Genomic DNA, 44,903 nt, shown 5'->3' with positions numbered 1-44,903 from the left:
GAATTTCTCAAGCAAGTCAGCCACTTGCGCCACCCTTTCACCGCCGGCCACGAAGCCCGTCGCCGGCAGCGGATGCGTACTTTACGGATCCGCCGACGCGAACGCAAGGGGATTCGTAGAGCGTAGAAAAACCTCTCTCGGCTATTGTATATCGTGCATACTAAGGTGCGGCATTATCACTCTCCCCGTTCGGCTGTCGCTATTTCGTCTATCGGTTATCATACCGTTCGTATCGCACGCCGGGAGCCTCCATGCATCAGCCCTTACCCCTATCCACCCCCAACCGTAACCTGGTGCGGCTGACCATCGTGCGCGGCATCACGTGGACTGGTTTTCTAGGGGCGATCATTTTCGGGATAGAAGTACTGAGCTTTCAGTTACATGTAATGCCAGTCATTCTGGTCATCATTGCCATGGGGCTGGTTAACGTCGCCACCTGGTGGCGACTGGGACGTCCCCGGGCCGTGACTGACATCGAATATCTCGTGCATCTATTGATAGATGTGCTCGGCTTGAGTCTCTTGTTTTACTACACAGGCGGGTCCACCAATCCCTTCATCACTTATTACCTGGTCCCGGTAACCATCGCCGCAGCAACACTCCCCTGGCGTTTCGCCTGGGTCATCGCCGCCGCTTCCTTGGCCAGTTACACCACCATGATGCTGTTTTACGAGCCCGTCCCACAGCTAAGCAACGGATTCGTGGGCACCGGTATTCGCCTGCACATCATCGGCATGTGGCTGAACTTCAGTCTGTCCGCTGGTCTCGTGACATTCTTCATCTTCAAAATGGCACACGCATTGCGGCGGCGCGACCTCACACTCTCGCGTACCCGCGAGACGGCATTGCGCAATGAACAGGTGCTCGCCGTGGCCACACAGGCCGCCGGCACCGCCCACGAACTGGGCACGCCTTTGTCCACCATGGCAGTGCTACTCAGCGATATGCGACAAGAAGCGCGCGACAACACGCCACTCGTGGAGGACATCGATTTATTGCGACAACAAGTTGACACCTGCAAGGCGCGCCTACAGACACTCGTGGCCAATGCCGACAGACGGCGCTTGTCAAAGCCAGAGATAGCCGCAGCCGAGACGTGGCTAAGCGATGTGCTACAACGCTGGCTGGTATTGCGTCCCGACGTGAGCCATCGCATCGATATACAAGGCAAGCGTGGCACTCCCTATATCGCCACCGACAACACGCTCGAACAAGCGATCATGAACCTGCTTAACAACGCTGCCGACGCCAACCCCATGGACATTTCCATCTTGCTCGACTGGACGCAGGATGACGTCATTATCGACATCCGCGACCATGGGCCAGGTGTCTCGATGAATATTGCCGATCAACTGGGCGAAACATTCATCTCTAGCAAGAGCAAAGGCATGGGCATCGGCCTTTTTCTGACCCACGCCACAATCAATCGCTTCGGTGGCGGCGTCAGTCTCTACAATCATGAAGAAGGCGGCACGCTTACCGAGGTCAAGCTGCCACGGGCGACAGAAGGCGACCCTGCCTGAAAGCGACGGAGAACATCATGTCAGTAGATGCCGAACGGCTATTGATCATCGACGACGACGAACAGTTTTGCTTTGTCATGGCACGCGCCATGCGGCGGCGGGGGTTCGAGGTCACGACCGCCATGACCGAAGAAGAAGCGCTATCCAGCGTGCGGCAAGAGCCTCCGCACATGGCAACGCTCGACCTGAAGCTTGAGCACTCTTCGGGACTCAAGCTACTTCCTGAGCTGCTGGCGATTGCTCCGTCATGTCGTGTGGTCGTGCTGACCGGTTATTCGAGCATCGCAACCGCCGTGGAAGCCATCAAACTGGGTGCCGTCAATTATCTGTGCAAACCAGCCGACGCCGACGAGATACTCTCCTCTCTTGAGCGAGAAGGCGGCGACCCCGATATCGACATCGCGAACAGTCCGCCTTCTGTGAACCGAGTGACCTGGGAGCATATCCAGAAAGTGCTGCAGGAGCACGATGGCAATATCTCCGCGACGGCACGTGCGCTGGGCATGCACCGCCGAACGCTGCAGCGAAAACTGCAAAAGCGCCCCGTGAGGCGCTAGTCGACATCTTCATTACTGCGCGGTCCATCCAAGGTCCATGCTCCAGCATACCCCGGTCACCGCGCCGGCCTGCTCCGACGCCAAATAGCTGACCAACGCCGCCACCTCATCGGGTTCGATGAGGCGTTTGATCGCGGCGTTTTTTAACATGACCTCCTCGATCACCTGCTGCTCATCCATGCCATTGAGACGCGCTTGATCCGCAATCTGGCGTTCCACCAAAGGCGTGCGCACGTAGGCGGGGCAAAGAGCATTGACCGTAATGCCTGCCGCCCCACCTTCCAGAGCCGCCGTTCGCGTCAGCCCCACCAGCCCATGTTTGGCACTGACATAACCCACTTTACCCGGCGATGCGACGCTGGCATGGATCGACGCCATGTTGACGATCCGTCCCCACTGCCCTTGACGCATATGGGGCCATACCGCCTGAGTCAGCAAGAAAGGAGCCGTCAACATCAGATCGTTGATCTGACGCCATTTCGCTTCGGGAAAATCTTCCAGTGCCTCCACGTGCTGAATGCCCGCGTTATTGACCAGTATGTCGACGTGCCCGAAACGCTTGATAGCCTCCGTCACCGAGCCACGGCAAGCCTCCGGATCGGTAAGGTCTGCTTGGTAGAAGACGGCACCCGCAGCTTCTGCGATATCCACGCCTTGCGGATTGGCATCCACCGCCAATACTTGCAATCCCTCTTGGCAGAACTGTTTGACCACCGCTTCACCGATACCGCTGGAACTGCCGGTCACGATCGCGACACGCGGATGGCCCCGTGTAGAAGGAGCTACCATGGCACTCTCCTCGAGGACAAGACGATCTATGCCGAGCATAAGACGTTAGCTGCGAGGTATGCCAGCATGGCGCATCGCTTACGCCACTCGGCATGCCTGTTAGACTAAAGCGAACATTAAACACTAGCAGCAACGCATTGACCCCAGGAGACCGCATGGATCCTTCCCAACGGCTTGCCGAAGCCGAGCGTATCGCACGGCTGGCAGGAGAACGCATCGTGGCGGCGCGCGAGTCTCAAGCGTTCCAGCAACGCTACAAAAGCGGTGACGAACTCGTGACAGACGCCGACGTCGAAATCGACCGGCTCATCGCTTCCGAGCTCGATGCGCATTTTCAGGACGATGCGCGTCTCACGGAGGAAATTTCTCCAGACCGCGATGTACTCGAGGACAATGATGCCGTATGGATCGTCGATCCCATCGATGGCACGGTGAATTTTGCGTATGGGCATCCCCATGTAGCGGTGTCCATCGCCTGGGCATCGGAGGGGAAGCTACGTCTGGGTGTCGTTCATGCCCCCTTCCTGGGAGAAACATTCACGGCGCTACGCGGAGAAGGCGCCTGGCTGAACGGCGAGCCCATTCAAGCCAGCGATGCGAGCGAATTGTCACGCAGTTTGGTTGCTACGGGGTTCCCCTATCGCCGCGATGCGCGTGCTCCGTTGTTCCGCCGCCTCGCTGGCGTGCTCACAAGTTGCCGCGACATACGCCGCAACGGATCGGCCGCGCTGGATCTATGTCACGTCGCTTGCGGCCGTTTTGATGCGTATTATGAAAGTGTCTCACCCTGGGACTTTGCCGCTGGATTGTTGATCGCGCGTGAAGCAGGCGCCAAGACAGGGCATCTCTACCAGTGTCCCGATCGTATTCCGTCCGAACTTTATGGGGAAAACATACTGGTGGGCGCGTCGGGTATATACGGCGCATTGCGCGATATTCTCTTGAAAGCCGATGAGGGTCGGCTCGATGAGATCGAGGCACAAATTTGATTTGCCATAGGACACCTCAATAGCGTGCGTAGCAAGACTCTATTGGTACCCCATGCGCAACTCCGGAACAATAACACCATTAATTTAATGGCATATACACCCCTTAACGTGAGGAGAAACTTATGTTGACAGTGATTTTTGGCCGTCCCAATTGCCCTTTCTGCGTTCGTGCCAAGGAACTCGCCGAACAGCTCAGTGATGCGCGCGACGATTTCGGCTTCCGTTATATCGACATTCACGAAGAAGGCATAACCAAAGCCGATATGGAAAAGACTATCGGCCAGCCTGTCGAAACGGTACCGCAGATCTTCATCGACCATACCCATATCGGCGGCTTCACTGAGTTCGAGCAATACGTTCGCGATAATGAACTGATGCCTGCGACACAAAGCTAACGTTTATGTCAGCGCCAACCCCGCATCGCTACAGGTGTTGGCGCTCCCCACCCTTTGCCGGCCCGCCAGAAACACGCGATAAAGCGTTGAATAGGCATCCGTCCACGCAATGAGAAAGCACTATAGCGGCTTCCCGGAACCCGCAGCAGAACTCTTGTTGCCGCAGCACACTCGCTGTGAGCTCAGCGCCTAGAAGCGCGCCTCTTCTTCCGCTTCTGGCTGTGGCTCACTCTTATCATATGCTGCCCAGTCGTCTTCGTAGGACGGCTCGAAATCGAGCTCGAATTGCTGAGGCTCGAAACGCGGGTCCATCTCACTGAGATAATGCGTCGATTCCACCATGGGCACTGCCGCCACATAAGGCTCTTGCTCCACTTCAGGAGCAACTCCCTTATAGCTATAGAGTCTCACCATGACGAACATCGCCAAGGCCAGTGCGGCACCTCCCAAAAAAAGCCACAGCCCATCCGGACCGGTTACTTCCATGATCAAAGAAGCGCTATAAGGCCCAACTACCGAGCCAATGCCATACCAGATCAAAAGCTTGGCATTGGCCTGAATGGTTTCCTCGGGCTCGAGCCAGTCGTTGGTGTGCGACAGGCTCAAGGAATAAAGCGTATGCAGCATCGCGGTATGAAAGCAGGCCACCACGAGCAGCACCCAGAAGTCGAACCGAGCCGCCACCGAAATCATGGCGCCGGACACCGCCATCACCAAGGCCATGCATAAGATCACCTTGCGGCGATCAAGGCGATCGGAGATACGTCCCAGCGTCCATTGGGCCACCAGCGCCACCAGGGTCGTAATAGCCATGAACTGTGCCGTTTGCGAGGTCGAAAGCCCAATCTCCTGTCCGTAGTAGGGCGTCATCGCAAAAAAGGACTGAACCATCAGTCCCGCCGTAAAGGCGCTTACCAGCCCGACCGGCGCGCGGCGATACAATTCTCGCAGCGAGATCTTGCTGGAGACCTCATGCGACGAGCGTGTCGGGCCATGTATCCGATAAATCGACAAAGGAACCAGCGACAGAGTAAACAGGATTCCCGAGACCGAAAACAGCACGAATGTCGCCGGGTCGGCGACATTGAGCAGCCACTGACCAACCGCTAGGGACGAGGTCGAAATGACCAGGTACCAACCCAGCACACGTCCCCGGTTATCGTTCGTCGACTCACCCGAAACCCAAGACTCCATGACCATCAGCAAGCCCGCAGTCGCCGCACCGCCGAACAGGCGCCACACCAACCATGCCCAGGGGTCCACCCATAACCCATGCAGCATCGCCGTCACCGCCAGTACGGCCGCACAAGCCGCAAAGACGCGAATATGCCCCACCGAGCGGATGCGCTTCTCGATCAGATAACTTCCGATCACGAAACCTAACGAGAAGCTCGACATCAACAAACCCGCCATCTGCGAGGGAAAGCCCTCCAGCGACATACGCACCCCAAGCAAGGTCATGATCAAACCATGGCCGAGCAGGAAACTGATTTCACTGAGAAATAGAATGGGTAGGGTGGCGGGCAAGCTGCGCAAATCGACCTCCTGACGATAGTGGCATATGGGTTCGGCATGCCTCCCGGAGACACGCGCTGGCAATGCATCGGGCAAGCGCACTAGTCTACCTGTTAGCACGCATGACGACATCCACTCCTGCCTGGATATCGCTGACCCGCCGTCCAGCATAGAAGGTCAGACATGCCCTTCTCAGGGATCAGAAAAACCATCCACAAAAACTGTGGATAACGCTGTGCATGAGCGGCGTCGAAAACGCCATTTCGGCTTGTCGTTTCCCATCTCGCCTTGGATTGGTCAGATTTTCGTCACCGCACTGTCATCATGACGTCAAACGCACATATCGCGCTATCACACTCCCCCTTTCGTCGAGTGGACAGCGTGCTACAGACTTGTTTTTAATACCATTATTGTACTTTGCAATATCGTCGCGCGGCTCCCCATGCCGCTCCATGTAACGTCGACCTGAAGACAGGTGGCGGCATTGACGACTCGGAGGTCGCATGACCACGCCCCTTTGGGAGCCGTCGATGACGGCCATACAAAGCACGCAAATGCATGCGCTGATGCGGCGCATCGATCGCGAGCACGGCACATCACTGACCGACTACGAGGCATTGCACGCCTGGAGCGTCGAGCATCTGGATGCTTTCTGGGGACTCCTGTGGGATGAGTTCGGCATCGTCGCCGAGCGGCATGGCGATGACGTTCTGGTACGTCCTGATGCCATGCCCGGCGCGCGCTGGTTTCCACAAGCACGTTTGAATTATGCCGCCAACATGTTGCGCCGACGTGACCAACATCCCGCCTTGATCGTTCGCGATGAACGCCTGCGCCGACGCGTCATCAGCCATGCCGAATTATACGACAATGTCGCCAAGCTGGCCCACGCACTCAAGGCTAGCGGCGTCACGGAAGGCGATCGCGTCGCCGGCTTCGTCCCCAATAGTGAACACGCCATCATCGCCTTGCTTGCTTCGGCCAGCATCGGCGCGGTGTGGTCTTCCTGCTCGCCGGAATTCGGATTCAACGGCGTATTGGATCGCTTTGGGCAAATCGCCCCTAAAGTATTGATCGCCACCGATGGTTATACCTGGAACGGCAAGGCCATCGACACTCGGGAACGCGTTGCCGATATTGCCGATGCCATCGACTCTCTCAAGCATGTCGTGGTCTTTCCCTTCCTCGAAGAAGCGCCGGCTCTCGATGATATCCCTCGCGCCATCGCCTGGGCCGACTTCCTGGATAACAACGCCAGCGAAATCGATTTCCAGGCACTGCCCTTCGAGCACCCGCTTTACATTCTCTACTCTTCGGGCACCACGGGTGTCCCCAAGTGCATCATCCACTCGGCCGGTGGCACCCTGTTGCAGCATCTTAAAGAGCACCGTCTGCATACCGATATCGATGATGACGATATCTTTTTCTATTACACCACCTGTGGCTGGATGATGTGGAACTGGCTAGTGTCCGGGCTCGGCTCCGGTGCCACGCTAGTGCTCTACGATGGCTCACCATTTGCGCCACACCCCGACACTCTATGGCAAATCGCCAGCAATGAGAGCGTCACGGTCTTCGGCACCAGCGCCAAGTACCTCTCCGCCTGTGAAAAGGAAGGCTTGGCGCCCGGCAAGCAAGTGGACCTTTCACCGTTACGCGCGCTGCTCTCCACCGGCTCGGCATTACCCCATGAGTCGTTCGATTACGTCTATGACGAGATCAAGCGCGACCTGATGCTGGCCTCGATCTCCGGGGGAACGGATATCGTATCCTGCTTCGCACTGGGGTGCCCGATTCGCCCTGTATACCGTGGCGAACTGCAATGCCGTGGACTCGGCATGGACGTCGACGTTTTCGATGACTACGGACAAAGCGTCACTGGCAACAAAGGCGAGCTCGTCTGTAAACGCCCCTTTCCTTGCATGCCCACCGGCTTCTGGAACGATCCAGACGGAGAGCGTTATCGCGACGCTTACTTTTCGACCTTCCCGGGTATCTGGGCACATGGCGACTACGCCGAACTGACACCCCACGGCGGTGTCATCATCCACGGGCGCTCGGATGCCGTCCTTAACCCCGGTGGAGTGCGCATCGGCACCGCCGAAATATACCGGCAAGTCGAAAAGGTAGAAGGCGTGCTCGAATCGCTATGTATCGGCCAAACCTGGCAGAATGACGTGCGCGTGGTACTTTTCGTCCGCATGCGCCCCTCTGTCGTGCTCGACGAAGCCAAACGCGACGACATCCGACGCACTGTACGCCAGCATACGACCCCGCGCCACGTCCCCGCCAAGATCATCGCCGTGGAGGATATCCCCCGCACGCTGTCGGGCAAGATCGTCGAAATCGCCGTACGTAATGTCGTCCATGGCGAGCACGTCAAGAATCGCGATGCGCTGGCCAACCCCGAAGCCCTCAAGCTTTTCGCCAACCTTCCTGCGCTCGCCGAGTGATACGCACGCCATCGCCTTGTCCGAGACTGGGCAGCCGCTACACGATCCAGTAGCATAAGTTGCCAAGTCATTGAAGGAGGACGGCATGGCGACCCTCAAGGGGCTGACAAGCGTGCTGTTGCTGATCGCCAATACGCTTTTCTGGGGCGTGCCGCTTTATCTGCTGACGCTCATCAAACTCGTCACGCCGACTCGGCGTTTGCGACTACGCGTACTGGCGGGACTCAACGCCATCGCCCTGGCCTGGATCGCCACCAACAACTGGTGGATTCGTCATTGGGTCAAGCCAGACATCACCGCGCGCTTACCCGAGGACCTGTCTCCCAGCCAATGGTGGCTAATCATCGCCAACCACCGCAGTTGGACGGATATCTTCGTCATGCAGTACGTGCTGTACGGACGAACTTCGATGCCCAAGTTCTTTCTCAAGCGTGAGCTGATCTTCGTGCCCATCGTCGGCATCGCCTGGTGGGCACTCGAGTTCCCCTTCATGCGCCGCTATGCTCGCAGTGAAATGATCCAGCGACCGCAGCTGGCAGAACGCGATCGACGCGCAACCCAGCGCATGTGCGAACGTGCGCGGGAAATGCCGATGACGATCTACAATTTCGTCGAAGGCACGCGCTTCACTCCCACCAAGCGTGATCGGCAAGCGAGTCCGTTTCGGCATCTGCTGCGCCCCAAGGCCGGCGGCACCGCCCAGGTAATACATCTATTGGGTGATCGTCTGAGCGGCATTCTCGACGTCACGCTTCATTATCGTCATGCCGCCCCCAACTTTTGGCATTTCCTTTGCGGTCGCGAAGCTCCCATACACATGGCGGCACGCCGACTCAACGTGCCCGCCTGGATGGGCAATGGCGACTATCATCTGGATCCGCATTACAAGGAACGTTTCCATTCATGGCTGAACGCGCTATGGGAGGAAAAGGATCGTGCGCTCGCATCATCCCCCTCCTCTTCTTTGTCTTGATACTTGCCGGCTGCGCTGGCGGGCCTGGCGCCGGTGGCTATCGTGGCGGCAACATCGCTGGTAACTGGGTCTCCATACAACGCGGCGACACGCTAGGACAAATCGCCAAGCAAGCAGGTGTCCCGTTACTGCGCTTGCAACGATTCAATCCGGGCGTCGATGCGCGTCGACTGGCCATTGGCCAACGCATCCTGGTGCCCACTCATCGCGAACGCGCGCCCGGCAGCGGCCCTTATCGCTATCAAGTGCGCCCGGGTGACACCTATTCGAGTATCGCCCAGCGCTTCGGCAGCACTGCGCGACGCTTGCAAAAAGCGAACCCCCAGCTTTCGGCCAACGCCCTGAATGTCGGACAGTTGCTCGAGGTGCCGTCAGGTGGAACTGCTCGTACCTCCAGCGCTTCAACGACCCAGGCCTCGTCGTCAACGGCGTCCAAGCCTGCCACGCGCAGTCGTAAGCTTCCCGACCCAGGCGCACTACCCGATAGCGCTCACACATGGCATTGGCCGCTCAAGCAATATGAAATCGCGCGTGCCTACGGCGCCGATTCGCACGGCACCCTACAGCCGATGTTGCTCTCGACCTCCGCCGATACTCAGGCGCTTGCCGTTGCCGACGGTACCGTTCGCTTTGCCGATAGTATGCGGCAGTTGGGACGTGTGGTGATCATTCACCACCGCGACAACATGCAAAGTGTCTATGCACTATGCGAGCGTCTACTCGTCGAAGATGGCGATGAGGTAAAACAAGGCACGCCTGTTTGCGATGTCGGTTACCGACACGACACGGGGCGTTATGACCTATTGTTCGATGTCCGCCATGGCGGGAAACCCGTGGACCCCAAACAGGTGCTACGCTAGACGAGAAATATCTGCCCCATCAACGACACGGTAACCCAGGTTGACGACATCGTATCGTCACGATGATGTCGCACTGCTGTCATCAGAATGCTTGAATCTTGCACTGTCTTGATATGCCACGGAGGTGCATCATGCGAGTCGCACTGGTCAGTGAAACCTGGGCACCCGATATCAATGGTGTGGCACACACGCTGGACCATCTGGCACATCACCTCGCCACACGCCGCGTCAACTTACAGCTGGTACGCCCTCGGCCCCGACAAGGCGGCCGCGAAGGACGTGCCGAGCGTGATATGCAAGTTCGTGCATTCTCCCTCCCTGGTTACGCCGATGTGAATGTCGGCTTGCCCGCCTGGCGGCGCTTGACGCGCTTGTGGCAAGCGTCACGTCCCGAGGTCGTCTATATCGCGACTGAAGGTCCATTGGGTTGGGCCGCGCTGCTTACAGCGCGTCATTTATCGATTCCTGTCGTCAGCGGCTTCCACACCAATTTCGATCAGTACGCGGCGAACTATCACTTGCGGTGGGCCACCGGCATCGTGGGTGCCGGGTTGCGCTACTTTCATAACCACTGCCAGATGACCCTCGTGCCCACCCGCGCTCAAGCCGAGCGTTTATATCGACGTGGCTTCCAGCGCGTGAACGTATTGGGACGCGGCATCGACGCTCAGCATTTTTCTCCAGCCCGGCGCGACGTCCACCTAAGAACTCAATGGGGTGTCGATGACGACCAGCCAGTGATCCTCTACGCGGGACGCCTGGCCGCCGAAAAGAACACGCCACTGCTCGTGCGCACGCTACGCGCGATGCAAGAGGCATACCCGGGGCTACGGGCCGTATTCGTCGGTGACGGTCCCGAAAAACAGCACCTGGAGCACCAGCTTCCCGAAGTGATTTTTACCGGCTTTCTAAGCGGAGAAACCTTAGCACGTCATTACGCTAGCGCGGATATGTTCCTATTTCCATCGCACTCGGAGACATACGGCAATGTGGTCCCCGAAGCCATGGCTAGCGGGCTCCCCGTGGTCGCTTTCGATCAGGCCGCAGCGAGTGATTTAATCGTGGATGGACACGAAGGGCGCTTGATCGAGGCGACAGACGATGATGCTTTTGTGCAAGCCGCCGTGGAACTGTACCGGAATTCGGACGTTAGAAGTCGTACCGGCATCGCGGCTAGAGAAAAAGTCGCGGATCAGAGCTGGAATGTCATCGGCGAACACTTCTTGATGTATCTATTCATGGCGACTCAGGAGAGCCCATATGCGATCTCGTCCCCCGGTCACGTTTGAGCGCCTGGACTCTCTCGAATGGCAGCTCTGCCAACGTATTGCACTGCTCAGCCAGAGGCGGTTGATTTATGGCTTGTTCCGGTTTTGCAGTCGTATCGGCGACTGGCCGGCTTGGGTGGCCCTGGCGCTGATGCAGCCGATCATATATGGGCGTGAAGGCTGGCGACTGACGCTGCTGTGGGGAATATGCGCTGCGCTAGGCGCCCTCTTCTACCGCCTGGTCAAGACACGCTTCTGTCGTGAACGTCCCTATATCACGTTCTCGAGTATCCCATGCACCATGCCACCCGTGGATCGTTACAGCTTTCCCAGCGGGCATACTTTACACGCCGTCATGTTCTGCACACTTACTGCGGCGACGTCGCCATGGTTGCTCGTCGTGGTTCTGCCGCTTACGGGGCTGATCGCCGCCTCGCGTGTCATTCTAGGCTTGCATTACCTCAGCGATGTGGTTGCAGGAGCGATACTGGGGTTTGCCATCGCTCAAATGGGACTTTGGGGGGCGACCTATGGGCAATGGCTCCCTACTTTGAACTAGATGGTCATAAGAAAACCTTTTAGTATATATGAGGCTTCAAGATAACGGTATAAAAAGAGAACGCTTAACCGCGGTAGTACTTGGCCTGTACAAAGGGCATTCGCGACACCTGCATGGGCAGACGCTTGCCACGGACATCGGCATATAGCGTCGTTTCCAACGCTGCGAATTCGATATCGATATACGCCATGGCGACCGGTTTACTCAAGGTCGGCCCAAAGCTTCCCGATGTCACGCAACCCACATGACGATCTTCGACGCTATAAAGCTGAGTGCCTTCTCGTACCGGCGCTCGCCCTTCACCAAGAAGGCCGACACGCTTACGGGTGATTTGCTTGGTATCGATCTGAGGCAGAATGACATCAGCCCCCGGGAAGCCCCCTTCTCGTTCGCCTCCGATGCGCCGGGGTTTGCCCACGGCCCAGATCAGGCTCGCCTCGGCGGGGGTCGTCTGGGTATCCAGGTCATGCCCATACAGGCACAGGCCGGCTTCCAGACGCAGTGAGTCGCGTGCGCCCAGTCCGATGGGCTCGACCTCAGGCTGCTCTAGCAACCACGTAGCCAGCCCCTCGGCGGCGTCCACGGGCACGGAGATCTCGAAACCGTCCTCACCGGTATAACCGCTACGGCTGATCCATAATTGGGTACCGAACGTCTCGAATTGGCCATGATGCATAAATACTAGATCACAGGCCTCAGGACACAGGCGCGCCATGACATCCTTGGCTTGCGGCCCCTGCAACGCCAGCAAGGCGCGGTCAAGCACTTCCACCTGGTGCTCGGCATCGAGCCCGGTACGCAGGTGCGCCACGTCCTGGTCCTTACAAGCCGCATTGACGACGACATAAAGGTCCTCGCCGCGATTGACGATCATCAGGTCATCGAGAAGACCGCCTTCATGGCTGGTGAAGAGTGCATAACGTTGCATACCGGCCGGTAGCCCGATGATATCCGCCGGCACTAGCATTTCGATGGCACGCGCCGGTGACGGTCCCGAAACGATGAGCTGCCCCATGTGCGATACGTCGAATAAACCGCACGCCTGGCGGGTATGCTCATGTTCTTTTTTGACACCCAGAGCGTATTGCACCGGCATGCTATAGCCGGCAAAGGGCACCATCTTAGCGCCGCGCGAGACATGCACATCATGCAACGGCGTCTGGTGAAGATCGTCGGACATCATCGCTTCCTCGTCGTTATCCGTGAAGGGGCGACGATCGTCGCCCCAAGACAGCTCAGCGTTTATCGTCCAGGTCTTCGCCCGGCAGGACGGTCTTGCCGGCAAAGTGATCGCTGGTGAGCTTGAAGACCACCGGCGACAGCAGAGCCAGTGCGATCAGGTTGGGGATCGCCATCATGGCATTGAAGACGCTGGCCATCAGCCAGACGAATTCCAGCGGCGCGACGGCCCCGACAAGAATCGCCACGATATAGACCACCCGGTAGATCTTGATCGACGCGACGCCGAACAGATACTCGAAGCACTTTTCACCATAAAAGGCCCAGCCGAGGATGGTCGTGAAGGCGAACACCGCCAGCGCGAAGGACACGACGTACTGGCCGATACCCGGCAGCGCACCGTTGAAGGCCATCGCGGTCAACGCGGCACCGGTCTCGCCGGATGTCCACTCGGCACTGGTCAGGATTGCCAACGCGGTGATCGAGCATACGATAATGGTATCGATGAACGTCCCCAGCATTGCCACCAGCCCTTGGCGAACTGGATTCTTGGTCTGTGCCGCGGCATGAGCGATGGGCGCACTACCCAGCCCTGCCTCATTGGAAAACACGCCTCGCGCCACGCCATATTGAATCGCCTTGGCCACGGCGGCACCCGCAAACCCACCAGCAGCGGATACCGGCGTAAAGGCATGGCCAAAAATCAGTCCCAGCGCAGCACCGACATGATCGACATTGATGATCAGCACCAGCAAACCGCAGACGATATAGGCAACCGCCATGACCGGCACCAACTTGCCCGCCACCTTGGCAATACGCTTGATCCCGCCGAGAATCACGGCACCCGCCAGCAGCATGATGATCACACCGGTAAGCCAATGCGGCATCCCCAGTGACTCACTGAGACCATCGGCGACCGAGTTGGATTGCACGGTATTGCCAATTCCGAAAGCAGCAATGGCACCGAAAAAAGCAAACAAGCCACCCAGCCAGGTCCATTTCTTGCCCAGTCCATTGCGGATGTAATACATCGGCCCGCCGACATGCTCACCCGCCGCATCGACTTCACGATAACGGACCGCCAGCACCGCCTCGGAAAATTTAGTCGCCATTCCCACCAGGGCCGTGATCCACATCCAGAACACGGCTCCCGGCCCCCCCAGGAATATGGCAGTCGCGACACCCGCGATATTACCGGTGCCAACAGTAGCCGAAAGCGATGTCATCAACGCATTGAAGGGAGAAATTTCGCCCTCTTCCTCATCACCCTTTTCGGCTTTACGTCCTTTCCAGAGCAGGCTGAAGCCGGCCTTCAGCTTGCGAATGGGCATTAACTTGAGCCCCAGTTGCAGATATACGCCCACCCCCAGCAACAAGATGAGCATCAAGGGGCCCCATACAACATCATTGATGGCGCTGAATACCGCGTTGAGTGTTTCCACGAGATGTCCTCCCAGACATTTGTTGTTATCCAGCGCAGTGACTGCACTGTCGTCGACGGCATTGTCGCAAGAAGATAACCGCCAAAACCTTCTCGACTTTAGCCGATCAGCTTGGCATTTCTCCATAGGCGCAAAGCTAAATCGCGCTTCAGGCGTTATAGACAGAAATCTCGTCGCTTACTCGCATGGCCATGCAGACAAGACACGAGCACAACAAGTTTCTTATTAGAAACGAAGGCTAATCGCTGTCCCTCGGCTTGGCAACCGGAAGACATCGCCCTGCCCATCCCCTGAATAGCAGACTGGTACACGCATTTTCGATGCGCGAGGAAAGTCACCATCGCCAGCAAACTCATCAAGGCAGGGCGTCGCAACCGTGTTTGAACCCACGCATGGCCCAAGATTATAAGCAGTATGGCTTTTTGCTGGACGCTCGCCGGTATCCTGTCCACCCTTACTAGGCGGTCGAGCCGAATGGCATGAAGAAATGCATGATGACGATGCCAAGGGCGAATCAATGAGGCATAATGGCACTCATATTCCCCAATTCAGAAAATCTTTTCGTATAGGAAAATCACCATGAGTCACATCCCTGCCAATCTTCGCTATACCGACAGCCACGAATGGATCCTCGACAACAACGACGGCACCGTCACGATCGGTATCACCGATCATGCCCAGGAATCCCTGGGAGACGTCGTCTTCGTAGAGCTCCCCGATACGGGCCAGCAACTCGACGCCGGCGAAGAGTTCGGTGTCATCGAATCCGTCAAGGCTGCCTCCGACCTGTACCTCCCGTTAAGCGGTGAAGTCGTTGCCGTCAACGAGTCGCTCGAAGATTCTCCCGAATCTGTCAACGACCACCCCTACGAGGATGGTTGGATCCTCAAACTCAAACTCGCCGAGCCCGACGCGCTCGATGAGCTGCTCGATGCTACTGCCTATGACGCGCTCGTCATCGCCGAGGAAGGCTGACGCGTCTCGCACATTGCACTTGTCCTGTTCTGCCGGCGGCATCCTCGTTACGTGTCGCCGCTTCGTGTCGAATCGGGCTCGACCGCCCGCCACCGCTTGAGGGTTTCATGGCAAACGACAATCGCAGCCTGGCCGAATTGGCCAATCACGACGACTTCTTGACGCGCCATAATGGGCCTGACGAGGACGATGTCCAGCACATGCTGGCGACCTTGGACCTTCCCGACACCGAGTCGCTGATGGCCAAGACGCTTCCTGGCGATATTCGCCTGGAGCGTAACCTGTCCCTCGAAGAGCCCCGCGGCGAAGCGGAAGCGCTTACCTATCTCAAGCAGTTGGCACGCCAGAACAAGACCTTCAAGAACTACATCGGCCAAGGCTACTATCCCACGTATCTGCCGGCCGTCATCCAGCGCAACGTACTGGAGAATCCCGGTTGGTACACCGCTTACACCCCCTATCAGCCGGAAATCGCCCAGGGACGCCTGGAAGGGCTATTGAACTTCCAGCAAGTGGTCATGGACTTGACCGGCATGCCGATCGCCAACGCGTCTCTGCTCGACGAGGCGACGGCTGCCGCTGAAGCCATGGCCCTGTGCCGTCGCGCCAACAAGAAAGCCAAGACCGAGCGCTTCTTCGTGGCTGACGATGTGCTGCCCCAGACGCTCGATGTCCTGCGTACCCGTGCCGCCTATTTCGGTTTCGAGCTCATCGTCGCGCCCGCCGAGACCCTGGCCGATCACGATGTTTTCGGGGCATTGCTGCAATATCCGGGGGCTACCGGCACAGTACGCGATATCACAGAGCAACTCGAAGCAGCACGGCAACGGCGGATCATGACCTGCGTCGCCACTGACCTGATGAGCCTGGTACTACTCAAGGAACCCGGTGCGCTGGGTGCAGACATCGTCGTGGGCAGCTCCCAGCGTTTCGGTGTCCCCATGGGGTACGGCGGCCCACATGCAGCGTTTTTCGCTGCCAGCGACGCCCTCAAGCGTTCGCTTCCTGGACGCATCATCGGTGTTTCCAGGGACAGCCGTGGTCAACGCGCCTTGCGCATGGCCATGCAAACGCGCGAGCAGCATATTCGCCGCGAGAAAGCGACCTCCAATATCTGCACCGCGCAGGCATTGCTTGCCAACATCGCCGGCTTCTATGCGGTCTATCACGGCGCCGAGGGCCTGCGCACCATCGCCTCGCGGATCCATCGCCTGACGACCATCCTCGCCGAGGGGCTCATGCGTCACGGTGTAACACTCGCCCACGACAGCTGGTTCGATACACTCACGCTGAGAGGGCTCGACCACGGCCAGGTGCATGGCCGCAGCCTGACGCACGAAATCAACCTGCGGTACGACGCCAATGGCTCTATCGGCATCAGCCTCGACGAGACCACCACGGCAGCAGATATCGTCACACTGTTCGACGTGTTGCTGGGAGACGAGCATGGGCTGTCGGTGCGCGAGCTCGATCGTCACGTCCAGGCACAGGGCATGACCGGCATCCCCGACGCTTGTGCACGGGAAAGCGACTTCCTCACCCATCCCACGTTCCAGCATTACCGCAGCGAAACCGAAATGCTGCGTTACTTGAAGCGTCTCGAAAATAAGGATCTATCGCTTACCCACGCCATGATTCCCTTGGGCTCATGCACCATGAAGCTCAATGCCACCAGCGAGATGATCCCCATCAGTTGGCCGGAATTCGCCAATATCCATCCTTTCGCGCCACAGGATCAGGTCGCCGGTTACAAGCAGATGATCGACGAGCTCTCGGCGTTTCTCGTCGAGATCACCGGCTACGACACGATTTCCATGCAGCCCAACGCCGGCGCACAGGGCGAGTACGCAGGCCTGGTCGCCATACGCCGCTACCAGAAATCACAAGGCCAGGGCCATCGCGATATCTGCCTGATCCCGAGTTCAGCCCACGGCACCAATCCAGCTTCTGCCGCAATGGCGCAAATGAAAGTCGTCGTCGTCGAATGCGATAACGATGGCAACATCGACATCGATGATCTGCGCACCAAGGCCGACAAGCACCGCGAAGCACTATCGGCGATCATGCTCACCTACCCATCGACGCACGGCGTATTCGAAGAAAGTGTCAGCGAAGCCTGCCGTATCGTGCACGATAACGGTGGCCAGGTGTATATCGATGGGGCCAACATGAATGCCCAGGTCGGGCTCTGCCGGCCGGGAGATTTCGGCGGTGACGTATCGCACCTCAACCTGCACAAGACGTTCTGCATTCCGCATGGCGGCGGCGGTCCCGGCATGGGCCCCATCGGTGTCAAGGCGCATCTAGCCGCGTTCGTGCCCAATCACGTCATCACGCCCCTTCCCGGTGTCGAGACGGATTCCGGCGCGGTCTCGGCGACCGCCTACGGTTCGGCGTCGATCCTGCCGATCTCTTGGGCCTATATCAAGATGATGGGTGGGCGCGGCATGCAGCTCGCCACGGAGCTGGCAATACTCAACGCCAACTACATCGCCAAGCGTCTCGAAGCGCACTACCCGGTACTTTATAAAGGGCGCAACGGCACCGTCGCTCATGAATGTATCCTGGATGTCCGCTCTCTCAAGACGGCTTCCGGTATCAGCGAGGAAGATATCGCCAAGCGCTTGATGGATTACGGATTCCATGCCCCGACGATGTCCTTCCCCGTAGCCGGCACCTTGATGGTCGAACCGACCGAATCGGAGTCGCGCTATGAAATCGACCGCTTCTGCGATGCCATGATCGCCATTCGCGACGAAATCCGGCGCGTGGAAGCCGGCGAATGGCCCGCGGATAACAACCCACTATCCATGGCGCCGCATACGCAGGCGGACTTGATGGCAGACGACTGGGAACGACCGTATTCGCGTGAACTGGGCGCCTTCCCCACCGAGGCCACCAAAGCCGCCAAATACTGGCCGACGGTCAACCGCGTCGACAACGTCCACGGCGATCGCAACCTCATCTGCAGTTGCCCACCCATCGAGGCGTATCGCGACGGCGACTAAACGAGCTTGGCGTCCACGGCGCTACACACAAAAAGGCCCCATCAAGGCTTTCCTTGATGGGGCCTTTTCAGTCGAGACAATTACGTCAGTCTAGAAAGTCACGCCCGGCGCATACCGTCAGGTGTCTTCCTCGAGCGGTGGTGCCTCAGCATAACCATAGAGCACATTGCGACGCTGCGACCGAAACTCACCAAGCAGCTGCTCGTAACGACGTGGCATATCGACGCCGCGCTTGGTCACGACATATAGCGTTTCATATACCGATTCAGTGACGGGCAGCTCCTTGACCTGGCGCTGCCAAGGCGACGTCTCGAGTACCGTCCGGGGTATCACGGTAAAACCCAGACCACGCGCCACCGCATCCAGCACCATGCTGATCTCGTTGGAAAAGCCTTGTTGTGGGAAATGACTCATTGAGCGAAATTCCCCGGCAAAATTGCGCCGCAACAGCAAGCTGGCGTTGTTGATACCATCGGAATAGTTCATGAAGCCCAACGCCATGAGCTCGCTGATCGTAGTGCCGGCGAAGTCCGCAGGCACGACCAGACACAGCGGCTCCTGATGCCAAGGCTCGAAATTGAGATCCGGATGTTTGCTGACATCGGTGACGATGCCCACGTCGAAGCGCCCGGCCAGAACTGCGTCGACGATCTCACCGTTGAAGGCAAAATCATAAGTAACCGTCAGACCAGGATGCATCTGCTGATACCCCAGAATGAACGGATAGAACATCAACCCCACACTGCCCGGTGACGCCACGCGACACTCCCCAGTGTCCGGTGATTCGTTGTCCAGCGAATGGCGAAACTGTTCATGCTCAGCAAACAGTTTGACAGAGTAGTCATAGGCACGCCGCCCCGCCTCGGTCAGTGTGAAACGACGCCCGTGCCGCTGCAGCAAGGACTTGTCGAGATAGCGTTCTAACTTACGTATATGTTGACTGACCCCTGGCTGGGTCATTTCCAGCTTGCGCGCGGTATGCGTGAAGCTACCCGTTTCGACAAGCGTGATAAAAGTACGGAAATATTGCGCGTTGAACATGAAGTGAGGGTCCACCGGCTGGCGTTTCGGGGCAGCTACTTATGTGCCGAAGCCATGACACGATCAACGAAGGTTAGCGTGGCAATAACCGTGGCTTCGGGGGTTGTGATAACGGCATCATAGCAAATTATGCTACACCTCACATCGCTGCGTGGCAGAAGATCGCGTGTTAGCATCGAAAATTGATTAAGCTCCCGGGTAGTGTTGTGACCGAGTCAGGCGCACAGCGCGCCAATGACGTTCGGCCCGCCCCCTGATGCTGAGCTTTTCCTTCGGCCATCGTGCCGCCACAAGGATGCGTCAATGCCCCAGAAACTTTCTACCATCATCTCTCCCGAAGGGAGCCTGGAAGTCCTCTCGCAGCAAGAGGTCAACCGTCTGCGTGACACCTCCGCCAACGGCCTGCACGATCTTTTGAGACGCTGCTCGCTGGCCGTGCTCAACTGCGGCAATCCTACCGATGACAGCCGCGCGCTCATGCAGGCGCACCACGATTTCGAGATCGAAGTACTCCAGCAGGACCGCGGCATTCGTCTCAAGCTCGACAATGCACCGCAAAGCGCCTTCGTCGACGGCCAGATGATCCGCGGGATTCGCGAGCACCTTTCTGCCGTGCTACGCGATATCGTCTACGTTCACAACGAAATCCAGCACACGCCCAAGTTCGATCTTCAGCGCGGAGATGGCATCACCAATGCCGTTTTCCATATCCTGCGCAACGCCGGCACGCTGAAGTCCGCACGCGAACCCAGCCTCGTGGTGTGCTGGGGCGGCCATTCCATCACCCGCGAGGAATACGATTACAGCAAGGACGTGGGTTATCACCTGGGGCTTCGCGATCTCGACATCTGCACGGGATGCGGCCCCGGCGCCATGAAAGGCCCCATGAAGGGCGCCAACGTCGCACATGCCAAGCAGCGTCGCCACGATGGACGTTACCTGGGCATTTCGGAACCCGGCATCATTGCCGCTGAATCGCCCAATCCAATCGTCAATGAACTGATCATAATGCCCGACATCGAGAAACGCCTCGAGGCCTTCGTGCGGGCAGGTCATGGCATCGTGATCTTTCCCGGTGGCGTGGGAACCGCCGAGGAAATCCTCTATTTGCTGGGCATTCTTCTACATCCTGACAATGCCGACGTCCCCTTCCCGATCGTCTTTACCGGCCCCCGCGACAGCGCCGACTACTTCAAGCGCATCGACGAGTTTCTGGCCTTCACGCTCGGGGAAACGGCCCGTGAACGCTATCAGATCATCATCGACGACCCCGCCGAGGTCGGTCGTGCCATGCGCCGAGGCGTAGACGACGTGGCCGCGTTTCGGCGTAGTCAGAGCGACGCTTTCTATTTCAACTGGCGCCTCAACGTCGATGCCGGTTTTCAACTGCCTTTCGAACCCACCCACGAAAGCATGGCCGAGCTTGCCTTGCACCGCGAGCAACCAGTCCATGAACTCGCGGCTAATCTCCGTCGTGCGTTTTCGGGCATTGTCGCCGGCAACGTCAAGGAAGAAGGTATTCGTGCCATTGAGGAGAGGGGCCCTTTCCGCTTGCATGCCGAGCCGGATTTGATGGCACGTCTTGACGCACTGCTGACCTCGTTCGTCGCCCAGGAGCGCATGAAACTGCCGGGTAGCGAATACGTCCCCTGTTATACGCTGGGCTAAAAGCCGACGGGAAACACCATCTTGCATTACGTGAGTCAGGCTCGACGCTAGATAACCAGTGCTTATGGCCTTGATCGCCTCATGCAATTGTTAAAATGCTAACAGTATTTTAGAATCTCAAACATACGCGAGCCCGATCTAAGGCTCGCGTCTTCGTTTCTATTTACCGCCTGCCTGCAAGGAGAGCATCGCATGGTTTCACTCTTCGACTCCTTCGATCTCAATGGTACACGCTTGAACAATCGCATCGTGATGGCGCCCATGACGCGTTCACGTGCGCCTGAAGATATCCCAACCGAGATGGGGGCCCTCTATTATCGCCAACGTGCCAGTGCCGGGCTGATCATCTCCGAAGGCACACCCATTTCGCGGCAGGGCCAGGGTTATCTCTACAATCCAGGGATTTTTGGCCCTGACCAACTGGCCGGTTGGGCCAAGGCCACGCGCGCCGTACACGAGCGCGGCGGTATCTTCTTCGCCCAGATCTGGCACGTGGGACGCGTTTCCCATACCACGGTACAGATTGCCGGCGCGTCACCTGTCGGCCCTAGCGACAAGCAAGGCGGCATGGCCTTTGGCTACAACGACGATGGCCAGCCGGATATGCTCAAGGCCAGTCAGCCGCGCCGTCTCGATACCCATGAAGTACACGATATCGTGCATGACTTCGCCCAGGCGGCGGTCAATTCCCGCGATGTCGGCTTCGATGGCGTCGAAGTTCATGGCGCCAACGGTTACCTCTTCGAGCAATTTCTCAACCCAGAGGTCAATGATCGTGACGACGAATACGGTGGCTCGCGCGAAAATCGCTGCCGCTTGCTGCTCGAGGTCATCGATGAAGTCAGCAAGATGATCGGCGCGCGACGCGTCGGGGTTCGCCTGTCACCGTTCGGTACGCTGTTCGACATGCCGGAGTACGATGACAACGGAGAGACCTATCTCTACCTCGCACGCGAATTCAACAATCGCGGCCTTGCTTACGTGCACCTGCACGACCAAGGCGGTCAAGGCATGCCCCCGATGCCGCGTGATTATCTGCGCCAGTTCCGTGACGTCTATCAGGGCAATCTGCTGCTCGCCGGCAATCTCGACCAGGAAGAAGCCGAAAAACTGGTGAATGAAGGCACCATAGACCTTCCGGTATTTGGCCGCTATTTCACATCGAACCCCGACCTGGTCGAGCGGATGCAAAATGGCTGGCCTTTGGCGGACTTCGATGCCAATACGTTCTATGGCGGCGATGCGCGCGGCTACGTGGATTTCCCTACCTATCCCGAGGAACAGGCACGCCTGGCGCGCGAAGAGATGATTCGCGAAAAATCCTGATAGGGGATAGAGAGTGCTATAGAGACGAAATCCCCCGATCCTATGGATCGGGGGTTTCGTTTAAATCGAGTGCGGCTAAAGATTCTGCACGGCGAACAAAGAAGGCTCACCGCCGAGCGCACCAACCTATCGAGATAGCGTGAAGCAGCAAGCCCGCCGTGGCACCATGCGACAGCACGGTCGCCCACCCTACGCGGGTACTCGCCAAGCCGTAATGCCAGATGGCCATGATCACACCGCCCGCCACGAACGACATGACCAACCACTGGAGCCGTGCTGGGAGCAGATGCCGCTGCTTTGCCGCCATACGCCGCCAATAGGCAATGATGACGATAGCCAAGCCTGTAGCGACCATGATCAACAAACCACTATGGGTATCATAGCCTCCCAGTTGATAGCGCGGCCAAGAGCACAACGTCACGAGCAGAAGCCCGATCATGACGCTCACGCGTGCAGCGGAGGGTGACGTCGTCGTGTCGCGCGTCACGTGCCCTGCAACCCTTGCTCGTCGATCCATGATTCTACCCAGGGGATGGCGGCATCATCGGCCATGAAAGTCTCCATGGCATCGATTTCCAGACGCTCGCCCAAACGCTGGGCGCCGAGATCCTCCAGCAAGACATCCAGTGCCCGACCCGCACCGCAAAACGTCTCACCATAGGAGCTATCTCCCAGGGCTATCAGCCCGTAGCGGCACTGGTTCAGCGCAGGCGGTGATTCACGGAGATCACGCGCGAAGGGCACAAAATTGCCGGGGAAATCACCGCTACCGGTCGTGGAAACGCAGAATAAGGCGAGATCGGGCAAGGGATCGAGATCACCGAGGGTGGGCTGTTCTAAGATCGCCACCTCATAGCCCACTTGCTCGAAAAGCGGCGTCACCTGCTCGGCAACGTCCAGGGCGCCACCGTACATGGTGCCTACGAAGATTTTGATGCTTGGCATGCAGTTCAGTCGTCGATTCAACGGTAAAATGTATGCGCCATGCTAGCATATGCATGGCACGTCGTTAGCGCCTCGAATGAAGATGAACGACACAATCCCGAGTACTCGGAAGTGCTCGAGGTACCCGAGATTATGTCATCGCATGGGCAGAACGCTGCAGCGTCAGTGCATAACGTCCGCGTCGTCGAAATCCTCGACCCTTGCCTTGAGCTTCTGTCCAGGACGAAACGTCACCACACGACGCGCCGAAATCGGAATTTCTTCGCCGGTCTTGGGGTTACGTCCCGGACGTTCACGCTTGTCACGCAAATCGAAGTTTCCGAACCCGGACAGTTTGACCTGCTCGTTTTCGCGTAGGCAGCTGCGAATTTCTTCGAAGAAAGATTCGACCATCGACTTTGCTTCGCGCTTGGAAAAACCCAGCTCAGCGTGCAGATGTTCGGCCAAATCCGCTTTGGTCAGCGCCCCCATGCTTTCATCCTCGTAACGGCTGATGGGATTAACTCCTCAGGACCGCCGCGAAGCGTGTTTTTGCCTCGCCGACGATGGCATCGACTAACTGATTGATTTCATCGTCATTCAGCGTGCGCGAAGGATGCTGCCAGGTCAAGCCCAAGGCAAGGCTCTTGTGGCCTTTTTCAATCCCCTCACCTTGATAGACGTCGAAAAGTCGCATATCGACCAGCCATTCCCCAGCCTGCTCGCGCATGACGTCCATCAAGGCCATGACCGGTACATCGTCACTCACGACCAAGGCTAGATCGCGACGCACGTCCGGATGCCGCGACAACGGTGCGAAGGACGGCAGGTTTCCTTGGGTCAGCGCTTCCAACTCCAGTTCAAATACAAAGGCATTGGTCTTGATGCCCAAATGGGTACGCACCCCAGGATGCAAGGCACCGACCCAGCCCACATGACGACCGTTACACATGATACGGGCCGTCTGACCGGGATGAAGCCCCGGATGCTCACCGGTCTCGAAACGCCATGCATCAGGCTGCTGAGTCAATGCCATCAGACTTTCCAGATCACCCTTGAGATCGAAGAAGTCGACGCCGTCGCGAGAAGAAGACCATCCCTCTGGTTGTCTCGGCCCACAGACGATGCCTCCGAGCATCGCCACCTGCTCGAGAGCGTCTAGCTCGCCACGAAACACGAGCCCCGTTTCGAACAGGCGGATACGTGGTTGCTGGCGGTTGAGGTTGTGGCTCAACGACTTGACCAGTCCAGGTAGCAAACTCGCCCGCATGACCGACATATCGGACGAGATGGGATTGGCCAGATACGGTGCTATTGCCCCTGGGGTCAGCGCCTCTTGCAGCTCAGGCGCGACGAAGCTATAAGTAATCGCTTCTTGATAACCGCGTGCCACCAAGTGGCGACGCAGACGTGCCAGTGGCTGGCGCGCCTCGTTGGAGGTACTCAATTTCAGGCGTGCGGAAGGACGCCGCACAGGGACTTGGTCATAGCCATGGATACGCGCCAGCTCCTCGATGAGATCCTCCTCCAGCGTGATATCGAAACGCCAGCTAGGCACCGTCACCCGCCACCCCGAGTCAGCGACGCCGACGCCCATACCAAGGCGCGACAGGATATCCACGACATCGTCACTGGCTATGGTCAAAGCCAGGCATTGATCAAGACGCTCGCGACGCAAGACCACTTCATGACCCAGAGGTAAATGATCGGGGCTCATGACATCGGTCACAGGGCCCGCTTCTCCCCCGACGATGCTCAACAGCAGCTGCGTGGCACGCTCGATGGCAACCTGCGCCAATTGCGGATCGACGCCGCGCTCGAAACGGTGCGACGCATCGGTATGCAGGCCATAAGAACGCGCCTGTCCCGCCACCGCCAGCGGCGAAAAGAACGCCGACTCTAGGAAAATATCCTGCGTCGAGGCATTGACGCCGGAGGACTCACCGCCCATGACCCCGGCAATCGCCAACGGTTGCTTTTCGTCGGCGATCACCAGCGTGCCCTCGTGCAGGGCAACTTCCTGGCCATCGAGCAACGTCAAGCGTTCCCCGTCTTGCGCCTCGCGCACCACGATGGCGTCATTCAAGCGCGCCAGGTCGAAGGCATGCATCGGCTGCCCGAGTTCGAGCATCACGTAATTGGTGACATCGACGATCGGATCGATGGCACGAACGCCGCTTCGACGCAGGCGCTCGGTCATCCAGAGCGGTGTGCTCGCCGAAACATCGACACCACGAATGATGCGTCCCGCATAACGTGGACACTTCACTGGCGACTCGACACGTACCGGAAAGGTCGCTTGATGCGCCGCCGGAACGATATCAGCATTCGGCGCCGGCACCGGCAGACGACTCAACACACCTACTTCACGCGCCATCCCCTTGAGACTCAAGCAATCGCCACGGTTGGGCGTCAAATCCACCTCGATGGCATGATCATCAAGCGCCAGCCAATCGCGCAGGGACGTACCAAGCGGCGCCTCAGCGGACAACACCAGGATACCCGCCGAGGTGCCTTCTTCCAGTCCGAGCTCAGACGCGGAGCAAATCATGCCACGCGATTCCACACCGCGTAGCTTGGCTTTCTTGATCTTGAAATCGCCGGGAAGCGTTGCGTTCACCCGGGCGAAAGGCACTTTCTGCCCAACCGCCACGTTGGGAGCGCCACACACAACTTGAACCGCCTCATCACCGCCATCCTGGACTTGGCAGACATTCAGCGTGTCAGCACTGGGATGAGGTTCCTTGGCGACAACCTCGGCGACGACGACACCCTCGAAATCGCCGGCCACCGCCTCGATGGCGTCAACTTCCAGCCCCGCCATCGTGATTCGGTCAGCAAGCGCCTGCGTCGTAAGTTCGGGCGACACCCAATCGCGCAACCATGTTTCGGAAAATCTCATGTTTCTTCCTGTGTCCTAGTCGCAGATCAGCCGAACTGGCGCAAGAAGCGCAAGTCGTTCTCGAAAAACAGCCGCAGGTCATTGACGCCATATCGCAACATGGTCAAGCGCTCGACCCCCATGCCGAAAGCAAACCCCGTATAACGCTCGGCATCGATCCCCGAATGCCCAAAGACTTCGGGATGAACCATGCCACAGCCCATGACTTCCAACCAGCCACTATGCGAACAGACGCGACAGCCCTCACCACCGCACATCACGCATTGGATATCGACCTCGGCGGAGGGCTCGGTGAACGGAAAATAGGACGGCCGAAAGCGTACGGAAAGCGTCTCACGCTCGAAGAAGGCCTTGAGGAAGTCCTCGATGGTGCCCTTGAGATCAGCGAAGCTGACCCCCTCATCGACCAGCAAGCCTTCCACCTGATGGAACATCGGTGTATGCGTGAGATCGGAGTCGCTGCGATACACGCGCCCCGGACAGACGATGCGGATCGGCGGCGCCTGCTCCTTCATGGTACGCACCTGAACCGGTGATGTGTGCGTACGCAACAATCGCGAAGCATCGAAATAGAAGGTGTCGGCCATGCCCCGTGCCGGATGATGCGCAGGAATATTGAGCGCTTCGAAATTATGATAATCGTCTTCGATTTCAGGGCCCACGGCCACGTCGAACCCAATATGCGCAAATAGTGATTCGATACGTTCAAGCGTACGCGTCACCGGGTGCAAACCACCCGTCGGCTCGCCACGGCCAGGCAGAGTCACGTCGATGCGCTCTCGTGCCAGACGCGCATCGAGCTCGGCCTCTTTAAGCGTTTTCTTACGCGCCTCGAGCTCGTCCGATAATACCTGCTTGGCCTCGTTGATCCGCTCACCCGCTTTAGGGCGCTCTTCCGGCGGCAGTTGACCAAGACCTTTGAGAAGCGCAGTAATCACGCCCTTCTTGCCCAGAAAATGCACTCGAACCTCGTCGAGCGCCTGGACATCCTGCGCGCTCTCGATGGCGGCGCGAGCCTCGGCGACCAGTTGTGGGAGATGGTCCATCCGTCTAGCTCCGATGCAAAGGAAACGCTACATAAATGCCTACACGAGCGAATCGCGTCGTTGCGTGGTACTCGAACACTCGCCTAATCCCATGTTATGTCTCGTGTTCTGTGTTCCATGCGCCTCGCGCTTCATCCCGCTCGTCTATTTATTCAGCATTTCCCTAAGTGCCCATGAAAGGCCATCGATATGACGTGATGGCCCAGACAAAAAAACAGGGGAAGAGCTGCTGCTCTCCCCCTGCGGCTTCATGCGCATGATGAGACACTCATTAAGAACGTCTCACCCGGCCATTACTGAGCAGCCTTGGCCTTGTCGACGATCGCGGCAAAGGCAGACTTTTCATGGACGGCGAGATCGGCCAGCACCTTACGGTCGATCTCGATGCCGGACTTCTTCAGACCGGCAATGAAGCGGCTATAGGACAGACCATTGGCACGAGATGCCGCATTGATACGCGTGATCCACAGCGCACGGAACTGACGCTTGCGCTGACGGCGGTCACGATAGGCGTACTGACCTGCCTTGATAACCGCCTGTTTGGCAACGCCAAATACGCGCGAACGAGCGCCGTAATAACCTTTGGCCTGCTTCAGAATCTTCTTGTGCCGACGACGAGCGACGACACCACGCTTGACACGAGTCATGGCTTACTCCTGACGTTTAAAATCGAGAACCTATACTTTTGAATACAAGTACTTAGAGGTTCGGCAGCATGCGTTGAACCAGTTGCTTGTCGGCATCATGAACCTGCTTCATACCGCGCAGCTGACGCTTACGCTTGGTCGACTTCTTGGTCAGGATATGACTGCGGAAGGACTGCTTGTGCTTGAAGCCATGGGCAGTCTTCTTGAAGCGCTTCGCAGCGCCACTGTTACTCTTGATTTTCGGCATGAGGGAAAACTCCTCTCGGTTTCTTCAGAAAACCCGGGGCCGGCAGTCGGCAGTACCGACTGCCCGTTCAACTGCCAACGGATCACTTCTTCTTGGGCGCCAGGATCATGATCATCTGACGGCCTTCCATCTTGGGGAAGGACTCGACAGACGCCATGTCTTCGAGGTCAGCCGCAATCCGTTCCATCAGCTTGCGGCCGATGTCCTGGTGCGCCATTTCACGACCTCGAAAACGTAGCGTGACCTTACCTTTGTCGCCCGCTTCGAGGAAACGAATAAGGTTTTTCAACTTCACCTTATAATCGCCCTCGTCAGTACCGGGCCGGAATTTTACTTCCTTGACCTGGATCTGCTTGGTTTTCTTCTTCTGAGCAGCCTTTTGCTTCTTCTGCTCGAAGAGGAATTTGCCGTAATCCATGATCTTGCAAACGATCGGGTCGGCATTGGAGATCTGTACGAGGTCCATACCCTCCGCTTCGGCACGCTCCAAGGCATCGCTGGTCGGCACGATACCAAGCTGGTCACCGTCGCTGGCGATCAAGCGCACTTGATCTTCGGTAATCCGCTCGTTCATTGGTGGGCGCTTGTCCTGTGGGCGCCCTCTGGGGTTGCTTCTCTTGATGGTTCCGTCTCCACTTTTGCCTTGGAAGATGTCGCTATTACCGCTCGGCCTGCACCTTGTCGATGAAAGCGTCCACCGTCATACTGCCCAGGTCTTCGCCGCCGCGCGTACGCACAGCTACCGAGTCGGCCTCGACTTCCTTATCCCCAACCACAAGGAGATAGGGGACCTTCTGCAACGTATGTTCGCGAATTTTAAAGCCGATCTTCTCATTCCTCAAGTCTGTCTTGACACGCAGACCGAGTTTCTGCAAACGCAGCGACACCGATTCGGCATGATCGCGCTGGGCATCGGTTATATTCAGCACCACCGCCTGCAGAGGCGACAGCCACAATGGCATGGCCCCGGCATAGTGCTCGATGAGGATGCCGATGAAACGCTCCATGGACCCCACGATGGCACGGTGCAGCATGACCGGCACCTGACGGGAGCCGTCCTCGGCCACGTATTGTGCGCCCAAGCGGTTAGGCATCATGAAATCGACCTGCATCGTGCCGACCTGCCACTCGCGCCCCAGGCAGTCACGCATATGATATTCGATCTTGGGTCCGTAGAAAGCTCCTTCACCAGGAAGTTCTTCCCATTGCACGTCACAGCGCCCCAAAGCGTTACGCAACGCCTCTTCGGCTCGGTCCCAGTTCTCGTCGCTCCCCAGACGTTTCTCGGGACGTAAGGCAATCTTGACGGCAATCTCTTCGAAGCCGAAATCACGATAGACTTCCAAAGCCTGGCGATGGAAGGCTGTCACTTCAGACTCGACCTGCGCTTCGGTGCAGAACACATGGCCGTCGTCCTGGGTAAAGGCACGGACACGCATGATGCCATGCAAGGCACCCGAGGGCTCGTTGCGATGGCAACCACCGAACTCGCCATAACGCACCGGCAGTTCACGATAGCTGCGCAGGCCGGAATTGAAGACTTGCACATGCCCTGGGCAGTTCATCGGCTTGAGCGCATACTCGCGCTTTTCCGATTCGGTGAAGAACATGTTATCGGCGTAATTGTCCCAGTGGCCGGACTTCTGCCACAACGAAACATCCATGATCTGCGGACAGCGAATCTCTTGATACCCGCTGTCTTTGTAGACCTGCCGCATGTATTGCTCGACGGTCTGCCAGAGCGTCCAGCCCCGTGGATGCCAGAATACCATGCCCGGCGCTTCTTCCTGCATGTGAAAGAAGTCGAGCTTGCGTGCCAACTTACGGTGATCGCGCTTTTCCGCCTCTTCCAAGCGCTGGAGATAGGTCTTCAGGGCCTTATTATCCGGCCAAGCCGTACCATAAATGCGCGTAAGCATTGGCTTGGTAGCATCACCACGCCAATAGGCGCCCGCCAGCTTGGTAAGCTTGAAAGCTTTCAGGTGCCGCGTATTCGGAACATGCGGCCCACGGCACATATCGATGTATTCTTCATGATGATAGAGGCGAACGAGCTCACCATCGGCAATACCCTCGACGATTTCCTGCTTGTAGGGCTCGTCACGTTCAACGAAGGTCGCCAGGGCCTGCTCTTTCGTCACGTACTCACGAACGACATTGTATTCACGCTCGATAAGCGCCTTCATACGCTTTTCCATCGTGTCGAGGTCGTCCGGCGAGATTGACTGGCCGAAATCGATATCGTAATAAAACCCATCGTCCACGACCGGTCCGATCGCCATTTTAGCGTCGGGATAAAGCTGCTTGACGGCATGTCCCAGGAGATGGGCACAGGAATGGCGGATAATTTCCACCCCTTCATGATCGCGCGCGGTCAGGATACTGACCTCGGCATCACGTTCGATCAGGTCGGCCGTATCGACAGCAACGCCATCTATCTTTCCTGCTACACAAGCTTTGGCAAGACCCGTGCCGATGGACTCGGCGAGCTGCATAACGGTCAAGGGTGAGTCGAAAGTTTTCTGACTGCCATCAGGCAAGGTCACGATGGGCATACAAGGTCCCTTATATTCAGTGGTGGCCCATACCAGGGACCACATGAAACGATGAAGATGAAAAGCAATGGGGGGAGGCTATCGGCCTACTTACCCTTGTGCGTCATACGCCTGCGGGCCTGCGACTTAGATGAAAGGCAACACAAACGCATGAAACGGCGAATTGCGCACACTAGCAAGCGCGCGAAATATCGTCCAGTCGCACCTGTAGCACAAATAAAAAGGGGCGCCCGGAGGCGCCCCTTTCTTCGATCATGAACCGAGCGATCGTTACTCTTGCTCGCCCATTTCAACACGACGGTTTTCAGCACGTCCTTCTTTCGTCTCATTGGTCGCGACGGGATCTTCTTCGCCGTAACCCATGGTCGTGACGTTATCGCCGTCGACGCCCTTCGAGACCAGGTAGTCTTTCACAGAGTCGGCACGACGCTGAGAGAGATCCTTGTTATAGGAAGCGCTACCGACGGAATCGGTATAGCCTTCCAGTCGAACATTGACACTCTCGTTGGCAGCCAGCTTCTCGGCAATACCATCGAGAATGCCTTCCGCATCGCTGGTGAGCGTGGCGGAGTCGAACTCGAAGTTCACATCATGCAGCACCAAGTCCGCCGGGCAGCCTAGCGCATTGACTTCTTCACCTGCCGGTGTATCGGGGCACTGGTCCTGGTAGTCCGGAACGCCATCGCCATCGCTATCCAGCGGGCAGCCCTGAGCGTTGACGTCGACACCAGACGGTGTCCCCGGGCATTCGTCCTTGTAGTCCGGAACGCCATCGCCATCGCTATCAAGCGGGCAACCCTGAGCGTCTACCGCAACGCCAGCCGGTGTGTTGGGGCATTGATCGCGGTCATCGGGAACGCCATCGCCATCGCTGTCCACCACCTTGTCGGAATAATCAGCGCACAGCAAAGCACCTGCCGTTGCACCGCCGACGCCACCGAGTGCAGCACCGGTATCTTCGTCCGAATCACTGCTCGATGCATAGCCAATGCCACCGCCGATCAAGCCGCCGGCCAGGCCACAGACGAAAGGTGACTTGTACCATGCTTGATCATCGGATTGGGACATGGACTGAGAACCCGAAGTGGCACAGCCTGAAAGGCCGACCATCATCGCGGAACCGAGCAGCAAGCCAGTCGTAGATTTTTTCATATGTAAGACTCCTTCTTAACACAGCGCTAGTCGTAGCGGGACGTTACCCAGCGGGGTCCGAGTATAGAAGCGGTTCCCGGTGGGAGAAAGACTTTTCGTCCTTCTCTCATCAAAAAATAAAGCACAAAGCCTTTCGTTTATCCAGTGCTCCACCCTTCACCAGCGCTTCTCCCGATGAATTCCCCCTCATCATTATGCATTATCGGAATTGATGCAAACTCGAATGAAAGAATGAGATCATAATGTCTCATTCTTGTATAACTATCCGGCACACCCCTGGTAGCGTCTGACCAAGCGTTCGAACAAATCGATGCCAGGAGTCAGCATGGCATCCGGAAAATCATAGCTGGGGTGATGCAAAGGACGGCATTTTTCGCCACCGCCCAGGGTCAACAACGCTCCTTCGCCCTGGGCGGCCAGCCATCCAAAGTCCTCCGACCAGCGATGCGCTACGGACAACTCACGCAGCGGTAACGCCAGGGCATTCGCTTCATCACGTATCGCCTCGACGGCACGCGGATGGTTGTGGGTCGCCTGAAAGACATCGCACCAATCGACTTCGATTCCCAGGTCGTCCTCTTCGGCCTCGACCCGGGCCAGCGATACGGCCGCTTCCGCCAGGGCACGCATCATCGCATCGTTTTCGGTGCGCAAGGTGGCCATCACCTCGGCCTGCCCCGGCGACGTACCGAAGGCAACTTCACCCAGACGCGCATGAATCAGCGTCACCATGACCAGCCCCTGATCGTCCGGTAACTGCTGAGGCAGACGCTTCAATCCCTGCAGGATCCGGCACATTGCCAAGGCCGGATTACGTCCCTGCTCGGGATGTGCCGCATGTGTGCATAATCCATTGAGACGCACGATCAAGCCTCGCGAGGCGCACGTGAACGCCCCCGCTCGTACTGACACTTCACCTAACGGCTCACCTGGCAAGTTATGCAGCGCAAAGACATGATCGGGGGCGAGCTCCTCGAAATGTGACGACTCGACGACGCCCCGCGCGCCTCGCCCCGTCTCTTCGGAAGGCTGGAAAAGCAGTACCGTTTCGCCACGTTCAGGCGGATTTTTCGACAAACGCTGCGCGAGCCCGAGCAATGTCGCCATATGACCATCGTGGCCGCAGCTATGCGCCACGTGCTCGCATTTCGATCGCCATGCCACCTCTGCGGTCTCACCTATAGGAAGCGCGTCGAGCTCGGCACGAAACATCACCCGCGGCCCTGGAGATTCAGCGGCGAAAACACCCGCTACGCCATGCCCTCCCAAACCTGTCACGATACGTGTTGCCCCTGCCTCTTCAAGCCATTCGACGATACGCCGCGCCGTATCGACTTCTTGTCCCGACAACTCCGGCTCAGCATGCAAACTGCGGCGAATTTCCGTGGGGTCAAGCGACATAAACCGATCTCCCATGCTCTTCTCCTACGTCATGGCTCACTGCAAGCCTGTCGGCCACTCGCGCTTGAATGCCAGAACTTGCTGCGCCGCCTCATGGAGCGCCGTATAGCGTTCTTCCTGCAGCGCGATGCGCTCGCGATCCTCCGCAAAGCGCTGTTTTGCCGACAAGTCTTGGCGCGAAGAATGCGTATGCAAATGCTCTGTGCGCCGATAAATCTCGGCAAAAACCTGGAAGCTCTCGCGTTCAAGCAACGCGGGATCGATGATATCGAGCAGCACCTTGCAGCGAAGCGCTCCCTCTACCAAGTCGACCTGATCCCCCAGCATAGCCGTCGCGATCGCCTCGAGACTCTCGAGACAATTACGATGAGCCCGATCGAGCTCCTCACGCCGAGCTGTGTCACGGCGCTGCACTTCTCGCCATAACCGCCATGCATAGCCCACCAAACCAGCGACGACCAGCACCGCCAATACCACCAAGCTCCAGCCCACCACTACGGACATGGTCGCACCTCAATCGAATACGTTTAGTTAATCGGCAACGAGCGCGGACATTACCGAGCTTGCCGCGTTGCAACAAGCCATCCCGGCAAGACCGGGCATACGGCTTAGACTAATGGCTAAGCCACTGAATCTTAATACCTTAGTAGCATAACGAGTATCGTGAGCCAATTAATCATTCGCCGCCTTCAGGGAAGCAATTCATGAACGAGACTACTGGGGACTCCCGCGGCTTCAGCGCCGCGCAAATCGGACTCTGGTTGGGGCCGCTATGGGTCATCCTATGCTTGGTCATCCCTGCGCCAGCCGGCATGTCATCACCGGCATGGGCATGTGTCGGCTTTGCACTTTTGATGGCCACATGGTGGTCCACCGAGGCCATCCCCATCCCCGCGACCTCGTTGCTTCCCATGGTGCTCGCGCCGGTGCTGGGCATCGACGAACTCGAGGCCGTGGCAGCCAGTTACGCCGACCCTATCATCTATCTCTTCCTGGGGGGCTTCTTGCTGGGCATCGCGATGCAGCGCTGGAACCTGCATCGACGCATCGCCTTGAAAGTCCTAAGCATCGTCGGCCAGAAACCACGCCAGCAAATCGCGGGGTTCATGATTGCCACCGGCTTCATCAGCATGTGGGTCTCCAATACGGCTACCAGCATCATGATGCTGCCCATTGGCATGTCCGTCGTCAGCTTGCTGGGCGATGGCGACTCACGTGAAGTCTCGCGCTACGCTACCGCTCTGCTGCTTGCCATTGCTTATTCCGCCAGCATAGGCGGCGTCGCCACGCTCATCGGCACCCCACCCAACGCCTTGCTCGCGGGATATCTCACCGGCGAAGGAATCGATATCGGCTTCGCCCAATGGATGACCATCGGTTTGCCGGTCAGCATCGTGATGATGGTCGTGACATGGTGGTGGTTGACTTACAAAGGGTTCGATTTGCAACAAAGCGACGATGGCGGAGAGATGATTCGCCGCGAACTCGAGTCGCTCGGCACCATGACCAGCGCTGAGCGCCGCGTCGGCCTGATCTTTCTCATGGCGGCTGCCGCCTGGATGTTTCGGCCTCTCTTGAATCAGGTCGGGCTCGACTGGCTATCGGACACCACCATTGCTCTGGCCGCCGGTATCGGGCTGTTTCTCGTCCCTAGTGGAGACAAGGCACGCGGCGCGCTGCTCGACTGGGACAGCGCCAAGGAGCTTCCTTGGGGTGTCCTGCTTCTCTTCGGCGGCGGATTAGCATTAGCAGGGATGATCAAGAGCTCCGGCCTGGCCGAGTGGATCGCTCAACAACTTTCGATCTTCAGCGTGTTCCCGTTGTTGATGCTGGTGGGCATCATCGTATTGGTTATCATCTTCCTCACCGAAGTGACCTCCAACACGGCCACGGCAGCCGCCTTCCTGCCACTTCTCGGTGCACTCGCCATCTCGTTGGACATGGACCCGCTGGTGATCACGGTCCCCGCCGCCATTGCCGCAAGCTGTGCTTTCATGATGCCGGTTGCGACCCCACCCAATGCTATCGTGTTCGCGACGGGGCATATGAAGATTCAATCGATGATCCGCGCCGGACTACTGCTTAACATTGTCGGCACCCTCCTGATCACGCTGATCACCGTGTCCCTGCTACGCGTTCTATGGGCGTGAACAGCGCATGACATAAACGATCAAGACGTTTTGTAATATCAACGTATGGCAACGCTCCATGAAGCGTTGCCATACCGGTTTCAGCTTTCTAGCTTTGAATGAAACTCACAAGATAACGGTATAAATAATCAAATACCGAACAGATGCACCAAAGGCGGCAGGATGAAGGCCGTCAGAAGCCCCGTCAGCCCCATCGCTAGTCCCGCAAAGGCTCCTGCCGCAGCACCGATCGAAGAAAAGGAATAGGCCGTTCCGAACCCATGCGCTGCCAAGCCCATGGTAAAGCCTTGAACACTGGGATCGCGCACCCTGACCAGGCGGAAGATGACAGGTCCCAAGGCACATCCAAGGGACCCCGTTATCAACACCACCCCCGCCGCCAGCGACGGAATGCCGCCCAGTTTCTCGACGATCCCCATCGCGATGGGTGATGTCACCGACTTGGGTGACAGTGTCAGCACGGTTTCGCGACTAGCCCCCATGAGCATCGCGACCCCCACCGCTGACGTCACCGCCGTCACGATTCCCGCGACGCAGCTAAGTAATATCGGCACCAACATACGCCTGACACGTTCTCGATAGTCATACAAGGGAATCGCCAAGGCAACGGTCGCGGGCCCCAGGAGGAAATGGATGAACTGAGCACCCTCGAAGTACGTCGCATAATCGGTATCCGTCAGTGTCAGAAAGGCAATGATCAGAACGATGGTGAGCACGACCGGGTGCAGAAAAGGCGTCCCCCCTAAAAGACGATTGAGGTAACTCGCCCCCATGAAGGCCAGAAACGTCACCAGAAGATGCAATAATGGACTGGCAGAGAGGTACACCCAAAGCTGATCGAGTACGGGAACGGGCATGCTCATGGACGCTTCTCCCGCCATTCGTCACGCGGGTCTTTGGGTACCGAGCGCATCAACCACGACATCACTTTTGCCGTGACAGCCAAGGTCAAGGCGGTCGACACCACGAGCGTTACGATGATGGGCCAGAATTCCGCCTTGATAAGATCGAAATGCACCATGATGCCAACCCCCGCAGGCACGAAGAGAAGCGTCAAGTAACGCAACAGCCCTTCACCACTCGTGCGCAGCCCCGCAGGCACACGTCCATTGATCATCAGCCCGACCAACAACACCACCATACCCACGACTGGTCCCGGTACGGGAAGCTGGAGCCCATGCACCAGGATTTCGCCGAGAAACTGACACCCTAGAAGCACGCTCATTCCTGCGATAAGAGGCATCGCGACATCTCCACATGAAACGGCCACATTCTACATCTTTCGTCTAACCAATGCCTCCATACACCTCCGTTGATGGCGTGTCAGCACACTGCCTTATCCCCTTCATCGTCGGACATTCATTATTACCGGGAACTGGCAAGCAATTGAAAAAAAAGCGCTATCAAGGGTTTTCATTTCCCGGAAGCCGAGGTAGTATACGCAGCGTTCCACGGGCGGCATCGGCTTGAAAGCCTTCCGGCAGAACGTTAACGGAGCGTGGCGCAGCTTGGTAGCGCGCTGCAATGGGGTTGCAGAGGTCGCTGGTTCGAATCCAGTCGCTCCGACCAAAAGATTGAAGAAAAACCGCCGCTTATGGGTCAACCATAGCGGCGGTTTTTCGTTGTGTTAGCATCATGGTGATGATTTGCCTGGAACACTCGTCAGCATGACGAGTCCCACGTTCGGTTACTGCAATTCCAGCGAGGTCCAACACATGCTGCATGACGCTATTGAGATACGGAAAATCGCCGGCCCCGACGAGAACGACGTCCGCTATGAAGTCTATGATAGCGACACGGGCGTGAGCCTAGGACTTTACCAAAGCATGGAACATGCCGAAGCCGAGCGTCAGCGAATGAAAGCATCCGACAACGAGGTCAAGGCAGGCGACGCGGACGACGACCCGAGCGTGGAATGATCATCCCTAAACGGCTTGGTCATTTCTGCCAAGCCGTCTCGACTACACACGCATGACGCTTCAGCGCCAAACAGTCATCCATGATGCCTCTACCGATGACGCCATAGATCCCACCCGATTCCGCCAGCGATACCGGCAATGACGCCCGCCAGCACATTGCCCACCACCAACCACGCAACCAGCCCGACCATGATGCCGAGCAGTGCTCCGGGTAGTTCTTTCATGGCATCTCCAAAACCGTTAGATTCCTGTACGAAACCGAGTTACATAGGGCTGAACGCATCATCATGCACACAGCCCCATGCATCCCAGTACCGGTCATGCCATCTTCTGCCATTCGATCAAGGCTGCCGCCACGGCGTTAGGGTCCCATCCACTGCGATGCAAACTCGACGACATGATCGCGGCCTGCGCACCTTGGCGTGCCACGAACAAGCGATACCCTAGATAATCGCCACGTTCGCAACGTGCATTGACCTGCCCGCACACCACGCGATTCGACGGCCCGCCAACGCGAGGGCCGACGGCGTGGATATCGCGGAAAACCGCGGTAGCGGGATACTTGAGGAGCTTCCTGACGCTCGCCTGAGCCAGATACATCTCCTCATCGGTCGCCGACGTCCATTGCAGATGATCGCGTGCGATCTGCGCCGTGATCGCCCTGGGCGTATCGGGGGGCTGCGCTGGCAGCGACGATGAATCATCGAGCAAGCCGCCGCTGACCAGGAGCAAGATGCCCCAAAGTTTCATGTTGTCTCCTCACCCTGGATATCTTGATAGTGACGTTCACTGTCAACGTCGGATGGTGGTCGAACGCCACATCCCTTGAGAATGACGTGGCACAAAAAATCGGTGATCGCACGGTAGTCGCTTTCCCCAAGCGCCGTTTGATCGGTAATGCCCAGTATCTGAGCCTCGAAATCCGCATAATGTTGGGTGGCCGACCAGATCAAGAAGATAAGCCACACCGGATCGACGGGATCCATCAGGCCCTTTTCCGCCCAGCGCTCGAAAACGCGCGCCCGCGAGCGCACCCACTCGCGTAGCTCGCCGTGTAAGTATTCCTGCAGAAAAGGCGCACCCTGAAGCACCTCGGCAGCAAACAACCGAGAACCTTGGGGATGCTGCCGCGTCAGACGCATCTTGCTACGGATGAAGCCTTCCAGCACCTCGCCCGGATCATCGTCCTCGCCGATATCGTCGAGCATGGCGTTCCAGCGTGCCATCATACGCTCGAGCAGCGCCACGTACAGTTTGCGCTTGCTGCCCACATAATACAGCACGTTGGATTTAGGCAGCCCAGCCGCTTCGGCGATGGCCTGCACGCTCGCACCTCGATAACCATGGCACGCGAACACGCGTTCAGCCGCCTCGAGAATCATGCTTTCGTTGCGCGCCCGCGTTCCCAACCCGGACGAATTCATCGATGTCATGGCCGCTCTCTTCGTCTGCCGGTATGGAAGTCTGCCCCAGCGAGCGTCACCAGTGCAACGCACATCAACGTCCCATGGCGCCGCAGTCCAGCGATCGACCTGGCTCACCTCGGCGCGCGACAAACAAACGCAAAAGAGACTTGTCATACGCGGCATTTTGATTAAGGCTTAGCAGAGTTGACCAAATGGTCATATCGACATGTGCAGTGCGCACCTCGGATCACAACGACAACCCGATGGACACTCCGATGATCGAGTTTTATCTCAATGGCGAAGCGCAACGCTGCGCATCGCTAGCGCCGGAAACCAGCATTCTGGAGCTCTTGCGCAACAAATTGCAGCGAACCGGCACCAAGGAAGGCTGCGCCTCGGGCGACTGCGGCGCCTGCACCGTCGCCATCGGCGACACCGACCGCGACGGCCGCCTGCACTATCACAGTACCAATGCCTGCATCACCCCGGCCCACCAACTGCAGGGCCGACATCTCGTCACCGTCGAAGGGCTCGCGCGCGGCGATGCCTTGCATCCCGTCCAGGCAGCCATGGTCGATTGCCATGCCAGCCAGTGCGGTTTCTGCACCCCGGGCATCGTCATGTCGCTGTTCACGCTTCACGAGCGCCAGCGCCAGGCGCCGGTCGCGCTTGACGATGCATGCCTCGAAGCAACGTTGGGCGGCAATCTATGCCGTTGCACGGGCTACCGCCCCATCCAGAAGGCCGCACGCCACATGGCCGATCAACCCGATGTACGCCCGCCCTGGGCGGATGACCCAAGGCTCGACAACGATGTCACGGCCTTGGAGAACACGCTCGAGGCCACTGGCTATGCCATCCCGAACACATTGGAGACCTTGCACACGCTACGCCGTCAATATCCGGAGGCGCGCCTGGTCGCCGGGGCCACCGACCTGTGGCTCGAGGCCACGCAACGGCTCGAAGCCTTCGAGAATCTGATCGACGTCAGCCGCGTCGCCGAATTGCAAGCAATCGACGAGACGCCCGACGGCTGGTGGATCGGCGCCAGCGTCACCTACGCGCGCCTCGAACCGCTGTTCGACGAGGTTTACCCCGCGTTCGCTCGGCTTTTACGGCGCCTGGGCTCCGCGCAGATCCGCAATCGCGGCACTCTGGGCGGCAACATCGCCAATGCTTCACCCATCGGCGATACACCACCGGTATTGCTCGCGCTCGATGCCCACTTGGCCCTGGAAGGTCCCGATGGCGCCCGCAAAATGCCTCTGGAAGCCTTCTTTCTCGACTATAAGCGCACCGCGCTCGCACCCGGCGAATTCATCCGCGCCATCTTTCTGCCGCGCCCCGAAAGCGACCAGCATCTCGAGGTCTGGAAACTCTCCAAGCGCCGTGAGGACGATATATCGGCAGTGCTCGGCACCTTTGCCTGGCGCCAGGAAAATGGCTGTCTGCACGATGTTCACCTGGCCTTCGGTGGCATGGATGCCACACCACGGCGCGCCCACGCCACCGAAGCCGCCCTGGAGGGACACCCTCCCGAAGTGACGACATTCGATGCGGCTCGCCAAGCCCTCGCGCGCGACTTCAATCCGCTCGACGACGTGCGTGGTTCCGCCGCCTACCGACGACTCGCGGCTGCCAATTTACTCGAACGCCTGCGCCTGACGATCGACCACGACGCCGACCAGGAGGTCTGCCTCGATGCGTACGCTCACTGATCTCTCACGCCCGCCGGCCGGACCAGAAACACCCGGTCGTCCCGCAGCACAGACGGACGCCCGCCATGCCCCCGCGCATGACAGCGCCACGTTGCATGTCACCGGCCGTGCGCGATATCTCGACGATCAGGCCGCACCGGCGAATGCGCTACATGTCGCGGTGGGGCTGAGCCCAACCGCACGCGGCAGGCTTACACGGCTGGATCTCGACGCGGTACGCCGTGCCCCCGGAGTCATCGATATCATCACCGTCGTCGATATCCCCAGAAAGACCGATGTCGGCCCCGTGTTTCCGGGTGACCCGCTACTTGCCGATGACGAGGTGCGCTATGTCGGGCAGCCACTGTTTGCGGTGGCCGCCACCGATTTCAAGGCTGCCCGCCGCGCCGTAGCACTTGCCGAGATCGAGATCGATGCTCAGCCCGCGCAGCTCGACGCCGTTGCCGCCGCCGAGGCCGAGGAATGGGTCCGCCCCCCGCATGTCCAGCAAAGCGGTGACTGGCAACAGGCACTTTCCGATGCCGCTCACGTGCTCGAGGCCGAGCAGTTCGTCGGCGGGCAGGAGCATTTCTACCTCGAGGGGCAAGCCTGTCTGGCACTGCCCAACGAAGACGATGGCGTCATTGTGCATACCTCCAGCCAGCATCCCAGTGAAGTGCAGAAACTCATTGCCGAAGTGCTGGGTGTAGCGTTTCATGCCGTGACCGTCGAAGTGCGTCGCATGGGCGGCGGCTTCGGCGGCAAGGAAACCCAGGCCGCGCCGTGGGCGTGCCTGGCCGCGCTGCTGGCCCGCCGCACCGGTCGCGCCATTCGCCTGCGCCTGCCGCGTGGCGACGACATGCGCGCCACCGGCAAGCGACATCCCTTTCATAACCGCTATCGGTTGGGAGTCGACACCCAGGGCATATTGCTGGGAGGCGAGATCACGACCATCGGCGATTGCGGCCACTCGCCGGACTTGTCCGAAGCCATCGTCGACCGCGCCATGTTCCATGCCGACAACGCCTACTCCCTGGGTGACGCCCGAGTGACCGGAATTCCCGCGCGGACGCACAATCCATCCAATACCGCTTTTCGAGGCTTCGGCGGCCCCCAAGGCATGATGATCGTCGAGCGCGCCATGGACGATATCGCACGACACCTGGGCGAAGACCCGCTGACGATCCGCAAGCGCAACCTTTATCGCCCCGGCCGAGACGTCACCCATTACGGACAACACGTCGAGCAGACTGCGCTGCTGCACGAGATCGTTTCACGACTCGAAACCGACAGCGACTACTGGGCACGTCGCGATGCCATCCGCGCCTACAATGCCCAAAGTTCAGTCCTCAAGAAGGGGTTGGCGCTGACACCGGTGAAATTCGGTATTTCGTTCACCGCCAAGCACCTCAATCAGGCCGGCGCGCTTTTGCACATCTATACCGATGGCAGCGTGATGATCAATCACGGCGGCACCGAGATGGGACAGGGATTGCACACCAAGGTCGGCCAAGTCGTGGCCCGCGAGCTGGGACTCGATAACAGCACCGTACGTATTTCCGCTACACGCACCGACAAAGTGCCCAACACCTCGCCGACCGCGGCGTCGAGCGGCGCCGATCTCAACGGCATGGCGGCCCGCAACGCGGCCATCCAGGTGCGCGAACGGCTTTTCGATTTCGCCGCCGAGCATTTCTTTACAGACCAGCTTCCAGAACCGCCCTCCGTCCGAGATAACATGCGTCTGGAAGACGGTGAGCTCGTTGCCGGCCACGGCGAGAACGAGCGCCGCATCGCCTGGGGGGAACTCATCCAGGCCGCTTACCTGGGACGCGTGTCGCTCTCGGCGACAGGGTTCTACGCCACGCCGTTGATTCATTACGATCGCGCCACCGGCCAAGGCCGCCCCTTCTACTATTACGCGCATGGCGCGGCGGTGTCGGAGGTCGTCGTCGATACCCTGAGCGGCGAATATCGCGTCACCCGCGTGGATATCCTGCACGACGTCGGCGACTCGCTGAATCCGGCGATCGACACGGGCCAGGTCGAAGGCGGTTTCATTCAAGGCATGGGCTGGCTAACCAGCGAGGAGCTAAAGTGGGACGCCACCGGTCGCTTGCTGAGCGATGGGCCGGCGACCTACAAGATTCCCACCATCGGCGATACCCCGCCCGACTTTCGCGTCTCGCTGCTCGAGGGGCACCCCAATTCACAGGCCAGTTTGTACCGATCCAAGGCGGTGGGCGAGCCGCCCTTCATGCTGGCGATCTCGGTATGGTCGGCGCTACGCGACGCATTATCGAGCCTCGCCGATTATCGCGTGAGCCCCGCTTTGGATACGCCGGCCACGCCGGAGCGCGTGCTCTTCGCGGCTCAGGCCCTGCGCCAGGCCCCTGAAACGAAGACACCAGCGGAGACGCCACGATGAGCGCCGAGAACTGGCACAGCGCCCTGCACCGCCTGCAGGCCGATGCCGCGCCCCATGTGTTGATCAGCGTGGTCGGCGCCGAAGGCTCCACGCCGCGCGAGCCCGGTGCCAAGATGGTGGTGACTGCCGAGACCAGCCACGACACGCTTGGCGGCGGGCGTTTCGAGTACCAGGCCATCGCCTGCGCGCGCGACATGCTCGCCGCCAGCGAACGTGGCGAGCAGACGACCACACCACGTCTCGAAGCCTTCCCCCTGGGCGGCCGCAGCGGACAATGTTGCGGTGGGCATGTCAGCCTGCTGTTCGAGTGTTTCGCGGGCGCCGAGCAGCACATCGCCATATTCGGTGCCGGCCACGTCGCCCAGGCGCTCGTGCCCTTGCTGACACCGCTTGCCTGGCGAATACACTGGTTCGACAGTCGTGCCGACGCCTTCGCAGCACTTTCGCCCTCGCCATGCGTCGATTGCCATCGCCTCGACGAGAACGCCATCGAGACGGCCCTGGAAAGCCTACCGCACGGTGTCCATGCGCTCGTCATGACCCACGATCACGCCCAGGACCGCCGCCTCATCGACGCCCTGCTCAGTCATGCCGACGTGACCTCCATCGGCTTGATCGGCTCGCAAAGCAAGTGGGCGAGTTTCCAGCATCTTCTGCGCGATGCCGGGCACGACACGACCGCGCTGGCGCGGGTACGCTGCCCGATCGGCATCCCCGGCGCGGGCGGCAAGCGCCCCTACGAGATCGCGTTGGCCATCGCCGCCGAATTACTGACCTTCGCTCCGGCCGAGTCCCACGCGTCACAACACGGAGTAACGCCCACTACCTGGCACCAGACGACCGGCCAAGGTGTGCACCTCTAAGGTCGACAGCAGAACCGTTTTCGTCATTTCCTGTTTACAAGAGCGTTTCCATGCCTCACTCCCGACTACTACGCGGCGCCGTGCTGACCTTCGACGCCGATCCCGGCGAAGCGCCCACCCCGCAAGCCGATAGCCTGCGCTATTGGGAGGACGGCGCCGTGTGGGTAGAAGATGGCCGCATTCGCGCGGTCGACGACTTTTCCGCCCTCGCCGCGCATCTGCCCGAAAAGATCGAGTTCGTCGACTACCGCGGCAAGCTGATCATGCCGGGATTCATCGACAGCCACGTGCACTATTCGCAACTCGATATCATCGCCTCGTTCGGCCGTGAATTGCTCGACTGGCTCAACGACTACACCTTCCCCGCCGAATGCCGTTTCGCCGAACGCGCCCATGCCGCAGACGTCGCCGAGCGCTTCCTCGACGAGATGCTGCGTGGCGGCACCACCACCGCCCAAGTCTTCTGCACCTCTCACCCTGGCTCGGTAGATAGCATCTTCAGTGCCGCCCAGCAACGGCGGCTGCGCCTGCTGGCGGGCAAGGTGCTGATGGATCGTCACGCCCCGGAGGCGCTCACCGACACCGCGACCGGCGGCATCCGCGATAGCGAACGGCTCATCGCCGACTGGCACGGCAAGGATCGTCTGGCATATTCGCTGACGCCGCGTTTCGCACCGACATCGAGTCGCGAACAGCTCGATGCCGTGGGTGGCGTACTGCGCAACGACCCAAGTCTGTATCTACAGAGCCATCTCTCGGAAAATCGGGGCGAGCTCGCCTGGGTCGCCGAGCTGTTCCCCGAATGTCGGGACTATCTCGCCGTCTACGAACGCTACGGGTTGGTCGGTCCGCGCAGCACCTACGCGCACGGCATCCATCTCTCCGAGGACGAGCACACGCGGCTTGCCGATGCCGGTGCCAATATCGCCTTCTCACCGACGTCCAACCTGTTTCTGGGCAGCGGGCTTTTCGATCGCCTCGCCACCCGTAACGCCGGCGTCATCACCTCGCTGGCCAGTGACGTGGGCGCCGGCACCGGGCTATGC

At 58.7% G+C, this 44,903-nt stretch carries 41 protein-coding genes and 1 tRNA gene; 20 read left to right on the top strand and 22 right to left on the bottom strand.

All coding sequences use genetic code 11. The annotated features are described in order from the left end of the window. Nucleotides 1-251: 251 nt before the first annotated feature. Both OP495_RS10170 and OP495_RS10165 read left to right on the top strand, forming a co-directional pair. Complete coding sequence (locus OP495_RS10170; protein ID WP_280563858.1) at nucleotides 252-1,523, top strand: ATP-binding protein; 1,272 nt, start codon at nucleotides 252-254, stop codon at nucleotides 1,521-1,523. A gap of 17 nt (nucleotides 1,524-1,540) precedes the next feature. Then, nucleotides 1,541-2,080, top strand: coding sequence for a response regulator transcription factor (locus OP495_RS10165; protein ID WP_280568927.1), 540 nt, complete (start codon nucleotides 1,541-1,543; stop codon nucleotides 2,078-2,080). A 12-nt stretch (nucleotides 2,081-2,092) separates the two neighbouring features. Here OP495_RS10165 and OP495_RS10160 read toward each other — a convergent pair whose 3' ends face one another. Continuing rightward, nucleotides 2,093-2,869 (bottom strand): 3-hydroxybutyrate dehydrogenase, encoded by a 777-nt coding sequence (locus tag OP495_RS10160; protein ID WP_280568924.1) that lies wholly within the window; start codon nucleotides 2,867-2,869, stop codon nucleotides 2,093-2,095. A gap of 155 nt (nucleotides 2,870-3,024) precedes the next feature. Here OP495_RS10160 and OP495_RS10155 point away from each other — a divergent pair, with 155 nt between their 5' ends. Beyond that, nucleotides 3,025-3,858, top strand: a complete 834-nt coding sequence (locus OP495_RS10155; RefSeq protein ID WP_280563855.1) for an inositol monophosphatase family protein — start codon at nucleotides 3,025-3,027, stop codon at nucleotides 3,856-3,858. Between the two features lie 122 nt (nucleotides 3,859-3,980). Next, nucleotides 3,981-4,253, top strand: coding sequence for a GrxA family glutaredoxin (locus tag OP495_RS10150; protein WP_280563854.1), 273 nt, complete (start codon nucleotides 3,981-3,983; stop codon nucleotides 4,251-4,253). A 189-nt stretch (nucleotides 4,254-4,442) separates the two neighbouring features. On the opposite strand, the gene OP495_RS10145 is transcribed toward OP495_RS10150, so the two are convergent. Then, nucleotides 4,443-5,789 (bottom strand): MFS transporter, encoded by a 1,347-nt coding sequence (locus OP495_RS10145; RefSeq protein ID WP_280563853.1) that lies wholly within the window; start codon nucleotides 5,787-5,789, stop codon nucleotides 4,443-4,445. Between the two features lie 482 nt (nucleotides 5,790-6,271). Between OP495_RS10145 and OP495_RS10140 the strand changes: the two genes are divergently transcribed. The 5 genes from OP495_RS10140 (at nucleotide 6,272) to OP495_RS10120 (ending at nucleotide 11,881) form a co-directional block, all read left to right on the top strand. Continuing rightward, complete coding sequence (locus OP495_RS10140; protein WP_280568921.1) at nucleotides 6,272-8,221, top strand: acetoacetate--CoA ligase; 1,950 nt, start codon at nucleotides 6,272-6,274, stop codon at nucleotides 8,219-8,221. An 85-nt stretch (nucleotides 8,222-8,306) separates the two neighbouring features. Then, the gene (locus tag OP495_RS10135) at nucleotides 8,307-9,194 is read left to right on the top strand and encodes an acyltransferase (RefSeq protein WP_280563851.1); all 888 of its coding nucleotides are present in this window, start codon (nucleotides 8,307-8,309) and stop codon (nucleotides 9,192-9,194) included. Further along, nucleotides 9,125-10,054, top strand: a complete 930-nt coding sequence (locus OP495_RS10130) for a LysM peptidoglycan-binding domain-containing protein (protein WP_280568919.1) — start codon at nucleotides 9,125-9,127, stop codon at nucleotides 10,052-10,054. The genes OP495_RS10135 and OP495_RS10130 overlap by 70 nt, the downstream gene beginning before the upstream one ends. 131 nt (nucleotides 10,055-10,185) lie before the next feature. Then, on the top strand, nucleotides 10,186-11,343 hold the full coding sequence (locus OP495_RS10125; protein ID WP_280568917.1) for a glycosyltransferase family 1 protein: 1,158 nt from the start codon (nucleotides 10,186-10,188) through the stop codon (nucleotides 11,341-11,343). Next, nucleotides 11,315-11,881 carry a phosphatase PAP2 family protein gene (locus OP495_RS10120; RefSeq protein WP_280563848.1) on the top strand — a complete coding sequence of 189 codons (567 nt, stop codon included), beginning with the start codon at nucleotides 11,315-11,317 and terminating at the stop codon, nucleotides 11,879-11,881. The genes OP495_RS10125 and OP495_RS10120 overlap by 29 nt, the downstream gene beginning before the upstream one ends. 64 nt (nucleotides 11,882-11,945) lie before the next feature. On the opposite strand, the gene gcvT is transcribed toward OP495_RS10120, so the two are convergent. Both gcvT and OP495_RS10110 read right to left on the bottom strand, forming a co-directional pair. Further along, nucleotides 11,946-13,061 carry a glycine cleavage system aminomethyltransferase GcvT gene (gene gcvT, locus OP495_RS10115; protein ID WP_280563847.1) on the bottom strand — a complete coding sequence of 372 codons (1,116 nt, stop codon included), beginning with the start codon at nucleotides 13,059-13,061 and terminating at the stop codon, nucleotides 11,946-11,948. Between the two features lie 55 nt (nucleotides 13,062-13,116). Continuing rightward, on the bottom strand, nucleotides 13,117-14,502 hold the full coding sequence (locus OP495_RS10110; protein WP_280568915.1) for a sodium:alanine symporter family protein: 1,386 nt from the start codon (nucleotides 14,500-14,502) through the stop codon (nucleotides 13,117-13,119). A 579-nt stretch (nucleotides 14,503-15,081) separates the two neighbouring features. Between OP495_RS10110 and gcvH the strand changes: the two genes are divergently transcribed. Next, nucleotides 15,082-15,477 (top strand): glycine cleavage system protein GcvH, encoded by a 396-nt coding sequence (gcvH, locus tag OP495_RS10105; RefSeq protein ID WP_280563845.1) that lies wholly within the window; start codon nucleotides 15,082-15,084, stop codon nucleotides 15,475-15,477. A 107-nt stretch (nucleotides 15,478-15,584) separates the two neighbouring features. Further along, nucleotides 15,585-18,485 (top strand): aminomethyl-transferring glycine dehydrogenase, encoded by a 2,901-nt coding sequence (gcvP, locus tag OP495_RS10100; protein ID WP_280568912.1) that lies wholly within the window; start codon nucleotides 15,585-15,587, stop codon nucleotides 18,483-18,485. A 117-nt stretch (nucleotides 18,486-18,602) separates the two neighbouring features. Here the strand turns inward: gcvP and OP495_RS10095 are convergent, their stop codons facing one another. After that, nucleotides 18,603-19,526, bottom strand: coding sequence for a LysR family transcriptional regulator (locus OP495_RS10095; RefSeq protein ID WP_280563843.1), 924 nt, complete (start codon nucleotides 19,524-19,526; stop codon nucleotides 18,603-18,605). Between the two features lie 303 nt (nucleotides 19,527-19,829). On the opposite strand from OP495_RS10095, the gene ppnN reads away from it, so the two are divergent. Further along, a complete protein-coding gene (gene ppnN, locus OP495_RS10090) occupies nucleotides 19,830-21,194 on the top strand; it encodes a nucleotide 5'-monophosphate nucleosidase PpnN (RefSeq protein WP_280568909.1) in 1,365 nt (454 codons plus the stop codon). Between the two features lie 192 nt (nucleotides 21,195-21,386). Next, nucleotides 21,387-22,520: an alkene reductase gene (locus OP495_RS10085; protein WP_280568906.1), complete on the top strand. Its 1,134-nt coding sequence runs from the start codon at nucleotides 21,387-21,389 to the stop codon at nucleotides 22,518-22,520. 106 nt (nucleotides 22,521-22,626) lie between these two features. Here the strand turns inward: OP495_RS10085 and OP495_RS10080 are convergent, their stop codons facing one another. From OP495_RS10080 to OP495_RS10025, 12 genes are all read right to left on the bottom strand, one after another. Beyond that, entirely contained in the window at nucleotides 22,627-22,959 is a 333-nt protein-coding gene (locus OP495_RS10080) for a hypothetical protein (RefSeq protein ID WP_280568903.1), read from the bottom strand. 44 nt (nucleotides 22,960-23,003) lie between these two features. Beyond that, complete coding sequence (locus OP495_RS10075) at nucleotides 23,004-23,465, bottom strand: flavodoxin domain-containing protein (RefSeq protein ID WP_280563839.1); 462 nt, start codon at nucleotides 23,463-23,465, stop codon at nucleotides 23,004-23,006. 162 nt (nucleotides 23,466-23,627) lie between these two features. Next, nucleotides 23,628-23,936, bottom strand: a complete 309-nt coding sequence (gene ihfA / locus OP495_RS10070) for an integration host factor subunit alpha (RefSeq protein WP_280563838.1) — start codon at nucleotides 23,934-23,936, stop codon at nucleotides 23,628-23,630. Nucleotides 23,937-23,964: 28 nt separating this feature from the next. After that, nucleotides 23,965-26,346 carry a phenylalanine--tRNA ligase subunit beta gene (pheT, locus tag OP495_RS10065; RefSeq protein ID WP_280568902.1) on the bottom strand — a complete coding sequence of 794 codons (2,382 nt, stop codon included), beginning with the start codon at nucleotides 26,344-26,346 and terminating at the stop codon, nucleotides 23,965-23,967. A 26-nt stretch (nucleotides 26,347-26,372) separates the two neighbouring features. Further along, nucleotides 26,373-27,392: a phenylalanine--tRNA ligase subunit alpha gene (pheS, locus tag OP495_RS10060; RefSeq protein WP_280563836.1), complete on the bottom strand. Its 1,020-nt coding sequence runs from the start codon at nucleotides 27,390-27,392 to the stop codon at nucleotides 26,373-26,375. Nucleotides 27,393-27,685: 293 nt separating this feature from the next. Then, nucleotides 27,686-28,039, bottom strand: coding sequence for a 50S ribosomal protein L20 (gene rplT, locus OP495_RS10055; RefSeq protein WP_280563835.1), 354 nt, complete (start codon nucleotides 28,037-28,039; stop codon nucleotides 27,686-27,688). A 52-nt stretch (nucleotides 28,040-28,091) separates the two neighbouring features. Next, the gene (gene rpmI, locus OP495_RS10050) at nucleotides 28,092-28,286 is read right to left on the bottom strand and encodes a 50S ribosomal protein L35 (protein WP_280563834.1); all 195 of its coding nucleotides are present in this window, start codon (nucleotides 28,284-28,286) and stop codon (nucleotides 28,092-28,094) included. Nucleotides 28,287-28,368: 82 nt separating this feature from the next. Then, the gene (gene infC / locus OP495_RS10045; protein WP_280563859.1) at nucleotides 28,369-28,908 is read right to left on the bottom strand and encodes a translation initiation factor IF-3; all 540 of its coding nucleotides are present in this window, start codon (nucleotides 28,906-28,908) and stop codon (nucleotides 28,369-28,371) included. 37 nt (nucleotides 28,909-28,945) lie between these two features. After that, nucleotides 28,946-30,841 carry a threonine--tRNA ligase gene (gene thrS / locus OP495_RS10040; protein WP_280568900.1) on the bottom strand — a complete coding sequence of 632 codons (1,896 nt, stop codon included), beginning with the start codon at nucleotides 30,839-30,841 and terminating at the stop codon, nucleotides 28,946-28,948. A gap of 270 nt (nucleotides 30,842-31,111) precedes the next feature. Beyond that, nucleotides 31,112-31,993, bottom strand: coding sequence for an OmpA family protein (locus OP495_RS10035; RefSeq protein WP_280568897.1), 882 nt, complete (start codon nucleotides 31,991-31,993; stop codon nucleotides 31,112-31,114). A gap of 261 nt (nucleotides 31,994-32,254) precedes the next feature. Further along, complete coding sequence (locus OP495_RS10030; RefSeq protein WP_280568895.1) at nucleotides 32,255-33,409, bottom strand: amidohydrolase; 1,155 nt, start codon at nucleotides 33,407-33,409, stop codon at nucleotides 32,255-32,257. Nucleotides 33,410-33,430: 21 nt separating this feature from the next. Then, the gene (locus tag OP495_RS10025; protein ID WP_280565207.1) at nucleotides 33,431-33,898 is read right to left on the bottom strand and encodes a DUF2489 domain-containing protein; all 468 of its coding nucleotides are present in this window, start codon (nucleotides 33,896-33,898) and stop codon (nucleotides 33,431-33,433) included. Between the two features lie 200 nt (nucleotides 33,899-34,098). On the opposite strand from OP495_RS10025, the gene OP495_RS10020 reads away from it, so the two are divergent. Continuing rightward, nucleotides 34,099-35,544, top strand: a complete 1,446-nt coding sequence (locus OP495_RS10020; RefSeq protein WP_280568892.1) for a DASS family sodium-coupled anion symporter — start codon at nucleotides 34,099-34,101, stop codon at nucleotides 35,542-35,544. 128 nt (nucleotides 35,545-35,672) lie between these two features. On the opposite strand, the gene OP495_RS10015 is transcribed toward OP495_RS10020, so the two are convergent. Together OP495_RS10015 and OP495_RS10010 are read right to left on the bottom strand one after the other, a co-directional pair. Next, nucleotides 35,673-36,401 (bottom strand): LrgB family protein, encoded by a 729-nt coding sequence (locus OP495_RS10015; RefSeq protein ID WP_280568929.1) that lies wholly within the window; start codon nucleotides 36,399-36,401, stop codon nucleotides 35,673-35,675. Nucleotides 36,402-36,403: 2 nt separating this feature from the next. Beyond that, on the bottom strand, nucleotides 36,404-36,787 hold the full coding sequence (locus tag OP495_RS10010; RefSeq protein WP_280568889.1) for a CidA/LrgA family protein: 384 nt from the start codon (nucleotides 36,785-36,787) through the stop codon (nucleotides 36,404-36,406). A 249-nt stretch (nucleotides 36,788-37,036) separates the two neighbouring features. Here OP495_RS10010 and OP495_RS10005 point away from each other — a divergent pair. Next, nucleotides 37,037-37,113, top strand: a tRNA-Pro gene (locus tag OP495_RS10005). A 98-nt stretch (nucleotides 37,114-37,211) separates the two neighbouring features. Continuing rightward, on the top strand, nucleotides 37,212-37,463 hold the full coding sequence (locus OP495_RS10000) for a hypothetical protein (RefSeq protein WP_280563826.1): 252 nt from the start codon (nucleotides 37,212-37,214) through the stop codon (nucleotides 37,461-37,463). 89 nt (nucleotides 37,464-37,552) lie between these two features. Here OP495_RS10000 and OP495_RS09995 read toward each other — a convergent pair whose 3' ends face one another. The 3 genes from OP495_RS09995 to OP495_RS09985 all read right to left on the bottom strand — a co-directional run bounded on the left by OP495_RS09995 (nucleotide 37,553) and on the right by OP495_RS09985 (nucleotide 38,896). Then, a complete protein-coding gene (locus OP495_RS09995) occupies nucleotides 37,553-37,687 on the bottom strand; it encodes a hypothetical protein (protein ID WP_280563825.1) in 135 nt (44 codons plus the stop codon). A gap of 94 nt (nucleotides 37,688-37,781) precedes the next feature. Beyond that, nucleotides 37,782-38,213: a hypothetical protein gene (locus tag OP495_RS09990; RefSeq protein ID WP_280563824.1), complete on the bottom strand. Its 432-nt coding sequence runs from the start codon at nucleotides 38,211-38,213 to the stop codon at nucleotides 37,782-37,784. Next, complete coding sequence (locus OP495_RS09985) at nucleotides 38,210-38,896, bottom strand: TetR/AcrR family transcriptional regulator (RefSeq protein ID WP_280563823.1); 687 nt, start codon at nucleotides 38,894-38,896, stop codon at nucleotides 38,210-38,212. The genes OP495_RS09990 and OP495_RS09985 overlap by 4 nt, the downstream gene beginning before the upstream one ends. 248 nt (nucleotides 38,897-39,144) lie before the next feature. Between OP495_RS09985 and xdhA the strand changes: the two genes are divergently transcribed. The 4 genes from xdhA to guaD all read left to right on the top strand — a co-directional run. Then, complete coding sequence (gene xdhA / locus OP495_RS09980) at nucleotides 39,145-40,587, top strand: xanthine dehydrogenase small subunit (protein WP_280568887.1); 1,443 nt, start codon at nucleotides 39,145-39,147, stop codon at nucleotides 40,585-40,587. Continuing rightward, nucleotides 40,571-42,994 carry a xanthine dehydrogenase molybdopterin binding subunit gene (xdhB, locus tag OP495_RS09975; RefSeq protein WP_280568884.1) on the top strand — a complete coding sequence of 808 codons (2,424 nt, stop codon included), beginning with the start codon at nucleotides 40,571-40,573 and terminating at the stop codon, nucleotides 42,992-42,994. The genes xdhA and xdhB overlap by 17 nt, the downstream gene beginning before the upstream one ends. Continuing rightward, nucleotides 42,991-43,857 carry a xanthine dehydrogenase accessory protein XdhC gene (gene xdhC / locus OP495_RS09970; protein ID WP_280568881.1) on the top strand — a complete coding sequence of 289 codons (867 nt, stop codon included), beginning with the start codon at nucleotides 42,991-42,993 and terminating at the stop codon, nucleotides 43,855-43,857. Before xdhB ends, xdhC begins: the two co-directional genes overlap by 4 nt. A gap of 50 nt (nucleotides 43,858-43,907) precedes the next feature. Beyond that, nucleotides 43,908-44,903: guanine deaminase (guaD, locus tag OP495_RS09965; RefSeq protein ID WP_280568878.1), on the top strand; the 996-nt coding region annotated here is incomplete at its 3' end.

The organism is Chromohalobacter sp. 296-RDG (genome assembly GCF_029889885.1).
Taxonomy (GTDB): domain Bacteria; phylum Pseudomonadota; class Gammaproteobacteria; order Pseudomonadales; family Halomonadaceae; genus Chromohalobacter.
Note: the sequence above shows the minus strand (reverse complement) of the source record. Positions and strands in the feature narration are given on the sequence as shown.

Bases quoted from the DNA above. Each gene is read 5' to 3' on its own strand.
- OP495_RS10150 (WP_280563854.1), top strand. From the start codon at position 3,981: ATGTTGACAGTGATTTTTGGCCGTCCCAATTGCCCTTTCTGCGTTCGT.
- OP495_RS10085 (WP_280568906.1), top strand. From the start codon at position 21,387: ATGGTTTCACTCTTCGACTCCTTCGATCTCAATGGTACACGCTTGAAC.
- OP495_RS10130 (WP_280568919.1), top strand. From the start codon at position 9,125: ATGGCTGAACGCGCTATGGGAGGAAAAGGATCGTGCGCTCGCATCATC.
- OP495_RS10015 (WP_280568929.1), bottom strand. From the start codon at position 36,401: ATGCCCGTTCCCGTACTCGATCAGCTTTGGGTGTACCTCTCTGCCAGT.
- rplT (WP_280563835.1), bottom strand. From the start codon at position 28,039: ATGACTCGTGTCAAGCGTGGTGTCGTCGCTCGTCGTCGGCACAAGAAG.
- gcvH (WP_280563845.1), top strand. From the start codon at position 15,082: ATGAGTCACATCCCTGCCAATCTTCGCTATACCGACAGCCACGAATGG.
- pheT (WP_280568902.1), bottom strand. From the start codon at position 26,346: ATGAGATTTTCCGAAACATGGTTGCGCGATTGGGTGTCGCCCGAACTT.
- OP495_RS10080 (WP_280568903.1), bottom strand. From the start codon at position 22,959: ATGATCGGGCTTCTGCTCGTGACGTTGTGCTCTTGGCCGCGCTATCAA.
- ppnN (WP_280568909.1), top strand. From the start codon at position 19,830: ATGCCCCAGAAACTTTCTACCATCATCTCTCCCGAAGGGAGCCTGGAA.
- OP495_RS09985 (WP_280563823.1), bottom strand. From the start codon at position 38,896: ATGACATCGATGAATTCGTCCGGGTTGGGAACGCGGGCGCGCAACGAA.
- OP495_RS10000 (WP_280563826.1), top strand. From the start codon at position 37,212: ATGACGAGTCCCACGTTCGGTTACTGCAATTCCAGCGAGGTCCAACAC.
- OP495_RS10020 (WP_280568892.1), top strand. From the start codon at position 34,099: ATGAACGAGACTACTGGGGACTCCCGCGGCTTCAGCGCCGCGCAAATC.
- xdhB (WP_280568884.1), top strand. From the start codon at position 40,571: ATGCGTACGCTCACTGATCTCTCACGCCCGCCGGCCGGACCAGAAACA.
- OP495_RS10140 (WP_280568921.1), top strand. From the start codon at position 6,272: ATGACCACGCCCCTTTGGGAGCCGTCGATGACGGCCATACAAAGCACG.
- xdhA (WP_280568887.1), top strand. From the start codon at position 39,145: ATGATCGAGTTTTATCTCAATGGCGAAGCGCAACGCTGCGCATCGCTA.
- OP495_RS10010 (WP_280568889.1), bottom strand. From the start codon at position 36,787: ATGCCTCTTATCGCAGGAATGAGCGTGCTTCTAGGGTGTCAGTTTCTC.
- rpmI (WP_280563834.1), bottom strand. From the start codon at position 28,286: ATGCCGAAAATCAAGAGTAACAGTGGCGCTGCGAAGCGCTTCAAGAAG.
- OP495_RS10165 (WP_280568927.1), top strand. From the start codon at position 1,541: ATGTCAGTAGATGCCGAACGGCTATTGATCATCGACGACGACGAACAG.
- OP495_RS10160 (WP_280568924.1), bottom strand. From the start codon at position 2,869: ATGGTAGCTCCTTCTACACGGGGCCATCCGCGTGTCGCGATCGTGACC.
- OP495_RS10025 (WP_280565207.1), bottom strand. From the start codon at position 33,898: ATGTCCGTAGTGGTGGGCTGGAGCTTGGTGGTATTGGCGGTGCTGGTC.
- OP495_RS10170 (WP_280563858.1), top strand. From the start codon at position 252: ATGCATCAGCCCTTACCCCTATCCACCCCCAACCGTAACCTGGTGCGG.
- OP495_RS10095 (WP_280563843.1), bottom strand. From the start codon at position 19,526: ATGTTCAACGCGCAATATTTCCGTACTTTTATCACGCTTGTCGAAACG.
- OP495_RS10135 (WP_280563851.1), top strand. From the start codon at position 8,307: ATGGCGACCCTCAAGGGGCTGACAAGCGTGCTGTTGCTGATCGCCAAT.
- thrS (WP_280568900.1), bottom strand. From the start codon at position 30,841: ATGCCCATCGTGACCTTGCCTGATGGCAGTCAGAAAACTTTCGACTCA.
- OP495_RS10125 (WP_280568917.1), top strand. From the start codon at position 10,186: ATGCGAGTCGCACTGGTCAGTGAAACCTGGGCACCCGATATCAATGGT.
- gcvP (WP_280568912.1), top strand. From the start codon at position 15,585: ATGGCAAACGACAATCGCAGCCTGGCCGAATTGGCCAATCACGACGAC.
- OP495_RS10155 (WP_280563855.1), top strand. From the start codon at position 3,025: ATGGATCCTTCCCAACGGCTTGCCGAAGCCGAGCGTATCGCACGGCTG.
- OP495_RS10030 (WP_280568895.1), bottom strand. From the start codon at position 33,409: ATGGGAGATCGGTTTATGTCGCTTGACCCCACGGAAATTCGCCGCAGT.
- OP495_RS09995 (WP_280563825.1), bottom strand. From the start codon at position 37,687: ATGAAAGAACTACCCGGAGCACTGCTCGGCATCATGGTCGGGCTGGTT.
- OP495_RS10075 (WP_280563839.1), bottom strand. From the start codon at position 23,465: ATGCCAAGCATCAAAATCTTCGTAGGCACCATGTACGGTGGCGCCCTG.
- pheS (WP_280563836.1), bottom strand. From the start codon at position 27,392: ATGGACCATCTCCCACAACTGGTCGCCGAGGCTCGCGCCGCCATCGAG.
- ihfA (WP_280563838.1), bottom strand. From the start codon at position 23,936: ATGGGGGCGCTGACCAAAGCGGATTTGGCCGAACATCTGCACGCTGAG.
- OP495_RS10120 (WP_280563848.1), top strand. From the start codon at position 11,315: ATGCGATCTCGTCCCCCGGTCACGTTTGAGCGCCTGGACTCTCTCGAA.
- xdhC (WP_280568881.1), top strand. From the start codon at position 42,991: ATGAGCGCCGAGAACTGGCACAGCGCCCTGCACCGCCTGCAGGCCGAT.
- OP495_RS09990 (WP_280563824.1), bottom strand. From the start codon at position 38,213: ATGAAACTTTGGGGCATCTTGCTCCTGGTCAGCGGCGGCTTGCTCGAT.
- gcvT (WP_280563847.1), bottom strand. From the start codon at position 13,061: ATGTCCGACGATCTTCACCAGACGCCGTTGCATGATGTGCATGTCTCG.
- OP495_RS10035 (WP_280568897.1), bottom strand. From the start codon at position 31,993: ATGAAAAAATCTACGACTGGCTTGCTGCTCGGTTCCGCGATGATGGTC.